Source organism: Kitasatospora sp. NPDC051164, assembly GCF_044455625.1.
GTDB lineage: Bacteria > Actinomycetota > Actinomycetes > Streptomycetales > Streptomycetaceae > Kitasatospora.
Map to the genome: position 1 here is coordinate 74,964 of NZ_JBITFB010000027.1, position 57,671 is coordinate 132,634.

Here is a 57,671-nt window from a genome sequence, read left to right on the forward strand (position 1 = left end):
CCGCGGCGGGGCGGCTTTGGCGGGCCCGCCGCCCGCCCCCCGGGGGGTGGCACACCCCTGCACCACGTGTGGGGGGGGGGGGGGGCCCCCCCCCCCCCCCCCCCCGCCCCTCCTCCCGCCTGACCCTCCTCACGCCGGCACCCCCCTTTCCACCGGCACTCCCCTTCCCACCGCACCGCACTCCCCTTCCCACCGCACCCGAAGGGACGCGCAGCCATGTCCGTATCCGGATCCCCGTCACCCGCCGCCGCGGTGGCCACCGAGTTGGCCACCAAGCTGGCCACCGAGAGACTGGCGGTCGGCTCCTGGGGCGACGCGGCGGTCAAGTTCGGCAACACCTTCGGCGCCGTCGCGGGATTCCTCGGCATCCTGCTGGTGGTCTTCCTGGCCGCCGGCCGGGCCCGCGGCCGACTGGCCCGTCCGCTGGCCGTCGCGGTGTTCCTCGGCCCGGCGGTGCTGCTGCTGGCGGTCGGCCTGGTGGTGCCGCTGATCCGCACGGTCTACCTGAGCCTGCAGAACGACGACGGCACCCGCTTCGTCGGCGGCGAGAACTTCGGGTGGGCCCTCACCACCGACTCGGTGCAGACGGTCCTGCTCAACACCCTGCTGTGGCTGGTGGTCGCACCGCTGGCGGCGACCGGGCTGGGGCTGGTGCTGGCGCTGCTGGTGGACCGGATGCGCGGCCAGTCGGTGTACAAGTCGCTGATCTTCATGCCGATGGCGATCTCGCTGGTCGGCGCCTCGATCATCTTCAAGTTCGTCTACGAGTCGCGTGGGCCCGGGCAGGCGCAGATCGGTCTGCTCAGCCGACTCGCCGTCGCGGTGGGCTGGGACGACCCGCCGAACTGGATGCTCTCGCAGCCGCTGAACACCTTCCTGCTGATGGCGGTACTGGTCTGGGTGCAGACCGGCTTCGCGATGGTGGTGCTGTCGGCGGCGATCAAGGCGATCCCGGACGAGGTGGTGGAGGCGGCCCGGCTGGACGGCGCGAGCGGGGTGCGGCTGTTCTGGTACGTCACCGTGCCGATGATCCGCACCACGGTGATGGTGGTGCTGACCACCGTCATGATCATCACCCTGAAGGCCTTCGACATCGTCCGCACCATGACCGGCGGCAACTTCGGCACCCAGGTGCTCGCCAACGAGATGTACTCGCAGTCCTTCGTGCAGTTCAACGCGGGGCGGGGCAGTGCCCTCGCGGTGATCCTCTTCCTCGCGGTGCTGCCGTTGGTGGCCTACAACATCGTCCAGCTGCGGAAGGAACGTGAGGTGCGGTGACCCCGATGCGGAAGATCTCGCTGCGGAAGACCTCCGTCCCGAACGGGGCCCCGAAGGTGGCCGGCGGGTCCCCGAAGGTGGCCGGTGGGTCCCCGAAGGTGGCGGGCGGGGCCGCGAAGGTGGCGGGCGGTCCCGGTAATCCGGTCCGCAAGGCCTTCGGCAGCCCGCTGGCCTCGGTGTTCGTGATCGCGATGACGGTGCTCTGGACGATCCCGACGCTGGGCCTGCTGGTGACCTCGCTGCGGCCCAAGCAGGACGTGACCTCCAGCGGCTGGTGGACCGCCCTCCTCCACCCGGACTTCGGCCTCGGCAACTACCACTCGGTGCTGTTCGAGGGCGGTTCCGGCGCCTCCACCGGCCTGGTGCCGTTCATGGTGAACTCGCTGGCGATCAGCGTCCCGGCGACCGTCTTCCCGCTGGTGCTCGCGGCGATGGCGGCCTACGCGCTGGCCTGGGTGCGGTTCCGGGGGAGCGATGCGGTGTTCTTCACCGTGTTCGCGCTCCAGGTGGTGCCGCTCCAGATGGCGCTGATCCCGCTGTTGCGGCTGTTCTCGAGCGGCGCGCACCTGGGCTCACTGACGCTGATCCCGGCGGTGGACCTGAAGGGCAGTTACGCGCCGGTCTGGCTGGCGCACACCATGTTCGCGATGCCGCTCGCGGTGTTCCTGCTGCACAACTTCATCGCCCAGCTGCCGCGCGACCTGATGGAGGCGGCGGTGGTGGACGGCGCTTCGCACTTCAAGATCTTCCGCTCGATCGTGCTGCCGCTGAGCGCCCCGGCGCTGGCCTCGTTCGCGATCTTCCAGTTCCTGTGGGTCTGGAACGACCTGCTGGTCGCACTGACCTTCGCGGGCGGCACGCCGGAGGTGGCGCCGATGACGGTGCGGCTGGCCCAGCTGTCGGGCTCCCTCGGCGGGCGCTGGGAGCTGCTGACGGCCGGGGCGTTCCTGTCGATCATCGTGCCGCTGATCGTGTTCTTCAGCTTGCAGCGGTACTTCGTCCGGGGGCTGCTGGCCGGGTCGGTGAAGGGATAGCCCACGGGGTGTCACCGGGGGGCATCGACGGGGCATCGACGAGCTCTCCATGGGCTCTCGATGGGCGGAGAGGGAGTGTCGAGGGAGCAACCGGTGGCGAGCAGGTTCTGAACACGTTCAGAACCAACTTTTGAACTCGTTCAGAATGGTCTACAGTCGGCAACGACGGCGGCGCTGAGCGCACCCGCCGGCGGACTGTCCCGAGGGCGGCTTCCGCATGCCCACCGACCACTGAGGGGGACCCATGTCCGGTCTGTCCACGCCCGCCTCGGCCGATCCGCCACCCGCGCCGGGGCCGCAGAACCCGGACGGGCCGCACGAAGCCTCGGGTCCGCAGGAACCGGCCGGACCGGACAGCTCCTGGGACCCGTACCGCCCGGCTGGTCCCTACGGCGCGGGTGGTCCGTACGGCGCGGGTGGTCCGTACGGCGCGGGCGGGTCCCGCCGGTCGCCCGGCGCGCCCGGGCCGACGGGGGCGGGCTGGCTGCGCCGCAGTGACCCCGAGCGCCGGGCGGGGGCCACGCCCCGGGTCGTCCTGGCCGCCCTGCTCAGCGGCCTGCTCACGGCCTGGCTGCTGTACGACGGTCTGGGGGTCAACCTGTTGATCTGCGGCGCCGCCACCGCCGTCGGGGCCGGCTTCGCCGCCCGGGCGGCAGGCCGTCGGATCCGGCCCTGGACGGCCGCCTGGAGCCTGCTCGCCCTTGCCCTGCTCGCCGTCCCGGCCTGGTGGGTCGCCGACTGGCCCACCCTGCTGGCCGTCGGGGGCGCGTTCGGCCTGGCCTCGCTGGCCCTGCACGGCGGGCGCCGGTGGCCGGGCGTCCTGCTCGCCCTGCCCGGTCTGCTCTGGCAGCTGGTGCCCGCCGTGGGGTGGGCCTGGATCAGCATGGAGGGCCGCCCGCTGCCCGGCCGCGGCCGGGTCGTCCCGGTGCTCAAGGCGCTCGGGGTCGCCGCCGTCCTGCTGACCGTCTTCGGCCTGCTGTTCGCCAGCGCCGACGCCGCCATGGCGGACCTGCTGGGCAACCTCAGCCCGGACCTCGACCTCGGCCGACTCCCGGCGCGTGGGGTGCTGTTCGTGCTCGGGACGCTCACCGCGCTGGGCTTCGCACGGATCGCGGCCGGCCCGCGCCGCTGGGACCGGACGGTGATCCGGCCGGGCCTCGAACGGCGACGGCTTGAGTGGGCGCTGCCGCTGGTCGCGCTCAACCTGATGTTCGGCGTCTTCGCGGTGGTCCAGGCCGTGGTGGTGCTCGGCGGAGCGGACGCCGTCCTGAGCAACACCGGGATGAGCCGCTCCGAGTACGCCCGGCAGGGCTTCTGGCAGCTGAGCGTGATCACCGTGCTGACCCTGGTCGTGGTGGCGGTCGCCAAGCGCTGGGCGCCGCGCACCACCGCCGCCGACCGCCGGGTGGCACGGATCCTGCTCGGGCTGCTCTGCGTGCTCGCGCTGGCCGTGGTCGCCTCCGCACTCGGCCGGATGTGGTTCTACGTGGACGCCTCCGGGCTGACCCAGCTGCGGCTCTGGGTGCTCGTGGTCGAGGTCTGGCTGGGCGTCGTCTTCCTACTGCTGATAACCGCCGGGCTGACCCGCGGCACCGGCTGGCTGCCGCGCGTCGTCGTCCTCAGCGGGATGCTCACCGTCGCGGTGTACGGCCTGATGGGCCCGGACGCGATCGTCGCGGACCAGAACGTCGCCCGGTACGAGCGGGCGCTGCGGGCCGACCCGCACACCGCGGCCATCGACCTGCGCAACGTCCGCCAGCTCTCGGCGGACGCGGTGCCCGCCCTGGACCGGCTGCCCGAACCGCAGCGGAGCTGTGCGCTGGAGCTGATCGGGCAGGATCTGGGCCGGGAGGCGCAGCCCTGGTACGCGACCAGCGTGTCGGTCGCCCGGGCCCGGAAGATCCTGGCGCGGCGGCCGCCGGTGGACTCGCCGATGGTCGGCCGCGGGGCCTGCGACCGGGCGGGGTTGGCGTACGACGCGGCCTGGTAGTCGGGGACGGTTCGGGAGAGCGGCAAGGGCCGGTCGGGAGCAGTCCGCTCCCGACCGGCCCTCGCGGTGGTGCCGGCGTCGTCCCGGGGTCTGCGCCTTGCGGCGTCAGTGCATCCCGGGTCAGTGCATCCCGGGTCAGTGCATCGCGACGGGGGCGGAGTCGCCGCTCGGCAGGTCACTGGCCTTGGCCTTGATCACGAAGACCGCGACCACCAGGGCGACCGCCGCGAGCGCCGCGCCCACGATGAAGCCGTGCGAAATGCCATGGGCGAGGACGGTGTTGGCGGCGTCCGTGCGCGGCGGGAACTCGTGGTGCTGCTGCAGGTAGGCCAGCTGATCCGGGCTCGCGCTCTGCATGAACTTCGGCAGCTGCGTGGCGGCCTCGGCCGTGGCGTAGTGCGCGAAGACCGTGGTCAGGATCGACAGGCCGAGTGAACCGCCGATCTGCTGCATGGAGTTGAGCAGGCCGGAGGCGGCGCCGGTCTCCTCGCCCGGGACGCCCGCGACGGCGAGCAGCATCACCGGAACGAAGATCAGGCCCATGCCGAAGCCGAATATCACCGTGGGGCCGAGCACCCCGTCCAGGTAGCCGCTGTCCTTGCCCATCTGGGTCAGCCAGCTGAGGCCGATGGTGACCAGCAGCGCGCCGCCCGCCATGAACGGCTTCGGGCCGTACTTGGCCTGGAAGTTGGACGCGATCTGCGCGGCGATGATGATCGAGACGCTGATCGGGAGGAAGGACACGCCTGCCATCAGCGGGCTGTAGCCGAGCGGGCCCTGCACGAACAGCACCACGTAGAAGAAGATGCCGAACATGGCCGCGGCCAGGCAGAGCATCATCACCAGGCCGCCGGTGCGGTTGCGGTTGGCGAACAGGTGCATCGGGGTGATCGGCTGGTCGGTGCGGCGCTCGACCACGAGGAAGGCGGCCAGCAGGATTGCGCCGGCCGCGAAGGAGCCGAGCGTGACACTGTCCGACCAGCCGTCCGAGGCGGCCCGGATGAACCCGTAGACCAGGCCGACCAGGCCCAGCGTCGAGGTGAACGCGCCGGGCAGGTCGAAGCGGCCCGGGTGGCGCTCGGACTCGGCGATGTAGCGCGGCGCGGCGATCGCGATCAGGATCGCGATCGGCACGTTGACGAAGAACACCCAGCGCCAGTTCAGGTACTCGGTGAGCAGACCGCCGGCCAGCAGGCCGATCGCGGCGCCCGAGCCGGCCACCGCCGAGAACACGCCGAACGCCTTGTTGCGTTCCGGCCCTTCCTCGAAGTTGGTGGCGATCAGAGCGAAGGCCGTCGGTGAACAGATCGCGCCACCGATGCCCTGGAGCGCGCGGGCGGCCAGCAGCAGGCCGCTGTCCTGCGCGAAACCGCCGAGCAGGGAGGCCAGGCCGAACAGCAGGGTGCCGAAGATGAATACCCGGCGGCGGCCGAGGATGTCACCCGCGCGACCGCCGAGCAACAGCAGCCCGCCGAAGGTCAGGGTGTAGGCGTTGATGACCCACGACAGGTCGGTGGTCGAGAAGTTCAGGGCGTCCTTGATCTGCGGCAGCGCGATGTTCACGATGGTCGCGTCGAGCACCACCATGAGCTGGGTGGCCGCGATGACGGCCAGGGTGATGCCCTTGCCGTGCCCCTTCGCGCCGGGCGGTGGTGAGGTCTTGCTGAGCGTGTCGGTGACAGCCACGAATGTGCCCCCTGCTGGCTATGTGCGTGGTGCTCTGGACTCGGCGGGCCGCCGGTGTCCGGATGCGGCGCTGCGCCCTTGCGCAGACCGGGAAGGAACGGGATCGTTCACTAATCTGGACGATATCCTGGGCTGGATTGTGAACGCAAGCGTTCCTTAAGGATGGTGGCGATGGAACGGTTGGTGCGGCGCCTGGTGGCGGACCGGTCCGGTCGGTCGCCGGGGCGGTCCACGGGCGCCTCGGGCGGCGGCCCCGGCGACCCGGGCGGCGTCTCCGGCGTCTCGGGTGCCTCGGGTGCCTCGGGCGTCGAGGCGGGTGCGGTTGCTCCGGGCCGGGGTGCGGAGCCGGCCCTCTGCCGGGTGCGGGCCGCCCATCAGGCCCTGGCGCGGCCCGGGAGGCGGCGGGGGAAAGAGCTGGAGAACGCGATCTTCGAGGCCGCGCTCGACCAGCTCACCTCCGGCGGATACGCGCGGCTGACGATGGAAGGGGTCGCCGGCGCGGCGCGGACCGGGAAGGCCGCGCTCTACCGGCGCTGGGCGTCCAAGGACGAACTGGTCATCGACGCCCTGGACGCCACTCTTCCACGCCCTTACGACACCCCCGACCTCGGGTCCGCCCGCGACGAACTCCTGCAGCTCATCGAGGCGTTCACGGCCGCGTTGACCTCCCGGGCGGGCGCCGCCCTCCATGCGCTGATGGCCGAGATCGACCAGGAGCGGGCCGAGGTCTTCAAGGGCTTCATCAACGACCGGGTCATCGAGCCGACCACGCAGACCATCCTGGAGATCCTTCGCCGCGGCGCCGAGCGCGGGGACGTGCGGCCCGGCGCGGCAACCCCGCTCGTGGCCGACGTCATCCCGGCGATGCTGCTCTACCAGGCCAAGATCCGCGGATTCCGGGACCTGGGGCCGGACTTCGCCGTCAGGCTGGTGGACGAGGTGCTGCAGCCGATGATCCGCGTCTGAGGGCGGGCCCGGGCCGGCCCGGTCATGTGCGGGCGTGGCTGCCGGGGGCCTTCCCGCAGCGAGGGCGGCGGATCCGGCGGCCGCAGGGCGGGCTTAGGCTGGAGGCTGCCCCAGTTGAACGGAAGCCGCCATGCCCATCGTCCCGCCGACGCACTCCGTCGAACGCTCGCTCCGTCGGGCCGGCGCCAGGATCGTCGTCGGCCTGGACGAGGTCGGGCGCGGCGCCTGGGCCGGACCGGTCACCGTGGGCGCGGCCGTCACCGGCCTGCGCAAGGCGCCGGACGGGCTGACCGACTCCAAGCTGCTCACCGAACTGCGTCGCCGTGCCCTCGCCCCGGTCCTCGCCGACTGGGTCACCGCGTACGCCCTCGGGCAGGCCTCGCCGCAGGAGTGCGACGAGCTCGGCATGACGGCGGCGCTGCGACTGGCCGCCGTCCGCGCGCTGGAAGCGCTGCCGGTCGAGCCCGACGCGGTGATCCTCGACGGCAAGCACGACTACCTCGGCGGCCCCTGGCGGGTGCGCACGGTGATCAAGGGCGACCAGTCCTGCGTCTGCGTCGCCGCCGCCTCGGTGCTCGCCAAGGTCCACCGCGACGGCCTGATGGGCGAACTGGGCGAGGGGTGCCCGGACTACGGCTTCGCCGACAACGCCGGCTACCCGTCCCCGGTGCACCGTGCCGCGCTGGAGGAACTCGGCCCCACCGAGCACCACCGGCTCTCCTGGGCGTACATGGACGGACTGTCGAAGTGGCGTCACCTCAAGCGCGTTCGGGAAGGCGCGGGCGAGGCGCGGGGATCCGCCGACGAGCAGTTGACGCTCGGTTTCTGACAGTCCGTCTGGAATTGCCCAGGGTGGGGCCGTGGGTGTTCGGTGCCCAAAGGGTGGGGCGCCCGTGCGCGTTCGACCGGCATTTGATAGATATCCGGGTATGCCTGTCTTCCCCGAGGAGTCGGAGATTCACGAGAGCCTCCCGGGCCCCGGCGTTCCCTTCCCCCGCGAGTCGGACGCACAAGCCCTCCACGCGCCTGCCACCGGCGGCGCACCCGCCACCGCACCAACCACCGTCGCCATCCCGGCTGCGGTGCCCGGCCCCCGCTCGGCGCCTCCGCGCCCGGCCCCGCCGCGCGCCGCCCGGCCCGGTCCGCCGGGGCTGATCCCCAAGCCCGGTCCGGCGCCGCGCCGCCCGGCCGCCACCGCGCCGCAGGTGGAGGTCCGGCGGATCGCCGCCACCCCCGCCCAGGCCGTGGAGCGCGCCGACGACGCGATCGACCAGCTGCTGGACTCCGGCCGCGACCCGGGCGACATCCTGGTGCTGACGGTCGGCGAGGCACACCCCTGGCAGCGGCACGAGCTGTCCTTCGGCGAGGAGCGCTACTGGGCGCAGCTCGCCGACGGCGGGGACGTGTTCTATGCGGACGCCGCGCTGACCCGTCCGGTCCACCGCGAGGTGGTCGTCCTGGTGGTCAACGGCGGAACGCCCGCCCTGGCCGCCGAGGCGTACACCGAGGCGCTCGGCCGCGCGAGTGCCCTGCTGGTGGTCTGCGGCGAGGCCGGCCCGACGACCGCCGGGGCTGCCGCAGCCACGCCCGGGCACCCCGTCCACGTCTGACCGCCGCCCTTCCGTTCCGGGCCCGGTGCCGTACGGTGCCGGGCCCGAAATCCGTCCCGGGACGGGCGGGCGGTCGCCGGTCCGGAGCCCGTCCGGAGCCCCTCCGGCGGCCGGCGATGCCGGGGCATCGGACCTGCCCGCTCGGTGCCCGTCGGACCCGGGCGCCGGTGGTCCCGTCGGATCGATCCGTGCTCGGTGACCGTACGTCCGGCGGGTTCGGCGGGTTCGGCGGGGTCAGCGGGTTCCGGTACGGCGGGTCGGCTCGGCCGTCGCGGCCCGGGCCGGGATCCACGGGGGCTCGGACTGCGGGGAGCGCTGAGCGTCGCCTCCGTGTTCGGCTTCTTCCACCGCCGGCCGGCGGGTGCGCTGGCCGTGCGGGGCGTCGAGCACCGAGCGGGGCGGCAGCTCCGTCACGGTGTGCACCGGCCCGTCCGTCCACGAACCCGCATGCGGATTTCGTCCGCTCCGCCCGTCCCCGAGGACCTGCCAGCCCGCCGGGGTGAGCCCGAGGTACGCGCCGCAGCGCAGCCCGTGCAGCCCGGCCGCGTCCCGCAGCGCCCACATCCAGGCGCCGTCCTGCTCCGTCCAGCCGGGCGCGCCGTCGCGGCAGCGCAGCAGCACGGCGGTGCGGGTCGGCTCGGGCAGCCGCAGGTCGTGCGGGAGGATCCGGCGCAGGTGCGTCAGCAGGGCGTTCCGGTGCTGCCAGCCGTCGGTGTCGCGCGGCCAGGGGATGAAGGAGGCCGAGGCGGCCAGGTGGTGGAGCGCGTCCAGGACGCCGACCACGACCGTGCCCGGCTGGGGCAGGTGGCGCTGGTGCAGCTCCAGGACGAACTCGCGGGGGTCGCGCAGCAACGGGATCCCCGAGGCGGCCCAGGTCTCCAGGTCCAGCACCCGTCTGGGCACCGAACTCCGGGAGAGGGGATGTGGACCTCGGTCGATACCGTTGATCACGATCCTCCTTCCTGACCCGTGGGCAGACGGGTGCCTGGGTACGCCGAAGCGTGGGTCCGGCGGACCGAGTTTCGGGTACCTCCCAATTCTCGGGGCATCGGGGGTGGAGCGGCAACGATGAAATGATGAACGCCATCCGATAGCCCATGGTCTGCCGGATATGTTCCACTGTCGCCCGGGCGCGGTCGGGATGCCGCAGCGTCTTGATCCGTGACGCTCGAAGTGCGAGGTGAGCCGTCGTCGGCATGGTGACCACTCCTTTCCCGCGTCCGTCGACCGGTGTGATCGAAATCGCTTGGCTTGATCCTTTTCGTTAGGCCATTCGAGTGAAGGCCGTTGTTCGCTCGACGGCCTTCTGCCGCCCCGTCACCCCTGCACGGCCAGTACCAGCGGCAGCACCGCGCCCGCCCCGGCCCGGCGCAGCAGACGGGCGGCCACGGTGACCGTCCAGCCCGAGTCGACGAGGTCGTCCACCAGCAGCACCGGCCCGGCGGCCGCCGCCACCGCCTGCTCCACCTCCGGCGGCAGGACCAGCGCCCCGGCCAGCGAGTGCAGCCGTTGGGCGCTGTTGCTGCGGGCCCCGTGCGGCGGCAGCCCGCCGGCGTACTCGATCCGGCCGAGCAGCGGCAGCCGTCCGATCTCGGCGATCCGCGCGCCGAGGCTGCCGACCAGCTGGGGGCGGGTCGAGGAGGCCATGGTCACCACGCCGACCGGCCGCTCCAGCCGTGCGCCCTCCGCCGTCGCCGGCCCGGCCCAGCCGCCCGGACCGCGGGCCCAGTCGGCGAGGACCGCCACCAGCGCGTCCACCGCCTCGCCGGGCACCGGCACGTCCGGCGCCTGCTCGGCGAGCAGGGTGCGCAGCCGGTTGCCCCAGCCGATGTCGGACAGCCGGCCGAGCGCCCGGCCGGTCTCGGCCTGCTCGCCCGCCGGGATCCGCCCCTTGAGCGGCACCCCGAGCGCGTCCATCCCGGTCGGCCAGAGTCGGCGCGGCTCGAAGCTCACGCCCGGGCGGCCGAGCGCGGCCCGGGCGGCGGCCAGCGTCTCGGCGGAGACGTCCGAGGTGTGCAGCGGCCCCGCGCAGTTGTCGCACCGCTCGCACGGCACGGCCTGCTCGTCGTCCAGCTGCCGGCGCAGGAACTCCATCCGGCAGCCGGTGCCCGCCGCATACTCGCGCATCGCCCGCTGTTCCGCCTCCCGGGAGGCGGCGACCTTGGCGTAGCGGGCGGTGTCGTACGCCCAGCTCTGCCCGGTGGCCGTCCAGCCGCCCTTGACCCGGCGGACGGCGCCGTCCACGTCGAGCACCTTGAGCATGGTCTCCAGCCGGGCCCGGCGCAGGTCCACCCGGGGCTCCAGGGCGGCCGTGGAGAGCGGGCGGCCGGCCTCGGCCAGCGCGTCGATGGTGCGCCGCACCTGCTCCTCCGGCGGGAAGGCCAGCGAGGCGAAGTAGCGCCAGATCGCCTCGTCCTCGCGCCCGGGCAGCAGCAGCACCTCGGCCCGGTCCACGCCGCGCCCGGCCCGGCCGACCTGCTGGTAGTAGGCGATCGGCGAGCCGGGCGAGCCGAGGTGCACGACGAAGCCGAGGTCGGGTTTGTCGAAGCCCATGCCGAGAGCGGAGGTGGCGACCAGCGCCTTGACCCGGTTGGCCAGCAGGTCGGCCTCGGCGGTGCGGCGCTCGGCGTCCTCGGTGCGGCCGGAGTAGGAGGCCACCGGGAAGCCGCGCTCGCGCAGGAAGGCCGTGACCTCCTCGGCCGCGGCCACCGTCAGGGTGTAGACGATGCCCGAGCCGGGCAGCCGGTCGAGGTGGTCGGCCAGCCAGGCGAGCCGGTGCGCCGGGTCGGGCAGGGCCAGCACACCCAGGGTGAGGCTCTCCCGGTCGAGCGGCCCGCGCAGCACCAGGGCGTGCTCGTCGGCGGTGCCGAGCTGCTCGGCGACGTCCGCGGTGACCCGGGCGTTGGCGGTGGCGGTGGTGGCCAGCACCGGGACGCCGGGCGGCAGCTCCGCGAGCATGGTGCGCAGCCGGCGATAGTCGGGGCGGAAGTCGTGCCCCCAGTCCGAGATGCAGTGGGCCTCGTCGACCACCAGCAGGCCGGTGGAGGCGGCGAGCTTGGGCAGCACCTGGTCGCGGAAGTCCGGGTTGTTCAGCCGCTCCGGGCTGACCAGCAGGACATCGACCTTCCCGGCGGCGACCTCGGCCTGGACCTCGTCCCACTCGTCGGTGTTGGCCGAGTTGATGGTGCGGGCGTGGATTCCGGCCCGGGCCGCTGACTCGACCTGGTTGCGCATCAGGGCGAGCAGCGGCGAGACGATCACCGTCGGTCCGGCACCGCGGGCCCGGAGCAGGGCGGTGGCGATGAAGTAGACCGCGGACTTCCCCCAGCCGGTGCGCTGGACGACCAGGGCGCGGCGGTGGTCGACCACGAGGGCCTCGATGGCCGTCCACTGGTCCTCGCGCAGGGCGGCGCCGGGGCCGGCGAGCTCGCGCAGGACGGCTTCGGCCCGCGCCCGGACCTCGGCGCGGTCGGCGGTGGCGGTGATGTGGGTCTCGGGCTGCTGCATGGCGTCCATGTAACCCCGTACCGCCGACATGCGGCGAATGCCGGGGTGGGCGAGAGGGGAAGGCGGGATGGATTTCATCCGCTGATCCGCTGAACGGCGGACAAAATCCACCCTGCGGAGGGAGTGTCGCTTGCTCCGAATGAGTTAAAGGAAATTCGGAGGCGGAGTTATCCACAGAAAAAAGACGGTTTCGGCGTCGTCCGCGGATTGCGTCCACTCTTGCGGCCATGAACGCAATGAACAACGAACACGTCATTCTGTCCCTCGGCCCGGCCTCCGAGCACCGGCCGGTCGTCATGCGCGGTCCGGCCGACATGGCCGAGCTGCTGCCCTACTTCCTGGGGTTCTACCCCGACGACAGCATCGTCGCGGTCGGTCTCCAGGGCCCCGACCTGCAACAGGCCGGGGTGATCCGGGCGGATCTGCCGGACTCGCCCGCGCAGTGGCCGGCCGCCGCGGAGGAGACGGCCGCCCTGCTGGTCGCCCTCTCCGAGCGGCACGGCGCCCGGCCGCTCCAGGTGCTCCTCTACCTCTGCCAGGATCCCGGCGCGCCGCACGCCCCGCCGGTGGTGGACGGCCTGCGACCGCTGGCGGACGACCTCCGGGCGGCCTTCGGGCGTCGGGGCGTCGTGGTCAAGGAGTCGCTGTGCGTCTCGGACGGCCGCTGGTGGTCCTTCCTCTGCCGCGGCACCGAGTGCTGCGATCAGGCGGGCAACCCGGTGCGGCGCGGTCCCGGTCCTGGCCCGGCGGCCGCCGCCGCGACGGTCGCCGGCCTGGTGCCGCGCGGCAGCCGGAAGGCGATCATCGGCGGGCTGGTCCCGATCGGCCCGCCCGAGGACGACGTCCACCGCGAGGCGCTCGTCCGGGCCGAGGCGGCCGTCGGCTCGTTCTCCCGTGAGCAGGGCATCGGGCTGCTCGACCAGGCCGTCGCCGAGTTCGCGGCCGGGGCCCGGGAGCTCGACCCGGACCGGACGGCCCGCCTGCTGTTCGCCCTGCGCGACCGGATCGTCCGGGACCGAGGTGTCGAGTACGCCCGGCCCGCCGAGTTGGCCCCCGCCGAGCGGCTCTGGCGCTTCCTCGCCCGGCGCGCCGTGCCGCCGTACGAGAGCTGCGCGGTGGCTCCGCTGACCCTGCTGGCCTGGGCTTCCTGGGTCGCCGGGGACACGGCGACGGCCCGGGTCGTACTCGGGCACGTCCTGCGGCTCGCCCCGGACTACCTGCTGGCCGAACTGCTCTACGAGTCGCTCAACGACGGCATGACGCCCGGGGCACTGCTGGCCGCCGTCGAGGCCCAGCGGCGGCGGCGCGAGCAGCACGCGCCCGCGTCGGCCCCGGCCGACGACCCGCCGTCGCCCGCCGACGGCACGGGACCGGCACCCGAGGCCTCGGCACCCGAGGCTCCGACGGGCGAGGCCTCCGGTGAGCGGCCCGGCCCGGCCTCCGGCGCCCGCCGACGTCGCCGGGGCGGCCGCCGGAAGGGCACGTCCACGGCACCAGCACCGGCGCCGGACGGGAGCACCCCCGGGCCGGTGGGCCTGCTGTCCGCGCCCGGACGGGCTGCGGCGCCCGGGTGCGCCCGGCCGGCCGGGGAGCGGCCCGTCCGGCGCCTGCGGCTCGGCCGTGCGGCGGAGTGCGCGCCCGCCGGCACCCGCGCCGGGAGCGGCCTACACCGGTGCCGCGGGGTCCGGCGGGCGGCGAGAGGAGGCCGCCGTGCCCACTGAGCCGCCCGCTTCCGCCCCGTACCGGTCTGCCGGCCGCTACGCCTCGCCGTGCGCCATCTTGATCAGGCGGTCCAGCACCTTGCCGCCGCTCGCCCGCAGGCCGTCGTGCTCCCACTCGTTGGTGATCCAGGTCCGCAGGCCACGCACCGCGCGAGCGGTCTCCAGCGAGTCGGCGGTGTCCACGTACATGTCGTCGTGGTACACCGCCGCCACGACCGGTACGCCGTTGGCGGCCAGGCGCGCCCGGTCGTACAGGTCGGGCCAGTCGGTGCGGGCGGCGAGCAGCTCCGCGGTCTCCTTCAGCGGGCGCAGCGCGGGGTCGGTGTCGAACATCCAGGGGTAGATCATCTCCCCGGTGAACAGCACCGGCGCGTCCGACTCCAGCGCGGCCCGGGCGTCGAACCGCGGGAACTCCTTGCGGAGCCGCTCGGCCGACCAGGCGGTGCCGCCTTGGTCCACCGACCGCTGGCCGTAGATCGACTCGTGCAGCACGGCGTACAGCGGGCCGCCCGCGAAGGAGAGGTGGGCCTGGGCGCCGGCCAGGAAGGTGTCGGAGAGCTCGGGCCCGGCCGCGCCCTCCACCCAGGCCTCCTCCAGCAGGTAGTGCAGGACGCCGGAGCCGCTGCCGCCGCCAAGCAGCAGCCCGAGGGCCTGGAACGCCTCGACGGTGAGCAGCCCGCCGTCCGGCAGGGTCGCGGGGGCGTCCGCGAGGCGGGCGGCGATCCGCCGCACCGCCTCGACGTCCTGCGGGAACCGGGCGTAGTGGTCCTCGTTCTTGCGGGCCACGCGCGGGTAGGCGGCGCGGTAGACGTCGTCGGCCGAACTGCCGAGGCCGGCCAGGCCTCCGGTGATGAAGGCCTCGGTCAGGCCCTCGGGGGCGATGGAGAGGTAGGTGAGGGTGCAGAAACCGCCGAAGCTCTGACCGAGCACGCTCCAGCGCCGGTCGGCGCCGAGCAGCCGGGTGCGGATCAGCTCTGCGTCCCGGACGATCGAGTCCGCGCGGAAGCGGGCCAGGTAGTCCGCCTGATCCTGCGGGCCGCCGCGCCGGGCAAGGGTCTGCCGGGTCGCGGGCGTGGACCGCCCGGTGCCGCGCTGGTCGAGCAGGAGCACCCGGTAGTCGTCCAGGGCGCGCTCCAGCCAGGAGTCCCGGCCGAGCGGGCGGGCGGCCTTGCCGCCGGGCCCGCCCTGGAGGAAGAGCAGCCATGGCAGGTCGTCCCGCTCGCGGCCGGCGGCCACCACCTCGCGGGCGTACACCTCGATCTGCTCGCCCTGCGGGGCAGCGTGATCGAGGGGCACCTGGAAGACGTGGTCGGTCGTGACAATCCCGGGCAGCCGGCTGACGGTGGACATGGAACTCCTCGGTCTCTGCTGGTCACAACGGTGGTGTCGCGGTTCACGGGATCACCGGGTGCGGGGCCGCGACCCCCGCACCGTATCCTGGCGGCGATCGAGCGCCGGTTCGACCGTCCCCGTCCATCCGGCCGGGCGGCCGACCCCGGCCGACGCCCGGTCCGAGCGGTGCGGACGACAGCCAGGAACGCCCGGAACCAGGCCTCGGCCGCAGGCGGCGACGGGCCCGTGGCGCGGTCCCGGTGATGCTCCGACGGACGCGGCACGACCGCCCGGCGGGGGCGGTCCCGACCAGCGGCGCTCCGGGCGGGGCGTGACCTGGCGGCGGTGCGCGGCGTTCACCCCGGGGGCCCTGCGCCGGACGGAGACCGACCGGGGCCCGGCCCGGCCGCCCCTGGCCCCACGGCGACCGTCGGCCCCGCGCGGCACCGGGGCCCGGTCGCCGCGAGGGGACCGGCCGGCCCGACGGGCGCGGGACACGCGGCAGGGCGTCACCGGCGGGCCGGAACAGCGGACCTGACGGGGTGCCGGGCGCGGTGGCGGGCCCGACGCGACGGCGCGGCGCGCCGGTACCGGCCCGGGTACCGAGCACCGCTTGGTACGACCCGCCACCGGGTACGGCCAGACACGGCACACCCGCCGACGGGAAACCCCGCCGGCCCGGCACCATCAGCACGCGATCGAGCATGCTCGCGGCCCACCGGCCTGACCCGGCCACCGGACCGCCGAGGGGAGGAGAGTCCGGTGACCGCCATGAGGCCACCACAGGCCATGCCGGCCGAGAGCGTGGTCGGCGCGCCGAGACCGGTCGGGCGCCCCGACCAGGTCCCGCCGACCGGCCCCGGGGGTGCACCCGCCGGTTCGGGTCGGCCCACCGCCCCGCCGCGCCCGCAGCCCCCCGCGGTCCACCACGCGGTGATCTGCGTCAATGCCCCGGCGATGGCTGCCTCCGGCCCCGACGGCCAGCTGCGCGGCCACGGCCTGCACGGCTTCTACCGCAACGGTGTCCGGGCACTCGCCCGGATGGAGCTGCGGCTGGGCGGCATGGAGCCGCTGCCGCTCCAGGGCGCCCTGACCAGCACCGCCCAGGCTCGCTTCCTCGGCGCCGTCCGCATCCCCGGCGACCTCGACCCGGATCCGGCGCTCACCGTCGAGCGGCTGCGCCACGCGGACGGCGTGGAGACTGTCGTCGTGCGCAACACCGGCCCGCGGCCCGCCCGGCTGCCGCTGGAGATCGCCGTCGGCACGGACCTCGGCCCGGTCGCCGAGATCGCCGCCGGACACCGCCCGCCCGACCTGCCGGGCCAGGTGCAGTCCGCCGGGCTGCGCTGGACGGGCCCCGCGCACAGCGCCGTGGTCAGCGCCAAGCCCTCCCCGCACGCCGTACTGGCCGGCGCCGGGGTGCTCCGCTGGGACCTGGAGGTCCAGCCCGGCGCACGCTGGTCGGTCGAACTGCGCACCGAGCTGGAGAGCGCCGCCACCGGCCCACGCCCACCCGGCGGGCGCGGCACCGGTGTCCCGCTGCCCTGGTCCGAGCCCGAGGTCCGCAGCGACGACTCCCGGGTCGCCCCGCTGGTCTCCCGCTCCCTGGACGCTCTCGGCGGACTGCTGTTCGCCGACCCGGACCGTCCGACCGACCTCTACCCGGCCTCCGGCGCGCCCTGGCGCTTCGGCCTCGCCCCGGCCGACGCGCTCTGGGCCGCCCGGCTGACCCTGCCGCTCGGCACCCGGCTGGCCGCCGGCACCCTCCGGGCGCTGGCCCGCCGTCAGCAGCTCGCCCCCGCCCCGGGCCGCACCGAGGGCCTGCTGCCCGGCGGCCTGCGGCACGGCGGCCCGGAGCTGCCGCCCACCTGCACCGCCACCGAGGCCACCCTGCTGTTCGTCACGGTGCTGGCCGAGGCCTGGCGCTGGGGCCTGCCCACGGCGGAGGTCGCCGAGCTGCTCCCGGCCGCCGAGCGGGCCCTGGCCGCCCTGCGGGACGGACTGGTCGACGGCTTCGTGACCGACCTGAGCCGCCCCACCGAGGAGCGCTCCGCCCACCCGGTCGCCGCCCGCGTCGAGGTCCAGGCGCAGGCCCACCGCGCCGCCCTGCACGGCGCCGAGCTGCTGGAGGCCTTCGGACGCCCGGGTGCCGAGGGCTGGCGGAGCTGGGCTGCCGAGCTGCGCGGGAGCTTCCGCGAGCGGTTCTGGATCGACGACCTCTCCGGCGGCCGCCCCGCCGCCGGGCTGGCCCCGGGCGGCCAGCCGCTGCCCGCAGTCGCCTCCTGCCTGGTGCACCTGCTGGATACCGGGCTCGCCGTCGACGGCGGCTGGCACGAGCGCCTGCTGGACCGTGAGCAGACCCGGTTGCTCGCCCAGCGTCTGGTCGCGCCGGAGCTGGACAGCGGCTGGGGCCTGCGCACCCTCAGCGCCAAGTCCCCCCGCTTCAACCCGCTGGGCCACCGCGGCGGCACGGTACGGGTCCACGAGACGGCGCTGGCGATCGCCGGACTGGCGGAGGCAGGCCACGAGAACGAGGCCGGCACCCTGCTGGAGGGCCTGCTCGCCGCGGCCGCCCACTTCGAGGGACGGCTGCCGGAGATGTACGCGGGGGAGCAGCGCACCCCCGGCTGCCCGCCCGTGCCGCACCCGGCGGCCTGCCGCCCGGCGGCGGTCTCCGCGGCTGGCGCCGCGCACGCGGTGTTCGCCCTCGCAGGCGTGCGGCCCGACGTGCCGGGTGGGCGGGTCCTGGTCCGCCCGGCCAGCACCGCGCCGCTCGGCGAGCTGGAGCTGACCGGCCTGCGGGTGGCGGGCGAGCCCTTCTCGGTCCGGGTGAGCCGGATCGGGGTTGCGATGGTCGAGGAGGCCTCCGCGGACCTGCAGCTCGTCGCCCGCTGACCGCGCGCCCCGGGCCGGCCCGCCCCGGGCCCGTGGCGCCGCGCCGGTGGCGCCGCTTCGATGGCGCCTCTTCGGCGACTTCGGCCCGGGAGTCCCCGCCCGCCCGTGCGCGAACCGTGCCGGGCGGGCGGGCCGACGGCCTCGGGCGGGCCGGGCGCAAGGCCTGTGCTTATCGTCAGAGAGACGACTATGATCGTCGCCATGTCGCGTTACGATCCGTCGGCCTTCCCCCCGTTCGCTGTCACGGTTGACCTGGTGGTGCTGACGGTGCGCGACCACGCGCTCTGCGCCCTGCTGGTCAGACGCGGCGAGCCGCCGTTCCAGGGGTACTGGGCGCTGCCCGGCGGCTTCGTCCGCCCGGACGAGGGCCTGGCCGAGGCCGCCTCCCGGGAGCTGGCCGAGGAGACGGGCCTGCGCGCGCACTCGGCCCCGGGCCACGACGCGGTCGGCCCCGGTGCGGCCGGGGCCCACTTGGAGCAGCTCGCCACCTACGGCCATCCGCAGCGCGACCCCCGGATGCGCGTGGTCAGCGTGGCCTACCTGGTGCTCGCCCCCGACCTGCCGACGCCCCGGGCCGGCGGCGACGCCAGCAGCGCCCGCTGGGCACCGGTCGGCGAGCTGCTCGGCGACAACCCGGCCGACGGCGTCCCGCTCGCCTTCGACCACGGGCTGATCCTCGCCGACGGCGTGGAACGCGCCCGCTCCAAGATCGAGTATTCCTCCCTCGCGACCGCCTTCTGCCCGACCGAGTTCACCGTCGGGGAGCTGCGCCGGGTCTATGAGGCGGTCTGGGGCGTGGTGCTGGACCCGCGGAACTTCCACCGCAAGGTCACCGGCACCCCGGGTTTCCTGCTGCCCTCCGGCGGCACGACGACCCGTCAGGGCGGCCGCCCGGCCCAGCTCTTCACCGCCGGTGGCGCGTCCGCCCTCAACCCGCCCATGCTCCGCCCCGACTCCTGAGCGTCGGCCCGGTGCAGGACCGGCTGACCTCCCAGGAGGACCAGCAGGAGAGGGTCACGGACCAGGGCAGGGCCGCCGTCGACGAGTTCACGGGCGAGTGCAGCGACCACCACCTCCCGCCGCTGCCCTGGATCTCGGACTAGCCGCCCGGCAGGCCTGCAGCCGGCGGCACCGGGTGCGCGGCCGGGAGCCCCAGGATCGGATTGTCCCCTGATCGGGTGAGGTGGGCGGCCGGTGGCCCCGTTCCGCTCCCGCAATGCCCGGAATCGCTGCCGCCGCCCCCTAGTGTGCTGGCGCGGGGCCGTGCGGGCACGGTCCCGCTCCGCGTCGAGCGGGTCGGCCGAGGGCACGGGAGCAGCAAGCGATGATCCAGATCACCGGACTGACCAAGGTCTATCGCAAGGGCGCTCCGCCCGCCGTGTTGGACCTGACCTTCGACGCCCGGCCCGGCGCGGTGACCGCACTGCTCGGTGCCGAGGGCGCGGGCAAGTCCACCGCACTGCGGCTGATGCTCGAACTCGAGCGCGGCCAGGGCGTCACGCTCTTCGACGGCCACCCTTACCGCCGGCTCCGGCGCCCCGAGCGCGAGGTCGGCGTACTGCTGCCCGGTCCGGGCGAGGGCGTGGCCGCGGTGGCCGGGCACCCGGGCCGCAGGGCGCGCGGCCACCTGCGGATGCTCGCGGCGGCCGTCGGCGTCCCGGTCCGGCGGGCCGACGAACTCCTGGAGCAGACCCGGCTGGCCTCCGTCGCCGGGCAGCGGCTGCGCGCCTTCTCGCCCGGCATGCACCGCCGGCTGGCCCTGGCCGCGGCCCTGCTCGGCGACCCCGGGACGCTGCTGCTGGACGCGCCGACCGAGGGCCTGTCGCCGCGCAACGTCGAGTGGTTCCACTCCTTCCTGCGCTCGTTCGGCGTCGCCGGCGGCACGGTCCTGGTGACCACCCGCACCCCGCAGGAGGCCTCGCAGCTCGCGGACCGGGTCGTCACCCTGGACCGCGGCCGTCTGGTGGCCGACCAGCCGGTCGCGGAGTTCCGGCGGACCAGGCTCAGCCCCGAAGTGGCCGTGCGGGGGCCGCAGATGGCGCGGCTGGCGGACCTGCTGGTCAGCCAGGGCGCCGAGGTCCGCCGGGACGGCAGCGTGGGCCTCGCGGTGGCCGGCGTCGATCGCACCGAGATCGGCGAACTCGCCTACCGTCACGGGATCCTGCTGCACGAGCTGGCCGACCGGGTGGTCGAGCAGCCTGCTCCCCGGGTCGTCCTGCCGGTCGCCTCGGGCCGCTCCGGCCACCTCCGGGTCCGCCCGGTCCCGGACGCCGAACCGAGCCCCGAGCCGGCCCGGGAACCGAGCCCCGAGCCGGTCCACGAGCCCGCAGGGCCGCCGGCCGCCGGACCCGCCCCGGGCGCCCCGGCCGACGCAGCCGACACCGACCCGGTCGCCGTACCGGCTGCCGCGCGATGCGCCGACCCGGCCGTCGCGCGGGCCACCGGGCCGGACTCCGAGGCCGTCACCACCCCGCAGCGCCGGGCGCCGCGCCCCCAGGACGACGCCTTCCTGCCCACCCGCGCCCTGCCCGTCGCCGTGGTCGCCGCGGGCCTCCCCGTCCTCGCCACGCCCGGTCCCCGGGCCACGTCGGCCCACCCCGGCCGGCCCGCTGAGCGCAACCGGCCCCCCGAGCGCACTGGGCCCGCTGAGCGCAACCGGCCCCCCGAGCGCACTGGGCCCGCTGAGCGCAACCGGCCCGCCGAGCGCACCGTGCACGGCGATTCGGCCCCCACCGTCGCTGTCGACCGGCTCTTCCGCGACGACCCGGCCCCGGCTGGGGAAGCCGTCCGGTCCAAGCCGCCGGGGTGCCGGGAGAACGCCGACCTGCTCACCGACGACACCGTCCGCCTCCGCCGCCTCGCCTCGGGCGCGACCGCCGCCTTGGCTCCCGCCATCACCGACGACCACCGGAGCGAGTGAACCGTGCGTGCCCTGGCCTACGAACTGCGCCGACTGTGCGGCCTGCGTTCCACCTGGCTGCTGCTCGCCGGCGTCCTGCTCGGTGACGCCGCCGTGGCCGCCGTCCTGGCGAGCCAGACCCCGGACGGCCTGCTGGCCGCGCCTGCCGGGGTGCGGCTGCTGACCGCCGCCGTCCCGCTGATCCCGCTGCCGTTCGCGGCCCTCGGCGCCGGAGTGCTGGGCGCGCTCTCGTACGGGCACGAGGTGTGCCACCCGGGGCTGCCTGCCTCGCTGGTGTCGTACCCGCGCCGGGTGCGGCTGCTGCTGGCCAAGCTGCTGGTGGTCGGCCCGGTGGCGGCGCTGCTGGCGTTGGCCACCCTGTTGCTCGACACGGTGGCCGTGCACCTCTCGCTGCCGGGCGGGGTGACGGTGGCGGCCTGGGCGGAGCCCGGCGCACTGTCGGAGCGGCTGTCCGGGGCGGTGAGCGGCGCCGGGCTGTCCGGGCTGTCGGACCTGCCGGGCGTCTTCGCCCCGCTGGCGCTGGTGGCCGGCCACGGGGTGCCGGCCGCGCTGCTGGCGTTCGTCCTGCTGACCGTCGTGGCCGCCTGGACCGGGGTGCTGACCGCGTCGCTGACCCGCAGCGCCGCCGCCGGGGTGCTGCTGCTGTGTGCGCTGCCGCCGCTGCTGGAGTCCGGCGTCGCCCTGCTGCTGCGCCGGACCGGCCGGCCGTGGCCGGTGCGCGCGGCCGAGCTGCTGCCGTTCCAGTCCGGCATCGAGTGGGCCTACGGCTGGGTGTACGGCGGGGCGCACGAGGCGGCGGCCGGGAGCGCGGCGCTGACGGACCCGGCGCTGCTCGCGGCGGTCGGGGCCCCCGCGGCCGTCCTGCTGCTCGCCGCGCTGCTCGTCCAGGCCCGACGCCGTGCGCTGTAGGGCCCGGCGCGGCGACCGGTAGGGCCCGGCGCCGCAAGCGGTGGGGCATCGGCACCCCGAAGGACCAAGATCGACCAGCAGTGACCGTAATGAGCGGTTCTTCCTGATAAGAAGTCAATTATCCAGTCACGGGCGATCACCCTTTCGTGTGCTTTTCACGAGAATTCTCAAGCCGCGCCCGCCGATCGCCGACAAATGAGGCGTGAGTACCCTTGCGCACCCCACCATGACCCCCGCCCGTTCCGCCGATGGGCCGATCCACGGTTCCGGCGACCTGGACCGCTTCTCGTACGCCGACCGGCCGGCCCCGCCGGCGCCCCGCTGGGAGGGCGCCGAGTCCGACATCGGCCGGGTCGGCCGCAAGACCACCAGCAGCCGCGGTCGCGGTCTGCACGGCCAGCTGGTCCAGCAGCTCGGCCAGATGATCGTCTCCGGTGACCTCGGCGCCGACCGCCCGCTGGTCCCCGAGGAGATCGGCCAGCGCTTCGAGGTGTCCCGGACCGTCGTCCGCGAGTCGCTGCGCGTGCTGGAGGCCAAGGGCCTGGTCAGCGCCCGGCCGAACGTCGGCACCCGGGTCCGCCCGGTCGGCGACTGGAACCTGCTGGACCCCGACATCATCGAGTGGCGTGCCTTCGGCCCGCAGCGGGACGAGCAGCGCCGGGAGCTGTTCGAGCTCCGCTGGGCGATCGACCCGCTAGCTGCCCGGCTGGCCGCCGGCCACGGCCGGGAGGACGTCCAGCAGCGGCTGGTCGAACTGGTCGAGATCATGGGCCACGCCGCCGCCCAGGCCGACCTCTCGACCTACACCCGGGCCGACGCCGAGCTGCACGGCCTGGTCCTGCAGATGGCCGGCAACCGGATGCTGGAGCACCTGTCCGGGATCGTCGGCTGCGCCCTGCACGTCTCGGGCGGCCCGGCGATCTCGTGCGAGCGGCCCTCCGAGTCCTCGGTCAGCCTGCACGCCCGGCTGGTGGACGCACTGGGGGCCGGCGACGGCGCCGCGGCCGAGGTCGGGATGCGGGCGCTGCTCACCGTCCACCCCGAGGTCGAGCCGTCCGTCCCCGCGCCCCGGGAGCACTGAGCGGGCTGTTCCGACGAGCGGAGGCGCCGGGCCCGGCGGTCCGCTCCGCCGAGGCCCTCCGGCCGCACCGCGTGGCGCAGCCGGAGGGCCTCCGCATGCGGAGGCCCGGACGGCCCTCGCAGGACCGGATCGCCCAGGCCTCCACGAGCTGCCGTGGCTGCCACGATCCGCCCAGACAACGACGTCCGCCCAGACAACGACGTCCGCCCAGGCCATGACAAAAGCTTTCGGCGCGAGTGCGCGATGATGGAACCCGGCCCCGTGGCCGCGGCCGCCGAGTGGTGTGACCCGCGACACGAAGGCCATGCGTAACACTTGACGAGTAGCAGCGATGTCTCCTGAGCGGGAGCAGCTCCGGAATACTCCAACATGTCAGAATGCTGTGTTGGTCCGCGGCGCTGCTGCCGTCCTGCAAACCCAGTCCTCAAGCCCGAGTCGGTCGGAATCGACACCGCGCGTCCGACGCGCGATTTCCTTCCCCGCCCGCTCGGGCGGCCGGTACGGGTTCGAGTCCACTCATCGTCCGAGAGGTTGTTCGTGTCGGCCAGCACATCCCGTTCGCTTCCCCCCGAGATCGCCGAGTCCGCGGCTCTGCTGGCGCTCATCGAGCGGGGCAAGGCCCAGGGGCAGATCGCCGGTGACGACGTGCGCCAGGCGTTCGAGGCGGACCAGATCCCGGTCACCAAGTGGAAGAACGTCATGCGCAGCCTCAACCAGGTGCTGATTGAGGAGGGGGTGGACCTCATGGTCAGCGCGGCCGAACCGGCCGGCGCCAAGCGCAAGAGCGTTGCTGCCAAGAGCCCCACCAAGCGCACCGCCACCAAGGCTGTCACCACCCGGAGCCCGGCCGCCCCGTCGGCCCCGACCAAGCCGCCCGTCCGGATCGCCCCCGGCGCCCCCGTCGCGGCTCCGGCCGTCGCGGCCGCCGCCGCGGCCCCGGCTCCCACCGTCTCCGCCGACATCACCGTCGAGGGGGCGACCGTCGGTATCGCCGAGGTGAAGGCCCCGGCGAAGAAGGCCGTGGCCAAGAAGGCCGCGGCCAAGAAGACCGCCGCGCCGGCCAAGAAGGCCGCCGCCAAGAAGACCGCCGCCAAGTCCGGCAAGGGCGACGAGGAGCTGCTCGGCGAGGAGGAGCTGCTCGAGGAGACGGCGACGCCGGGCGAGAAGGCCGAGGCCGAGGGCCCGGAGGAGGAGTCGGAGGGCTTCGTCCTCTCCGACGACGACGAGGACGACGCGCCGGCCCAGCAGGTCGCCGTCGCCGGTGCCACCGCCGACCCGGTCAAGGACTACCTGAAGCAGATCGGCAAGGTCCCGCTGCTCAACGCCGAGCAGGAGGTCGAGCTCGCCAAGCGCATCGAGGCCGGCCTGTTCGCCGAGGACAAGCTCTCGGCCGCCGACAAGCTCGCCCCCAAGCTCAAGCGCGAGCTGGAGATCATCGCCGAGGACGGCCGCCGGGCCAAGAACCACCTGCTGGAGGCCAACCTCCGCCTGGTGGTCTCGCTGGCCAAGCGCTACACCGGCCGCGGCATGCTCTTCCTGGACCTGATCCAGGAGGGCAACCTGGGTCTGATCCGTGCGGTCGAGAAGTTCGACTACACCAAGGGCTACAAGTTCTCGACCTACGCCACCTGGTGGATCCGCCAGGCGATCACCCGCGCCATGGCCGACCAGGCCCGCACCATCCGTATCCCGGTGCACATGGTCGAGGTCATCAACAAGTTGGCCCGCGTCCAGCGCCAGATGCTCCAGGACCTGGGCCGCGAGCCCACCCCGGAGGAGCTGGCCAAGGAACTCGACATGACCCCCGAGAAGGTCATCGAGGTCCAGAAGTACGGCCGTGAGCCGATCTCGCTGCACACCCCGCTGGGCGAGGACGGCGACAGTGAGTTCGGTGACCTGATCGAGGACTCCGAGGCGGTCGTCCCGGCCGACGCGGTCTCCTTCACCCTGCTCCAGGAGCAGCTGCACTCGGTGCTGGACACCCTGTCCGAGCGCGAGGCCGGCGTGGTCTCGATGCGCTTCGGTCTGACCGACGGCCAGCCGAAGACGCTCGACGAGATCGGCAAGGTGTACGGGGTCACCCGTGAGCGCATCCGCCAGATCGAGTCGAAGACCATGTCGAAGCTGCGCCACCCGTCGCGCTCCCAGGTGCTGCGCGACTACCTGGACTGATCGATAACGATCGTCGACGTGAAGGCCCGGAGCCGTACGGCTCCGGGCCTTCACGGCTGTCCGGCCCCGGGTGTGTCAGCGTCCGGGTGCTGGTTGTCGCTCGTCCGGGTGGCGGCGTGTCCGGAAGCGGACGCACAGCGTAGTTGAACACCTACGCTGTGCCGGTTGCCTGCTGCCGAGCCTTCTGGAGTCACGGTGCCGACCGAGCCGGACCGCACTGACCTGCCGACCCCCGTCCCGCCCCGGGCCGACCCGGCCGCCGCCCGGGCGGATCGCCGTCGCCGGGCTGCCGTGCTGGCGCTGCTCGCCGCCGTACCCGTGCCGCTGGTCGCCCTCGGGACGGCGGCGCCGGCCGAGGCCCAGCGCCGGGTGGTCGGCGGCAACGCCGCCAGCACCGTCGACCACCCGTGGATCGTGGCGCTGGCCAGCCGCCAGCAGTTCGGCAGCGGCCGCTCCGGTCAGTTCTGCGGGGGCGCGCTGGTCGGCCCGGCCAAGGTGGTGACGGCCGCGCACTGCTTCTACGACGAGGGCAAGGGGCGGGTGGAGCGGCCCGGACTCAAGGTGATCATCGGCCGGGACGACATGCGCGGCACGTCCGGCCGCGAGGTGGCGGTGCAGTCGGTCTGGATCCACCCCGACTACTCCTTCGCCGCCAACATGAACGACGTCGCGGTGCTCACGCTCGCCGAGTCCCAGGGCTCCAGGCCGGTGGTCGAGCTGGTCGGCCCGGGCGAAACGGCGCCGTACGCGGCCGGGACCAGGGCGCAGGTGTACGGCTGGGGCGACACCACCGGGCGGGGTGACTACTCGCCCGTGCTGCGCGGGGTGGACGTGTCGATCGTTCCGGACCAGACCTGTGCGCACGCCTACCCGGGCGGGCAGGACGGCAAGTTCGACGCCCGGGGCATGGTCTGCGCGGGCGAGGAGAAGGGCGGCAAGGACGCCTGCCAGGGCGACAGCGGCGGCCCGCTGGTCGTCGACGGGCGACTGGTCGGCCTGGTGTCCTGGGGGACGGGCTGTGCCGAGGCGGCCCACCCGGGCGTCTACACGCGGGTGTCCACGGTCGCGGACGCGGTGCACTCGGTGCTGTGAGTGGCGGGGAGCCGCCGCGAGCCTCGCGGTGAGTGATGCCTCGGTCACGTTCTGACGCAGCGTCGAATCACCGAGCCCGCAGCGGGTGAACGCGGGAGAACCGTCCGGAGAACAGCGGAGCCGGGCGACCGGCCCCCGGGGGGGCAATCGCCCGGCTCACCGGTCGCGCGCAGTGCGTGACCGGACACAGCTCGACGCTGGCTGCTGGTGGCGGCGCCTGGAATCAGCGCTCGTCGTCGGTGGCCGTCGCGTTGGGGCTGGTGCTGAGACGGCCGCTCTCGTCCTGTATCTCCACGGCGATCTTCTTGAGCTCGGGCTCGAACTTCCGGCCGTGGTGGGCGCAGAAGAGCAGCTCTCCGCCGCTGGCGAGTACGACGCGCAGGTAAGCCTGGGCGCCGCATCGGTCGCAGCGGTCAGCCGCGGTGAGCGGGCTCGCAGGTGTCAGAACAGTAGTCACGTCGCCTCTTCTCTAGCTCGACGAGCTGTCGTACCAGGGTCAACATCCAACCAGGCCGAAAACGTTCCCGCTCGTGGCTTTTCTTCTCTGAGGATTCTGCATGTGTTGATGAGGACGTGCCCCGGGCGCCGGTGGTTCATGCGTGCCGAGTCCCGGGATCCGTCCACCGCTCGAACGTCCGATCGGGATCGGGTCCGAGGTCCGCGTAGCATAATCCTCTGCCGGGTTGGAGCATAAGCCCCGTCCCAGGCCCCGGTAGCCTGCATAACGGCAGTTCCGGAGCCTGCGCCGGTCCCACGATCCGCCAGGACCGGTGCTACCGGGAGGAGATGGCGCCCCCGGGGCCCACGCCCCGGCGCGGTCCTTGTTCGCGCAGCGCGTACAAGCTGCGCGGGGCCCGGCCGACGTGCTGCACGCCCGGCGGAGGGGTGCGGGCACGCAGAGCGACGGATGTCGGTGCGGCGTGCTGCACTGGCGTTTGGTCCGGATCCGTCCGGATGTGACCGATGAGACAGAACTTCACCGAGGAGAGTGCCGCGTGAGTGCCGAAACGACCGTGCCGTCCGCGCTGCTGGCCGGCGACGACGGTTCCAACTACACCGCGCGGCACCTGCTCGTCCTGGAGGGCCTTGAGGCGGTTCGCAAGCGCCCCGGCATGTACATCGGCTCGACCGACAGCCGCGGCCTGATGCACTGCCTCTGGGAGATCATCGACAACTCCGTCGACGAGGCGCTCGGCGGCTACTGCGACCGCATCGACGTCGTGCTGCACCCGGACTCCTCGGTCGAGGTCCGCGACAACGGGCGCGGCATCCCGGTCGACGTCGAGCCCAAGACCGGACTGTCCGGTGTCGAGGTCGTGATGACCAAGCTGCACGCCGGCGGCAAGTTCGGCGGCGGCTCCTACGCGGCCTCCGGCGGTCTGCACGGCGTCGGCGCCTCGGTGGTGAACGCCCTCTCCGCCCGGCTGGACGTCGAGGTCGACCGCGGCGGCCACACCCACGCGATCAGCTTCCGCCGCGGCACCCCGGGCATCTTCACCGAGACCAGCCCGGACGCGCCCTTCGAGCCCGCCAACGGGCTGACCAAGGCCCGCAAGGTGCCGAAGACCCGCACCGGCACCCGGATCCGCTACTGGGCCGACCGGCAGATCTTCCTCAAGGACGCCAAGCTCTCCCTGGAGACGCTGCACAGCCGCGCCCGGCAGACCGCCTTCCTCGTCCCCGGCCTGACCATCGTCGTGCGTGACGAACGGCTCACCGAGAGCGAGCAGATCGACGAGTCGGTCTTCCGCTACGACGGCGGCGTCGCCGAGTTCTGCGAGTTCCTGGCCCCCGACAAGCCGGTCTGCGACGTGCTGCGGCTGCGCGGCGAGGGCACCTTCAAGGAGACCGTGCCGGTCCTGGACGAGCTCGGCCACATGACCCCCACCGAGGTCACCCGCCACCTCGGGGTGGACATCGCGCTGCGCTGGGGCACGGGCTACGACACCACCCTGCGCTCCTTCGTCAACATCATCGCCACCCCCAAGGGCGGCACCCACGTCACGGGCTTCGAGCGCTCGCTGGCCAAGACCGTCAACGAGGCGCTGCGGGCCGGCAAGCTGCTGCGCGTCGCCGAGGACGACGTCACCAAGGACGACGCCACCGAGGGCCTCACCGCGGTGGTCACCGTCCGGCTCGCCGAGCCGCAGTTCGAGGGCCAGACCAAGGAGGTGCTCGGCACCTCGGCGGCCAACCGGATCGTCGCCGCCGTCGTCGCCAAGGAGCTCAAGGCCTTCCTCACCTCGGCCAAGAAGGACGAGAAGCTCCAGGCGCGGGCCGTGCTGGAGAAGGTCGTCGCGGCCGCCCGCACCCGGGTCGCGGCCCGCCAGCACAAGGAGGCCCAGCGCCGCAAGACCGCGCTGGAGACCAGCTCGCTGCCCGCGAAGCTGGCCGACTGCCGCAGCGACGACGTCGACCGCAGCGAACTGTTCATCGTCGAGGGCGACTCCGCGCTCGGCACCGCCAAGCTCGCCCGCAACTCCGAGTTCCAGGCGCTGCTGCCGATCCGCGGCAAGATCCTCAACGTGCAGAAGGCCTCGGTGAGCGACATGCTCAAGAACGCCGAGTGCGCCGCGATCATCCAGGTGATAGGGGCCGGCTCGGGCCGCACCTTCGACATCGACCAGGCCCGCTACGGCCGCGTCATCTTCATGGCCGACGCCGACGTCGACGGCTCGCACATCCGTACCCTGCTGCTGACCCTCTTCCACCGCTACATGCGGCCGATGGTCGAGCAGGGCCGGGTCTTCGCCGCCGTGCCGCCGCTGCACCGGATCGAGCTCACCAACCCCAAGCGCGGCCAGGAGAAGTACCACTACACCTACTCCGACGCCGAACTGCGCTCCACCCTGTTGGAGTTCCAGCGCAAGGGGCTGCGTTGGAAGGACCCGGTGCAGCGCTACAAGGGTCTGGGCGAAATGGACGCCGACCAGCTGGCCGAGACCACCATGGACCCGCGCCACCGCACGCTGCGCCGGATCAACCTGGGCGACCTGGAACAGGCCGAGAGGATCTTCGACCTCCTGATGGGCAACGACGTCGCCCCGCGCAAGGAGTTCATCGTGGACTCGGCGGCCACCCTGGACCGCTCGCGCATCGACGCCTGACGCACCCCGTCCGGCCGGGCCCTCCACCCACGGGTGGAGGGCCCGCGCGCTTTCCGTTCCACCCGAGGTCCACCCCCGCTCCGATCAGGGGGAACGGCCCGGTCCGTAGCGTCGGAGAGGTCAGCACAAGCCCTTCCGTCGGGACGGAGAAGTTCGATGAGCGCCCTTGCCAACCTCCTCGTGATCGCGGTGGTGATGGTCGCGGTGGTCCAGCGCCAGATGCGTGTCCAGCGCCTCGACACCGAGCGCCGCTTCTGGCTGCTGCCGCTGATCCTGGGCGTGGTCGCACTGCGCGACCCGCAGATCATCGACCATCAGCACACCGGGCTCTCGATCGCCCTGCTGGCCGCCGGACTGGTGACGGTGCTCGCGATGGGCTCCCTCTGGGGCTGGACCGTCCGGCTCTGGCGGGACGCCGACGGCACCGTCCTGGCCAAGGGCACCAAGGCCACGATGGCCGCCTGGGGCGGGATGATCGCCGTCCGGGTCGTCCTGTACGGGATCGGCTCGGCGCTGCACGTCCACCAGTCGGGCAGCGCGCTGATGCTGGGCATGGCGGTCATGCTGCTGGTCCGCTCGCTCGTGGTGAACTGGCGGGCCCGGATGCTGGAGCCCGTCGAGCGGACCGCCGTGCTGCGGTGATCTCGTCGAGACCCTGTCGAAGGACCGCAGTGATCCCCCGTCGGTGAGCCCTGAGCCGCCGTGAGCACCGAGGAGGCACCCGTGGCCGCGTGGTACCGGACCCGCTGGCCGTCCCGCGAGGGGCTGGAGCGTGAGGCCGAGAGCCGGCCGCGGCGGGTCCTCAGCGTGTTCGGTCGGATCGTCCTGCTGGCCGTTGTCGGCTGGGGGACCTTCTCCGACGGCAAGTACGCCGGCTGGGCGGCGGTGGCCGCGGCGGCCGGGCTGGTCGCGGCCGTCGCGCTCTGCGCGCTCTACCTGCGCGTCACCCGGGAGCAGCGCCCGACGGCCTCGTACCTGCTGTCGGCCGCCCTGATCGGTGCCGCCTGGCTCGCCAACCGGGGGCTGGCCTACACGCTGGCCGACTTCCTCTGGATCGGGCTGGCCGTGACGGTGCTGATCCGGCTGCCGCTCGCGCCCGCCCTGCTCGCGGCGGTGGCCGCGCTGGGCTCGTACACGGCCGCTTCCCCGGCGAGCTGGCTCAGTATCTCCGCCACCGTCGGCGGTTCCGTCCTGCTCGGCTACCTGCTGCGGCTGGACGTCGAGGCGCGCGGCACCGCGCGCCGACTGCTCGAACAGGAGCGGGCCGCGCGGGCCGCCGAGGCGGAGAGCGCGGCGCTCGCCGAACGGGCCAGGATCGCCCGGGAGATCCACGACGTGCTCGCCCACAGCCTCTCCGCGCAGCTCGTCCACCTGGAGGCGGCCCGGCTGATGCTGGAGCGCGACACCGATCGCGAGCAGATCCGCGAACGGGTCGTCGCCGCCCGGCGGATGGCGCAGGACGGGCTGGCCGAGACCCGGCAGGCGCTGTCCGCGCTGCGCGGCGAGTTCACCCCGGTCGGGGACTTCCTGGTCGAGCTGACCGGCCGGGAGCGGGCCGCCCTCGTCGTCACCGGCACGCCCCGGCCGCTCGCCGCCGAGCCGGCCCTCGCGGTGCGGCGCACCGCGCAGGAGGCGCTGACCAATGTGCGCAAGCACGCGCCCGGCGCCCGCTGCTCCGTCGAACTGCGCTACCTGGACGGGGTCGTGGAGCTGGAGGTGCGCAACACCCGCCCGCCGCGCGGCCAGTCCGCGGGTGAGCTGTCGCCGGGGGAGCTGGCCGGCAGCGGCAGCGGGTACGGTCTGCTGGGAATGCGCGAACGCGCGGAACTGCTCGGAGGCACGCTGCTGGCGGGCCCGGAGGACGGAGGGTGGCGCGTGCTGCTGCGGGTGCCGGCATGACGGCGGCGGTCACCAGGGTGCTGGTGGCGGACGACCAGACGGTGGTGCGCGAGGGCATCGTGATGCTGCTGGGGCTGCTGCCCGGCATCGAGGTGGTCGGCGCGGCGGGCGACGGGGAGGAAGCCGTCGCCCTGGTGGAGCGCCATCACCCGGACGTGGTGCTGATGGACCTGCGGATGCCGCGCTGCGACGGCGTCGAGGCGACCCGGCGGATCCGGGCGGCGCACCCGGAGACCGAGGTCGTGATCCTCACCACCTACGCCGACGACGACTCGCTGTTCCCGGCACTGCAGGCCGGGGCGCGCGGCTACCTCACCAAGGACGCCGGCGCCGAGGAGATCGCCCGGGTCGTCGCGGACGTCCGCGCGGGCGCGGCCGGGCTCTCGCCGCAGGTCCAACTCCGGCTGCTGGAAAGGCTGTCGGAGCAGCCGGGCCGGTCCGCGCCGACGGCCGAACGGCCCGCCGTACGGCCGGGGAAGCTGCCCGACGGGCTGACCGTCCGGGAGGCCGAGGTGCTGGCGCTGATCGCGCAGGGGCTCTCCAACGCCGAGATCGCCCAGCGGCTGTTCGTCAGCCAGGCCACCGTGAAGACGCACATCAACAACCTGTTCGCCAAGACCGCGGTCCGGGACCGGGCGCAGGCGGTCGCATACGCGTTCCGACACGGAATCACCGGTACGCAGCAGTAGTCGTATGAGTGCCTGTCAGATGATCGATCACCTCATCGAGTGAACGCATCTGCGGTGGTCGGAGGCGCTGTCCGGCGGCCCCCATCATGGTTCGGGTCAGAACGTCCGGCCGGGCCCAGGAGCAGCAGTGCCACAGCAGCAGACGAGCAGTCCCGGGCAGGGAGAGCGATTCGACTGGTGGGCCGCTCCGGCTGCCCCCACCCTGTCCGCCACCCCGTCCGGCAGCCCGGCCGACGTCCCGTCCGGAGCCACGTCCGAGCCGTTCGAGCCGTCGGCACCGCACCGCCGATCGGCCGTGCCGACGCAGCCCGCGCCAGCCCGGCCGGCCTCGGCGGGCACGGCTCCGGCGCGTACGGCCCCCGCCCGTGCGGAGCGGTCGGCACCGGTCGCGGCCGAGCCCGTCGCCGCGCCGGCCGACCGGGCCGCCGTCCCGCCGATCCGCCCGGACGCCCCGGTCGTCGACGCCGCTCCGGCGGCCGTTCCGGAGGCCGCCGACAGCACCGAGGTCTACCGGGCGGTCCAGGCCAGCGCGCCCTTCCAGGACATCCGCCGCAGCTACCGGTCGTTCGTCTTCCCGGTCACCGGTGGCTTCCTCGGCTGGTACCTGCTGTACGTCGCCGCCCAGGCGGCCGCCCCCGACCTGATGCGCACCCAGGTGGCCGGGCCGTTCAACGTGGCCTGGCTGCTCGGCCTGCTGCAGTTCGCCTCCACCTTCCTGCTCACCTGGCTCTACGCCCGCAACGCCCGGACCAAGCGCGACCGCGCCGCCCTGGGCCTGCGCTGGGACACCCAGGACCAACTGCGATGACGAGCGTGATGACCACACTGATGACCGGCCCGGTGAGGAACGCGGTGACGACCGTGCTGACGACCGCCACCCCGCCCCCCGTCGCCCCCACCGGCGACCACCACTCGCTCGCGATCGTGCTGTTCGCCGTCGTCGTCCTGGTCACCCTCGGCATCACCCTCTGGGTCGGCCGCCAGGGCAACGCCGCCGAGGACTTCTACGCAGGCGGCCGCGACTTCACCCCGCTGCAGAACGGCTTCGCCCTCTCCGGCGACTACCTCTCCGCCGCCTCCTTCCTCGGCGTCGCCGGGCTGATCGCCCTGTACGGCTACGACGGCGTGCTTTACAGCATCGGCTTTCTGGTCGCCTGGCTGGTGGTGCTGATGCTGGTCGCCGAACTCGTCCGCAACGCCGGCCGGTACACCCTGGCCGACGTGCTCGCGCTGCGGCTGCGCCGACGCAAGGTGCGCGCCGCGGCCGGTGGCGCCAGCGTCGTCGTCACCCTGCTCTACCTGGTCGCCCAGATGGTCGGCGCCGGCTCGCTGGTCGCCCTGCTGCTCGGCACCGACAGCCCGCAGGCCCGGACCTGGACCATCATCGCGGTCGGCGCCCTGATGATCGTCTACGTGACGATCGGCGGGATGCGGGCCACCACCTGGATCCAGATCATCAAGGCCTTCCTGCTCACCGCCGGCTCGGTGCTGCTCACCGTGCTGCTGGTGGTCCGCTTCCACGGCGACCTCGGCGAACTGATGCGCCAGGCCGCGCAGCACAGCGGCACCGGACACCGCTACCTGGAACCCGGGCTCAAGTACGGCCGCACCTTCACCAGCCGACTGGACTTCTTCAGCCTCGGCCTCGCCCTGGTGCTCGGTACCGCCGGCCTGCCGCACATCCTGTCCCGCTTCTACACCGTGCCCACCGCGCGCGCCGCCCGCCGCTCCACGATGTGGGCGATCGGCCTGGTCGGCGGCTTCTACCTGATGGCGATCGTGCTCGGCCTCGGCGCCACCGCACTGGTCGGCTCGGCCGAGGTGCGGCACGCCAACTCGGCCGGGAACACCGCCGTGCCGCTGCTCGCCCTGGTGCTCGGCGGCGGCAACGGCAGCACCGGCGGGGTGGTGCTGTTCGCGCTGATCTCGGCGATCGCCTTCGCCACCATCCTCGCCGTGGTCGCCGGACTGACCCTGGCCTCCTCGGCGGCCTTCGCCCACGACATCTGGGCCGGGGTCTGGCGCAACCGGCCCCGGCGGCGCCCCCGGGCACTGCGCGACCGGGGGCGCCGCCGTCGGGCCGAGGCCGTCCCGGCGTCCCGGTCGTCGGAGGGCGTCGCGGCCTCCCGGGCTGCGGAGGAGCCCGGGCCCGGGGCCGCCGAGCGGCAGGAGATCGTCGTCGCCCGGATCGCGGCCGTCGGGATCGGCGCGGCGGCGATCGTGCTCAGCCTCTACGCGCAGCAGCTGAACGTCGCCTTCCTGGTCGGCCTGGCCTTCGCCGTCGCCGCCTCCTCCAACCTGCCCGTGCTGCTGTACAGCCTGTTCTGGTCGCGGTTCACCGTCCGCGGCGCGGTCTGGTCGGTGTACGGCGGTCTGGTCCCGGCGATCGTGCTGGTGTTCTTCTCACCGGTGGTCTCCGGCACCAAGGTGGCGCTGTTCCCCGGCGTCGACTTCCACTGGTTCCCGCTGGAGAACCCCGGCATCGTCTCCATCCCGCTCGGCTTCCTGGCGGGCTGGATCGGCACGGTCACCTCGCCCGAGCCGGCCGACGCGGACCGCTTCGCCGAGCTGGAGGTGCGTGCCCTCACCGGTGCGGGCGCGGCCTGAGCCGTCGCGCCCGGGGAACCCCGGCGGGCCTGAGGCCGCCGGGGTTCCCCCATGTCCGGGGCCCTGCGGCGCCGGGCCCGGTGCCACCAAGTCGGGACTGCTGCCACCCGGCCGGGACTGCTGCCACCCGGCCAGGACCGGGGCTACGCCCGAGCCGCCAGCCCGTAGCGGTGCTCCGGGCGGCCGGTGTCGCCGTACCGCAGGGTCAGCCGCAGCCGACTGTCCCGTTCCAGCTGCTTGAGGTAGCGCTGCGCCGTGGAGCGGCTCAGCCCGGTGGCGTCGGCGACCTCCTGGGCGGACAGCGGCCGGCCCGCCCGGCGCAGCACGCCCATCACCAGGTCGGTGGTCGGCGCCGAGTGCCCCTTGGGTAGGGTCCCGGCCGGGGCGGCGGCGCTACGCAGGGTCGCGAACAGCCGGTCCACCTCGTCCTGGCCGGCCTCCCGGGCCGGTGCGGCCAGCGCGTGCCGCAGCTGCGCGTACGCCGCCAGCTTGTCCCGCAGCCCGGCGAAGGTGAACGGCTTGACCAGGTACTGCAGCGCGCCGTGCTGCATCGCGGCATGCACCGTCGACACGTCCCGGGCGGCGGTCACCATCATCACGTCGCAGGCCACCTGGCGTTCCCGCAGCCGGCGCACCAGGGCCAGGCCGGTCTCGTCGGGCAGGTGGTGGTCGAGCAGCAGCAGGTCCACGGGGCGGCGTTCCAGCGAGGCCAACGCCTCCCCGGCCGAGTGCGCGGTGCCGGTGACCCGGAAGCCCGGCACCTTGGCCACGTACGCGGCGTGCACGTCGGCGACCCGGAAGTCGTCGTCCACCACGAGTACGTCGATCATCAGGCCTCCACGAGCCGATCGGTGAGCAGGGCCTCGGGCAGCTCGACCGTGAACCGGGCGCCGCCCATCGGCCCGGCGTCGAGCACGATCCGGCCGCCGGTCCGTTCGACCAGCCGCCGCACCATCGCCAGTCCCAGTCCGCGCGGACGGTGCGCGGGTGCGTCCTTGCTGGTCCACCCCTCCTCGAAGACCTGCTCGCGCAGCTCCTCCGGCACGCCCGGGCCGCTGTCCGCGACCTGCAGCAGCAGGGTCGAGCCGGACGCCGCCAGGCTCACCTCTGCCCGGCCGCCCCCACCCGGCGTCAACGCGTCCACCGCGTTGTCGATCAGATTGCCGAGCACCGTCACCAGCGCCCGGGCGTCCACCACCGCGTCCGGCAGGTGCGCCGCCGGGGCCAGCGCCAGCCGGACCCCGCGCTCCTGCGCCACCGCCGTCTTGCCTGCCAGCAGCGCCGCGACGTGCGGATCCTGCACCTGCTCGGCGATCCGGGCGGCGACCACGGCGTGCGAGCCGGACTGCTCCGAGATGAACGCCACCGCCTGCTCGTGGCGGCCCAGCTCCAGCAGGCCCAGCAGGGTGTGCATCCGGTTGGCGTGCTCGTGGTCCTGGGCGCGCAGCGCCTCGGTCAGGCTGCGGGTGGTGTCCAGCTCGCGGACCAGCGACTCCAGCTCGGTACGGTCGCGCAGTGTGACCACCGCGCCCCGCTCGGGGGTCGCCATCCGGTTGACCACCAGGACCCGGTCGTCCCGGACGGCCGGCAGATCGGCGCCGGTGATCCGCCCGGTCAGCACGTCGGCCAGCCGGCCCGGCGGCAGCACCTCGGCGATCGGGCGGCCGGTGCAGTCCTCGGGCAGGCCGAGCAGCCGGACCGCCTCGTCGTTGGCCAGCCGGATCCGGCCGCGCTCGTCCAGCGCCACCATGCCCTCGCGGATGCCGTGCAGCATCGCCTCCCGCTCCACCAGCAGCGCGGAGATGTCGGCCAGCGCGATGTTGTGGGTGCGGCGCTTGAGCCGACGGGCCAGGGCGAGCGTGGCGACCGTACCGGCGGCCAGGCCGGCGCCCGCGCACAGCAGGATCCCGGTGAGCATCTTCAGCAGCCGGCGCCGGATCGAGTCGTCGCTGATGCCCACCGACACCTCGCCGACGATCCGGCCGTCCGTCATCCGCAGCGGCACCTTGCCGCGCGCGGTGCGGCCCAGGGTGCCCTGCTGGATCGCGGTGATGCTGCGGCCGCCCAGCGCCGGCTCCGGGTCGGTGCTGACCCGCTGGCCGATCCGGCCGGGGTCGGTGTGCGAGAGCCGGATCCCGTCCAGGTCGGTGACCACCACGAAGCTGGCGCCGGTGGCCAGGCGGATCTGTTCGGCGTTGCGCTGCGCGGTGACCACGTCGCGGGTGTCGGCGGCCCGGGCGATCGTCTCGTCGGTGGCGGTGGCCTGGGCGATCGACAGCGCCCGCTGCATCGCGTCGTGGTCCAGCTCGCTGCTGACCGGGGCCAGGAACAGCCCAGCGGTCACGGTGGTGACACCGACGGTGACGACGGTCTGGCTCAGCAGCAGCTGGGCGAAGACCCGGCGGGGCCAGTGGGGGAGCTTCATCCGGGCCTCCTCTCGGCAGCTTCGGGCGGTTCTGCGGGGGTGGGGGCGCAGGGGCGGGTCTGCGGGGGTGGTTCTCGGGGTGGTTCTGCGGGGTGGGGAGCGTCCTCGGGAGGGGCGGGACACGGGGGTCGGGACACCCTACGTTTCCGGCGTGTTTCTGTCAGCCGCGTCCCCGCAGTTGTAGCGGAAGCAAAACGAGCAGAACACCCCTCTATGCGGAGAAGTCGCAGTACGCGGAGAAGGCTCCCGCCGGGGCCGGGCCGCTCCTACCTTTCCGGGGCAAGCACTGACCCGGGAGGATCGAATGAGCACAACCCCGGCGATCGAGCTGACCGGCGCGACCAAACGGTTCCGCACCCCCTCCGGGGCCCTGCACACCGCCGTCCGCGATCTCGATCTCACCGTCGCCCAAGGCGAGTTCGTCGCCGTTGTCGGGCCCACCGGCTGCGGCAAGTCGACCACGTTGACCCTGGTCAGCGGCCTGGAGGAGCCCACCGAGGGCGAGGTCCGGGTGTACGGCGAGCCCGTCAGCGGGATCGACCCGAAGGTCGGGTTCGTCTTCCAGCAGGACGCCGTCTTCCCCTGGCGCACCGTCCTGTCCAATGTCATGGCCGGCCCGCGTTTCCGCGGCGTGCCCGCCGCCGAGGCCAAGGAGCGGGCCCGGGACTGGCTGGGCCGGGTCGGCCTCGCCGCCTTCGAGGACCGCTACCCGCACCAGCTGTCCGGCGGCATGCGCAAGCGCGTCGCGCTCGCCCAGACCTTCGTCAACGACCCGGCGATCCTGCTGATGGACGAGCCGTTCTCGGCGCTGGACGTGCAGACCCGCGCCCTGATGTCGGACCAGTTGCTGGAGCTGTGGGCCGGCACGAGTTCCTCCAGGGGCGCGGCGTCGGTCGTCTTCGTCACCCACGACCTGGACGAGGCCATCGCGCTCGCCGACCGGGTCGTCGTGATGACCGCCGGACCGGCCACCGTCAAGGAGATCTTCACCGTCGACCTGCCACGACCGCGCAGCGTGGAGGCCGTCCGGCTGGAACCGAGGTTCGTCGAGCTGTACCGCGAGATCTGGGCCTCGCTCGGCGAAGAGGTGCGCATCACCCGGGAGAGAGGAGCGGGTCGTGCCGCTTGAGACCGCGTCCGCCGTCGCCGGGAAGCCCCCGGCCGTCACGACGAGAACCGAGGCCCGCGAACGGGCCGCCCGCAACCGGAAGTTGGGTGTCTACGGCGCCCGGGGGGTGGTCCTGGTCGCCTTCCTCGGGCTCTGGGAGGTCTGCGCCCGCACGGACGTCATCGACCCGTTCAACTTCTCGCAGCCGTCGAAGATCTGGGACCAGATCTGGCAGTGGATCACCCACGGCACCGCGCAGGGCTCGCTCGGCGAGCAGATCGGCTACACCCTCTACGAGGCCCTCACCGGCTGGGTGATCGGCGTCATCGGTGGTGTGCTGCTGGGCATCGCGCTCGGCCGGATCCGCTTCCTGGCCGACGTGTTCGGGCCGTACATCAAGGTGCTCAACGCCATCCCGCGCATCGTGCTCGCGCCGATCTTCCTGATCTGGTTCGGCCTCGGCCCGGCCTCCAAGGTCGCCTCCGCCGTGGTGCTGGTGTTCTTCCCGGTGTTCTTCAACGCCTTCCAGGGCGCCCGCGAGGTGGACCGCAACCTCGTCGCCAACGCCCGCATCCTCGGCGCCGACAACCGCAAGGTCACCCTCCAGGTGGTCATCCCCGCCGCCACCACCTGGATCTTCACCAGCCTGCACGTCAGCTTCGGCTTCGCGCTGATCGGCGCCATCGTCGGCGAGTACATCGGCGCCACCAAGGGCCTCGGCCTGCTCGTCGCGGCCGCCCAGGGCACCTTTAACGCGGCCGGTGTGTACGCCGCCATGACCATCCTCGCCGTCGTCGCGCTGCTCACCGAGGGGCTGCTGACCTTCGCCGAGAAGAAGCTGTTCCGCTGGAAGCCCGCCGACGCGGGCGACGGCCGCTGACACCCCCCGCCGGCAAGAAGAGAGAGGCACCCCCACCCATGCGCCCCAACCCGACCGGCAGAGCCGCTGCCGCCGCCCTCGCCGCCGTCCTGCTCCTCCCGCTCTCCGCCTGCGCCAACGACGCCGCCACCGCCGGCCACGGAGCGGTCGCCGCCCCGGCCGGGCAGCAGGTCGACGGGCCCAAGGTCAAGATCATGGTCGGCGGCCTGGACAAGGTCATCTACCTGCCCGCGATGCTCACCCAGCGGCTCGGCTACTTCGCCGAGGCCGGCGTCAACGTCGAGCTGATGACCGAGCCCGCCGGCGTCAACGCCACCACCGCCCTGCTCGCCGGGGACGTCCAGGGCGCCGTCGGCTTCTACGACCACACCATCGACCTACAGGCCAAGGGCAAGAACGTCGAGTCCGTGGTGCAGTTCGCCCAGGCGCCCGGCGAGGTCGAGGTGGTCTCCACCAAGCAGGCCGACGCCGTCAGGTCCGGCGCCGACTTCAAGGGCAGGAAGCTCGGCGTCACCAGCCTCGGCTCCTCGACCGACTTCCTCACCAAGTACCTCGCGGTCAAGAACGGCACCGCCGTCAGCGAGTTCAGCCCGATCGCGGTCGGCGCCGGCCAGACCTTCATCGCCGCGCTCCAACAGGGCAGCATCGACGCCGGGATGACCACGGACCCGACCGTGGCCACCATCCTGGACAAGGGCCTCGGCAAGGTCCTCTACGACATGCGCACCCCCGAGGGCTCGCGCCAGGCGCTCGGCGGCCTGTACCCGTCGTCCTCGCTGTACATGAACATCGACTGGGTGGAGAAGAACAAGGACACCACCCAGAAGCTCGCCAACGCCTTCGTGAAGACCCTCAAGTGGATGTCCACCCACACCCCCGAGGAGATCGCCGCGAAGATGCCCGCCGACTACGGGCAGGGCGGCGCCGACCAGTACGCGGCGGCGATCAAGGCGACGCTGCCGATGTTCACCACGGACGGCGTGATGCCGGCCGACGGTCCGAAGACCGTGCTCTCGGTGCTTGCGGCGTTCCACCCGGACGTCAAGGGCAAGGAGGGGTCGATCGACCTGTCCAAGACGTACACCACCGAGTTCGTCGGCAAGGCCACCGGCTGAGCCCCTGCTGCCGCGGTCCCGCGCTCACCCCCACGGGCGCGGGGCCGCTCTTCGTTCGCTCGGACCCTTGCCGGAACCCTGGTCAGACCCCTTGTCGGGCCACTTTTCGGACTCCGGGTCGGGCCGATTTTCGGACTCCTGGCCAGGCTCCTCGTCAGATCCCCCGCACGGACAGCACGTCCATGCGGGACGGCGTCCCCGCCGTCTTGCCGCAGCTCTCCGGACGCGGCGGCTCGCTCGCCGACTCGATCACGTCCACCTCCCAGGCCCGGCCGTCCTGGTGCAGCACCGTCACCAGCCAGCGGCCCGCGCCGTCCGGCCGCTGGCTGAGCGTCAGCGCGTCCACGCCGGTCTCGCCGGTCGCCAGCCGCACCGCGTGCTCGGCCGCCTGGCCCGGGCGCTCCCAGCCCGAGCAGCCGCGCGACCACGCCGGCACCATGTGCCCGGACGCCGTCGCCGCCAGCACCTCCTTGGCGCTCTCCGCCGTCAGCCGTCCGTACGCGTAGCCGTACGGCAGCACCAGCATCGTCGGGGAGAAACGGTGCCCGCCCAGGTGGGTCACCTCCCACACCTCGCTGTGCCCGGCCGCCGCCAGCTCCGCCGCGAGTGGACGGCCCAGCAGCGCGCAGCAGCGGTCCCGCCGCCCGTTGGTGCACACCAGCGCCACCGGGCCGCCGACGTGCTCCGCCCCGAAGCCCGTGTGGTCACCCGCGCCGAGCGCCGCGAAGTCCAGCCCCAGCAGCTCCGCCGGGTCCGTCACCCCCGCCCGGCGCACCCAGCCGCGGCCCGGCACCGTGTGCGCCACGATCACCTCGTGCCGCGCCGTCGGCAGGCAGTCCGCGTGCCGCCCCGGCCGCCGGATCAGCGCCACCCGCACGCCCGTCCCCGCCGCGGCCTCCTCCAGCGCCTGACCGAGCGCCGCGTCCAGATGGCTCTCGCGCAGGGCCTTCGCACCCCACGGCCCGTTCTGCTCCACCAGCAGCCAGGTGCTCGCCACCGCCGCCGTCGCGGCCAGCGGCTCCGAAAGTTCACGCGACAACGTCGCACAGGTGCTCACCCGGGCAAGGCTACCCTCACCGTCTGCCGCGGCCGTCGAGCCCCGGAAACGGCGGAGGGAGGGACACCCCGCGAGGCGTCCCTCCCCCCGTTCGCCGCTACGCCGGGCCGGCGACCACCGCGATGGGCGTGGTGACCGGGATGCCGGAGCCGTCGCGGCGGGGGTCGCGGTCGGGCAGGTCGACCGGGGCGCCCTTGGCGGTGGCGGCGCGGGCCGGGGCGGCGCCGGCCCAGGCGAAGGCCAGGGCGTCCTCGCCGCGCAGGAATCGCTGGCAGCGGACGCCGCCGGTGGCGCGGCCCTTGCGCGGATACTGCTCGAACGCGGTGACCTTCCAGGTCGTCTGCTCGCCGTCGGACAGCGTGCCGGAGGTCGTGGCGACCGAGACCACCACGGCGTCGGTGGCCGGGTCCACCGCCGTGAAGGACAGCACCCGCGCCCCGTCGGACAGCTTGACGCCCGCCATGCCGCCGGCCGGACGGCCCTGCGGGCGGACCTGGCCCGCCGGGTAGCGCAGCAACTGCGCGTCCGAGGTGATGAAGACCAAGTCCTCCTCACCGGTGCGCAGTTCGATCGCGCCGACCAGCTCGTCACCCTCCTTGAGGGCGATCACCTCGAACTCGTCCTTGTTCGCCGGCCACTCCGGCACCACCCGCTTCACCACACCCTGCAGGGTGCCCAGCGCCAGCCCCGGCGAGGACTCGTCCAACGTGGTCAGCGCCAGCACCCGCTCCCCGGCCTCCAGCCGCAGGAACTCGCCCACCGCAGCCCCGCCCGCCAGCGTCGGCGACGGCGTCGGCGGCAGCGCGGGCAGGTCGATCACCGGCAGCCGCAGCACCCGGCCCGCGGACGTCACCACGCCCACGTCGGCACGCGCCGTCGCGTGCACCGCCGACACGATCACGTCGTGCTTCGCCCGCTTCTCCGACAGCTCGAACGGCTCGCCGTCCGCCGTCCGCGCCAGCAGCCCGGTCGAGGACAGCAGCACCCGGCACGGGTCGTCCGCGACCTCCAATGGCACCGCCAGCGCCGCCGACGGCGCCGCCCCCGCCTCCAACAGGACCGTCCGCCGCTCCGTGCCGAACTGCTTGGCCACCGCGCCCAGTTCGGACGACACCACGCTGCGCAGCCGGGTGTCCGAATCCAGGATCTCGGTCAGCTCCGCGATCTCCGCGGTCAGCTTCGCCTTCTCCTGCTCCAGCTCCACCCGGTCGAACCGGGTGAGCCGGCGCAGCGGGGTGTCCAGGATGTACGCCGTCTGCGTGTCTGACAGCGAGAAGCGCTCCATCAGGCGCTCCTTCGCCTGCTGCGCGTTGTCACTCGACCGGATGATCGCGATGACCTCGTCGATGTCGAGCAGGGCCACCAGCAGGCCCTCGACCAGGTGCAGCCGCTCCTCGCGCTTGCGGCGGCGGAAGTCACTGCGTCGGCGCACCACGGTGAAGCGGTGGTCGACGTAGACCTCCAGCAGCTCCTTCAGACCCAGCGTCAGCGGCTGCCCGTCCACCAGCGCCACGTTGTTGATGCCGAAGGTCTCCTCCATCGGCGTCAGCTTGTAGAGCTGCTCGAGCAGCGCCTCCGGCACGAAGCCGTTCTTGACCTCGATCACCAGCCGCAGCCCGTGCTCGCGGTCGGTCAGGTCCTTGACGTCCGCGATGCCCTGCAGCTTCTTCGCGTTGACCAGGTCCTTGATCTTCGCGATGACCTTCTCCGGGCCGACGTTGTACGGCAGCTCGGTGACCACGATGCCCTTGCGGCGGGCCGTCACCGCCTCCACCGTCGTCGTCGCCCGGATCTTGAAGGTGCCGCGGCCGGACTCGTAGGCGTCCCGGATCCCCGACAGGCCCACGATCCGCCCGCCGGTCGGCAGGTCCGGACCGGGGACGAACCGCATCAGCGTGTCCAGGTCCGCGTTCGGGTGCTTGATCAGGTGCCGGGCCGCCGCCACCACCTCGGACAGGTTGTGCGGCGGCATGTTCGTCGCCATGCCCACCGCGATGCCCGTCGCACCGTTCACCAGCAGGTTCGGGAACGCGGCCGGCAGCGCCAGCGGCTCCCGCTCGCTGCCGTCGTAGTTCGGGCCGAAGTCGACGGTGTCCTCGTGGATCGACTCCACCATCGCCATCGACGCCGCGGTCAGCCGCGACTCGGTGTAACGCATCGCGGCCGGCGGGTCGTCGTTGCCCAGCGAACCGAAGTTGCCGTGCCCGTCGATCAGCGGCAGCCGCATCGAGAACGGCTGGGCCATGCGCACCACGGAGTCGTAGATCGACGCGTCACCGTGCGGGTGCAGCCGGCCCATCACCTCGCCCACCAGGCGCGCGCACTTCACGTGCCCGCGCTCCGGGCGCAGGCCCATCTCGTTGGCCTGGTACAGGATCCGGCGGTGCACCGGCTTCAGACCGTCCCGCGCGTCGGGCAGCGCACGCGAGTAGATCACCGAGTAGGCGTACTCCAGGAAGGAGCCCTGCATCTCGTCCACGACATCGACGTCGAGGATCCGCTCCTCGAAGTCTCCGGGCGGCGGGGTCTGCGAACTGCGGCGGGCCATCGCGGCGGGGCTCCCTTACGTGTCGCTGGCTGTGTCTAGGTCGGTCGTCGGTCGGCCGGTGCCGTCCTGACGCCGGACCCGTCAACCAGGTGTGGTCGACAGGGCACGGCGCCCCCATTGTGGACCCTCGCGCCGACACTCCCGGTCAGCGGCCCTCTTCCGCCCCTGGCGAACGACCCCGTCCGCGCGGACACAAACACGGCTCCTGCACGTTGCACCACAATGGGGGACGCCACACGAACCCCGACATCGACGACGGGAAGGACCCGAGCGCATGGCCAACCCGGCCCCCGCCTCCAGCCGAGGCATCGCCATCACCGAGCACCGCCTGGCCAACGGGCTGCGCGTCGTCCTCTCCGAGGACCACCTCACCCCGGTCGCCGCCGTCTGCCTCTGGTACGACGTGGGCTCCCGCCACGAGGTCAAGGGCCGCACCGGCCTCGCCCATCTCTTCGAGCACCTGATGTTCCAGGGCTCCGCCAACGTCTCCAACAACGGCCACTTCGAACTGGTCCAGGGCGCCGGCGGCTCGCTCAACGGCACCACCAGCTTCGAGCGCACCAACTACTTCGAGACCATGCCCGCCCACCAGCTGGAGCTCGCCCTCTGGCTGGAGGCCGACCGCATGGGCTCGCTGCTCGCCGCGCTCGACGAGACCTCCATGGAGAACCAGCGCGACGTCGTCAAGAACGAGCGCCGCCAGCGCTACGACAACGTCCCGTACGGCACCGCCTTCGAGAAGCTCACCGCCCTCTCGTTCCCCGACGGCCACCCGTACCACCACACGCCCATCGGCTCCATGGCGGACCTCGACGCGGCCACGCTGGAGGACGCCCGGACGTTCTTCCGCACCTACTACGCGCCCAACAACGCCGTCCTGTCCGTCGTCGGCGACATCGACCCCGAGCAGACCATCGCCTGGGTCGAGAAGTACTTCGGCTCCATCCCCGCCCACGACGGCAAGCAGCCCCCGCGCTCCGGCGAACTCCCGGACACCATCGGCCGCGAGATCCGCGAGGAGATCCACGAGGACGTCCCCTCCCGCGCCCTGACAGCCGCCTACCGCCTCCCGCACGACGGCACCCGCGAGGCCGACGCCGCCGACCTGGCCCTCACCATCCTCGGCAGCGGCGAGTCCAGCCGCCTCTACAACCGGCTCGTCCGCCGCGACCGCACCGCCGTCGCCGCCGGGTTCGGCCTGCTGCGCCTGGCCGGCGCCCCCAGCCTCGGCTGGCTCGACGTCAAGACCTCCGGCGACGCCACCATCGCGCAGATCGACGCCGCCGTCGACGAGGAACTCGCCCGCTTCGCCGCCGAAGGCCCCACGGCCGAGGAACTCGAGCGCGCCCAGGCCCAGATCGAGCGCGAGTGGCTGGACCGGCTGACCACCGTCGCCGGCCGCGCCGACGAACTCTGCCGCTTCGCCGTCCTGTTCGGCGACCCCAAGCTGCTCAACGACGCCCTCCCCAAGGTCCTCGACGTCACCGCCGAGGAGGTCCAGGCCGTCGCCAAGGCCCGGATCCACCCCGGCAACCGGGCCGTCCTCGTCTACGAGCCGACCGCCGCCGAGACCGACGCCGCTTCCGCCGCCGAGACCGACGCCGCCGACTCCGACGCCGCTTCCGAAGAGGAGGGTGCCGCCGTATGAGCACCGACTACGTCCCCGCCATGACCTTCCACCCCCAGCCCCAGCCCGGCACCCCCAGCCCGTGGGCCTTCCCCGCCCCCGAGCGGACCGCCCTCGGCAACGGCATCACCGTCCTGCACTGCCACCGGCCCGGCCAGCAGCTGGTCGCCGTCGAGGTCCTCCTCGACGCCCCGCTCGCCGCCGAACCCGAGGGCCTCGACGGCATCGCCGCCATCCTCGCCCGCGCCCTCAGCGAAGGCACCGACACCCTCAGCGCCGAGGAGTTCGCCGGCGAACTCGAGCGGGCCGGCGCCACCCTGGACGCGCACGCCGACCACCCGTGCATCCGGGTCTCCCTGGAGGTGCCCGCCTCCCGGCTCCAGCGCGGCCTCTCCCTGCTCGCCGACGCCCTGCGCGCCCCCGCGCTGCCCGAGGCCGAGATCGAGCGCCTGGTCGCCAACCGTCTGGACGAGATCGTCCACGAGCAGGCCAGTCCCGCCCGGCGCGCCGCCAAGGCCCTCTACGCCGAGCTCTTCGACGCCGCCGACCGGCTCTCCCGGCCCCGCGCCGGCACCGCCGACACCGTCAAGTCGATCGACCGCGCTGCCGTCAAGGCCTTCTACGAGGCCCACGTCCGCCCGGCGACCAGCACCCTCGTCGTGGTCGGCGACCTCACCGGCGTCGACCTGCCCGCCCTCCTGGAGAGCACCCTCGGCACCTGGACCGGCTCGGCCGCCGAGGCCTCCGTCCACGCCCCGGTCGCCGGCGACGACCACGGCCGCGTCGTCATCGTGGACCGCCCCGGCTCCGTCCAGACCCAGTTGCTCATCGGCCGGATCGGCCCCGACCGGCACGACCCGGTCTGGGCCGCCCAGACCCTCGGCACCTACTGCCTGGGCGGCACCCTCACCTCCCGCCTCGACCGCGTCCTGCGCGAGGAGAAGGGCTACACCTACGGCGTCCGCTCCTTCGCCCAGCCGCTGCGCTCCGCCGCCGACGGTAGCGGGCGCTCGCTGCTCGCCATCAGCGGCTCGGTGGACACCGCCTCCACCGCCCCGGCGCTCGCCGACACCTGGACCATCCTGCGCACCCTCGCCGCCGAGGGCCTCACCGACGCCGAGCGCGACGAGGCCGTGCAGTTCCTGGTCGGCGTCGCCCCGTTGAAGTACGAGACCGCGGGCTCGGTGGCCGGCACCCTGGCCGACCAGGTCGAGCAGTACCTGGCGGACGACTACCAGGCCGAGGTCTACCGGCAGCTCGCCGAACTGCCCACCGCCGCCGCCACCGAGGCGGTCGTCGCGGCCTTCCCGCCGGACCGGCTGGTCACCGTCCTGGTCGGCGACGCCGCCACGATCGCCGACGACGTGCGGGCGCTCGGCATCGGCGAGGTCACCGTCGTCAGCTGACGACCGCTGTGGTTCCGTCCGGCCCGGTGGAGCACCCGCTCCACCGGGCCGAACGCGTTTTTAAATCCCTTGCGGGCCCCGTCCGGTCCGTGGATAGATATCCCCCGGCACACACGTACGAACTCTGACGAACGAAGGGAGGCGGTCACCATGCGGGTCGAGCGAGCCATACGACGACGCTCCCCAAGGCCGCATTCCCTCTGTGCCGCCCCGGGCGCCTGAGCCCCACCCCTGAACTTCCCCGAGCCCCGCCGGGATCCTTTCGCGCGGCACCCCATTTCTCGTGAACCACCCGACCCATGGAGGTCGTTCAGCGATGACGTACACCGAGGTACCCGGCGTCCGGGTCCCGATCCGGATGTGGACCGATCCGGCGACGGTCGAGAGCCAGGCCCTGCAGCAGCTGCGCAACATCAGCTCCCTGCCGTGGCTGCACGGCCTCGCCGTGATGCCCGACGTCCACCTGGGCAAGGGCGCGACGGTCGGCTCCGTCATCGCCATGAAGGGCGCGGTCTGCCCGGCGGCGGTCGGCGTCGACATCGGCTGCGGGATGAGCGCGGTGAAGACCTCGCTCACCGCCAAGGACCTCCCGGACGACCTGTCCGGCCTGCGCAGCAAGATCGAGCAGACCATCCCGGTCGGCCGCGGCCTGCACACCGACCCGGTCGACCCGGCGAAGCTGGACGGCTTCCGGGCGGCGGGCTGGGACGACTTCTGGCAGCGCTTCGATGACATCGCGGAGGACGTCAAGTGGCGCCGCGAGCGGGCGATGCAGCAGATGGCCACGCTCGGCGGGGGAAATCACTTCATAGAAGTATGTGTCGATACGACCGGCGTGGTCTGGCTGATGCTGCACTCCGGATCCCGCAACATCGGCAAGGAGCTGGCGGAGCACCACATGGGCGTCGCCCGCTCGCTGCCGCACAACCAGGGCCTGGTCGACCACGACCTCGCGGTCTTCCTCGCGAAGACCTCGGAGATGGCCGCCTACCGCCAGGACCTGTTCTGGGCGCAGGAGTACGCCAAGCACAACCGAGCGGTGATGATGGCGCTCTTCCAGGATGTCGTCCGGCGTGAGTTCGCGAAGGCGAAGGTCACCTTCGACGAGGTCATCAGCTGCCACCACAACTACGTGGCGGAGGAGCGGTACGACGGCGTCGACCTGCTCGTGACCCGCAAGGGCGCGATCCGGGCCGGCTCCGGCGACTTCGGGATCATCCCGGGGTCGATGGGGACGGGCTCCTACATCGTCCGCGGCCTGGGCAACAAGGCGTCGTTCAACTCCGCCTCGCACGGCGCCGGCCGCAAGATGAGCCGTAACGCCGCGAAGAAGCGGTTCACCACGCGGGACCTGGCCGAGCAGACCGCGGGCGTGGAGTGCCGCAAGGACAGCGGCGTGGTGGACGAGATCCCGGGCGCCTACAAGAACATCGAGAAGGTCATCGAGCAGCAGAAGGACCTCGTCGAGGTGGTCGCGCACCTCAAGCAGGTCGTCTGCGTCAAGGGCTGACCTCGACGGGCGAAGGGCCGACCACAGCAGATCGGGGTGCCGCCGGAAGCCCGGCGACACCCCGATCGGGCAGTTGCGAGGCCTCAGGCCGCGGCGGGGAGCTCGTCGAGGCCCTCCTGGACGAGCTTGGCGAGGCGGTCGAGCGCGTCGTCGGCGTCGGCTGCGTCGGAGGCCAGGATGACCTCGTCGCCGCCCTGGGCGCCCAGGGCGAGGAGGCCGAGCATGGAGGCGGCGTTGACCGGGTTGCCGCCGGGCTTGGCGATGGTGATCGGCACGCCGGTGGCCGTCACGGCCCGGACGAAGACGGAGGCGGGACGGGCGTGCAGGCCCTCGGCCCAACCGATGGTGACGCGGCGCTCGGCCATGAGACGTGCCTTTCCGGTGAAGCTGGTCACGGCCGTGCTCGGGGAGCGGGGGAAGCGGCCGTGTTGTCTAGACCAGTGTCGCACGCAGGCAACCCCTGCGGGCCGCTGCGTTCAGGACTTGTGATTGTTTCTTTTCGGGGCATAAACCCCGGCCACTGGTCCTGTCCGCCCTGCCGTGAGCACGCACCCGGCGCCATCCGGCCCGCCGCCGGATAACCTGACGAATGTGGACGACTCCGCGGTGCCGAACCCCGAGCAGCAACCGGACTATCCGCAGCACTGGGAAGCCGACATCCTGCTGCGCGACGGTGGCACGGCCCGGATCCGGCCGATCACGCCCGCCGACGCAGGGCGCCTCGTGGAGTTCTACGAGCAGGTCTCGGACCAGTCCAAGTACTTCCGTTTCTTCGCTCCCTATCCCCGGCTCTCCGCCAAGGACGTCCGCCGCTTCACCCACCACGACTTCGTGAACCGGGTCGGCCTCGCGGTCGTCATCCGGGACGACTTCATCGCCACCGTCCGGTACGACCGGATCGACGCCGAGGGCCGCCCGTCCGCCACCGGGACCGACGCCGAGGTGGCCTTCCTCGTGCAGGACGCCCACCAGGGCCGCGGCGTGGCCTCGGCACTGCTGGAGCACATCGCGGCCGTCGCGCAGGAGCGCGGCATCCGCCGCTTCCAGGCCGAGGTGCTGCCGGAGAACCGGAAGATGGTGAAGGTCTTCACCGACGCCGGCTACACCCAGCGCCGCAGCTTCGCCGACGGCGTGGTGCACCTGGAGTTCAGCCTCGAACAGACCGAGCGCTCGCTCGCCGTGATGCGTGCCCGCGAGCACCGCGCCGAGGCGCGCTCGGTGCAGCGGCTGCTCACCCCGCGCTCGGTCGCGGTGATCGGGGTCTCCCGCACCCCGCAGACGGTCGGGCGGGCGATCCTGCGCGACCTGCTGGGCGGCGCTCCGGCCGAGTGCCCGGTCTACGCGGTGAACCGCAACGCCCCGCCCGGCACCGAGCTGGACGGCATCCCGGTGCACCGTTCGGTTCTGGACATTCCCGGGCCGGTGGACCTCGCGGTGATCGCCGTCCCCGAGGGCGCCGTCCCGGCCGCCGTCGCCGAGTGCGGTGCGCACGGCGTGCAGGGCCTGGTGGTGGTCACCGCCGGCTACGCGGAGACCGGTCCGGAGGGCCGGGACCGGCAGCGCGCCCTGGTCCGCCAGGCCCGCGCGGCAGGGATGCGGGTGATCGGCCCGAACGCCTTCGGCCTGATCAACACCGACCCGGCGAACCCGCTGAACGCCTCGCTCGCGCCGCGCCTGCCCGGCCGCGGCGGCTTCGGGATCTTCTGCCAGTCCGGTGCGATCGGCGTGGCCCTGCTGGAGGCCGCCCACAAGCGCGGCCTCGGCGTCTCCTCCTTCGCCTCGGTGGGCAACCGCGCCGACGTCTCCGGCAACGACTTCCTGCAGTACTGGGCCGAGGACGAGGCCACCCGGGTCGTCCTGCTGTACCTGGAGTCCTTCGGCAACCCGCGCAAGTTCACCCGGATCGCCCGCCGCCTGGCCGCCGCCAAGCCGATCGTGGTGGTCAAGGGCGCCCGGCACACCGGCAGCCTGCCGCCCGGCCACGCCGTCCCGGCCACCGCCACCGGCCTGCGCGACGCGACCGTCGACGCGCTGTTCGAACAGGCGGGCGTCATCAGGGTCGCGACCATCACCGAGCTGTACGACACCGGCGAGCTGCTGGCCCTGCAGCCGCTGCCGCCGGGGGACCGGGTCGCGGTGGTCGGCAACTCGGACTCGCTCGGCCTGCTCACCTACGACGCCCTGCTGGGCGCGGGCCTGCGCCCGCGGACCCCCGTCGACCTGACCACCGCCGCGACCGGCGAGAACTTCCGGATCGCGCTCGACGTCGCCCTCGCCGACCCCGCCGTGGACGCGGTGATCGCCGTCGCCATCCCGCCGATCGGCACCTCGGCGCACGCCTTCATGGGCGGCCGGCTGACCGGCGAGGACGACCCCGCGATGGGTTCCGACGACCCGGAGATCGCCGCCGCCCTGCTCGAAGCCGGTCAGCGCGCCCAGGAGTTGGGCAAGCCGCTGGTGCTCGCCCACCTGGCACTGACCGACCTGCCGGTCAGGCTGCGCCCCGGCGGCATCCCCGCGTACGCGGCGCCCGAGCGGGCCGTGCACGCCCTCGCCAACGCCGTCCACTACGCGCAGTGGCGCCGCCGGACGGCCGAGGCGGAGGAGACCGCGCGCGTCCCCGAGCTGGACCGGATCGACGAGCCCGGCGCCCGCACCCTGGTGGCGGCCGCGCTGAGTACCCGAACCGCGATCGCCGCGCGCACCCAGCCCGGCGGCGCCCGGATCACCCTGTCCGACGACGAGGCCCGCGACCTGCTGGCCCGCTACGGCATCGACGTCTCGTCGACGCGGTCGGCCCCGGACGAGGAGACGGCCGTCGCGGCGGCGGCCTCGCTCGGCTACCCGGTGGCTCTGAAGGCGACCGCCCCGCACCTGCGCCACCGCCCCGACCTGGGCAGCGTCCGGCTGGATCTGACCGACGAGCCGGGCTTGCGCCGCGCCCACCGCGAGTTGGACGCGCTGCTCGGCGGCGCCGCGCAGGCCGAGCTGGTGGTGCAGCGGATGGCGCCGCGCGGTGTGGACACCGTGATCGGCGCCACGGTGGACCCGGCGGTCGGGGCGATCCTGTCGTTCGGCCTGGCAGGCGCACCGGCCGAACTGCTGGGGGACACGGCGCACCGACTGGTTCCGGCCACCGACCAGGACGTCGCCGGGCTGATCCGGGAGGTGCGGGCCGCGCCGCTGCTGTTCGGCTGGCGCGGCGCGGAGGCGGTGGACACCGCTGCCCTGGAGGAATTGCTGCTCAGGGTGTCGCAGCTGGTGGACGACGTCCCGGAGATCGCCTCGGTGGATCTCGAACCCGTGGTCGTGGCCCCGCACGGGCTGGCGATCCTGGGGGCGCGGGTGCGGGTCGCGCCCCTGCCGGTCCGCAGCGATCTGGGCCCGCGCGCGATGAGCACGCTGTAACCTTCCTTGGTTGCGCCCTGCCCGGGCGCTGTTGTCCGAAGCTCGGCGCCGTGCCGCCCGCTTCGTCGGCGGACCATGCCAGGATGGAGATATGGCGAAGACCGGTACCACCACCACTCAGGACCTGCGCTCGGCGATCGAGCGCAGCGGCTACTACCCAGCCCTGGTGTCCGAGGCGGTCGAGTCCGCGGTGGGCCCGGAGCCGATCGGCTCCTACCTGGTGCACCAGGAGACGACCTTCGACGCCAATGAGGTCCGCCGGCACGTGACGGTGCTGGTGCTGACCCCGACCCGGTTCGTGGTGAGCCACACCGACGAGCAGTCCGGGGCCGAGGGCAGCCCCTCGGTGCCGTTCGCGACGACCTCGACGGAGAGCGTCCGACTGGACCGGATCGGCTCGGTCGTGGTGAGCCGGATGGTGGCGAACCCGGAGACGTACACGCCGGGGACGCTTCCGCGCGAGGTCGTGCTGACGATCGGCTGGGGCGCGGTGCAGCGCCTGGACCTGGAGCCGGCCGGCTGCTCGGACCCGAACTGCGAGGCGGACCACGGCTACACGGGCTCGGCGACCGCCGACGATCTCTCGCTGCGGGTGAGTGAGGCCGGTGACGGCCCGGAGACGGTGGCCCAGGCGCTGGTGTTCGCCCGGGCACTGTCCGACGCGACGATCGACAACGGCCCGCGGGTCTGATCGCCGCCACCGAACGCTACGAATCCGGTTCCATGTCCTTCGTTCCTGCCGACGGCTACGACGCCTTCGAGATCCTTGACCCGGCCGCGGCCCCCGCGCCCCCGTACGGCAGCGGTTCGCTGTGCGACCTGCTGCCCTCGGTGGCGGCGGGGCTCGGCGTTCCCGGGTTCACCGCGACGCTGCCCATCGCCCCGGCGGACCGGGTGGTGGTGTTCCTGGTGGACGGCCTGGGCTGGGAGCTGCTGCTGCGCCACCCCGAGTACGCGCCGTTCCTGTCCTCGCTGGCCGGGAGCTCGCTGGGCGGCAGCGGCCGTCCGCTGACCGCGGGCTTCCCGTCCACCACGGCGACCTCGCTGGCCTCGGTCGGCACCGGGACGCCGCCGGGCCTGCACGGCCTGGCCGGGTACACGGTGGCGGTGCCGGGCGCCGGCTACCTGATGAACCAGCTGCGCTGGCAGCCGCCGACCGAGCCGCACGCCTGGCAGCCGTACCCGACGGTCTTCGAGCGGACTCACCGGGCCGGGGTGGCGACCGCGCAGGTCTCGTCCCCGCTGTTCGCGCAGACCCCGCTGACCCGGGTGGCGCTGTCCGGCGGCACCTTCCTCGGCCGCACCACCGGCGAGGAGCGGATGGACCTGGCAGCCTCCTGGCTGGCCGAGCACGACCGGGCGCTGGTGTACACCTACGTCAGCGAGCTGGACGGCGCGGGCCACCGTTTCGGGGTGGACTCCGACGAGTGGCGGATGACGCTGGACGCGGTGGACCGGCTGGCCCGCCGGCTGGCCGAGCAGCTGCCGCCGCGTTCGGCGATGTACGTGACGGCCGACCACGGCATGATCGACATCGCGCCGGAGGACCGGATCGACTTCGACGAGGACTGGGAGCTGGGCGCCGGCGTGGCCCTGCTCGGCGGTGAGGGCCGGGCCCGGCACGTGTACGCGGTGCCGGGGGCCGCGGCCGACGTGCACACGGTCTGGAGCGAGGTGCTGGGCGACCGCATGTGGGTCGCCACCCGGGACCAGGCGGTCGCGGCGGGATGGTTCGGCCCGGCCGTGGACGAGCGGGTGTACGGCCGGATCGGCGACGTGGTCGCCGCGGCGCGCGACGACATCGCGATCGTCGCCTCCCGCAACGAGCCCGGCGAATCCGCGATGATCGGCCTGCATGGCTCGATGACCCCGGTCGAGCAGTTCGTGCCGCTGCTCGAAGTCCGCGGCTGAGCCGCTCCCTTGACTCATCCGTGCCCGAACTCCCCTGATGTGAAAGGCCCTTGCTCCACCCATGGCTGAACTGGTGTTCTTCTCGGGCACGATGGACTGCGGCAAGTCGACGCTGGCGCTGCAGATGGACCACAACCACGCCGCGCGCGGCCGGCAGGGCGTCATCCTCACCCGCAACGACCGGGCGGGCACCGCGACGATCTCCAGCCGGCTGGGCCTGCAGGCCGAGGCGGTCGAGGTGACCGACGACTTCGACTTCCACACGCACGTGGTGCACCGGCTCTCGGCGGGTGGCCGGGTGGACTACCTGATCTGTGACGAGGCGCAGTTCTTCTCCGCCGGGCAGGTCGACCAGCTGGCCCGGGTGGTGGACGAGCTGGACATCGACGTCTACACCTTCGGCATCACCACCGACTTCCGCACCCGGCTGTTCCCGGGCTCGCAGCGACTGATCGAACTGGCCGACCGGGTGGAGGTGCTGCAGGTCGAGGCGCTGTGCTGGTGCGGGGCGCGGGCGACCCACAACGCCCGTACGGTCGGCGGGGTGATGGTGGTCGAGGGCGCCCAGGTGGTGATCGGCGACATCTCGGTGCGCGACGACGAGGTCGGCTACGAGGTGCTGTGCCGCCGCCACCACCGCCGCCGGCTGACCGCCGCGACGGCCCGTGCCTCGGTGCTCTCCCCGGACGTGCTGCCCTTCGAGGAGCAGCAGGCCTGACCGGCGCCGCAGGCCTGACCGAGGCTGCAGACCTGACCGAGAGCAGGCCTAGCCGAAGGTCTGCAGCACCGAGAAGTGCCCGCCCTGCGGGTCGGCCAGCCGGGCGGCGCGGCCGCGGGTGGTGTCGTGCGGCTCGACCAGGATCCGGCCGCCGAGCTCCACGGCGTGACGGGCGGTCAGGTCGGCGTCCCGGACGGCGAAGTGGGTGCGCCAGCGCGGCGGGTGGCCGCGCAGGTCGGCGCGGTGCCGGATGCCGGCGACCGCCCGGCCGTGTACGAGCAGCGCGCTCTCGTCCGCACCGGGCCGGACCGGTCGGTCGAGCACGGTGGCGTAGAAGACGGCGGCGCCCTCGGCGTCGGGGGTGAGCAGTTCGGCCCAGGTCGGTCCGCCGTGCTCGGTGCCGGCTTCCCGGCCGAGGTGCTCCTCGCCCTGCCAGAGGCCGAAGACGGCGCCGGACACGTCGGAGGCGATGGCCATCCGGCCGGCGCGCTCGGCCTGCAGCGGCCCGACGGCGACGGTGCCGCCGCATTCGCGGACCAGCTGGGTGGTGCGGTCGGCGTCGTCCACGGCGAAGTAGGTGGTCCACTGCACCGGGAAGCCGGTGGCGGTGGAGAGGCCGAGGCCGGCGACCGGCGCCCCGTCGAGTTCGGCCCGGACGTAGTCACCGAGCTGGCCGGGTCCTGGGGTGTACGTCCAGCCAAGCAGTACGCCGTAGAAGGCGCGGGCGCCGGCCAGGTCGTCGGTCAGCAGGCTGACCCAGCAGGGCGTGCCCTGGGCCAGTCGGAGTTCCACCGCGGGCAATGCGGGCCTCCTCGTGGGTGGTTGGCGCACGGAAACCTCGGGCGCGAGGGTGATGCTTCCACCCTGGCGGGCGCCCAACCCTCGGGCCGCGCGGAAAATCCGGCAAAGTCCGCACAAAGAGCGGCGGGTCGGCGGTGCTGCGCGACAATGGCCGCCATGACCACCTACAACGACGGTTCCCCGCTGATCTCCGCGGTCGAGCTGGCGGAGGCGCTCGCCTCCGCCCGTCCGCCGGTGCTGCTGGACGTGCGCTACCAGCTGGTCGGTGCCGCGCCGGGCGGCCCGACCGCGGCCGAGGAGTACCGGGCCGGGCACCTGCCCGGCGCCCACTTCGTCGAGCTGGACCGGGACCTCGCGGCCCCGCCCGGGGCCCCCGGCCGGGGCGGGCGCCACCCGCTGCCGGACCCGGAGGAGTTCGGTGCGGCGATGCGTGGCTTCGGGGTGAGCGCCGAGCGCCCGGTCGTGGTGTACGACGGCGCGGCCTCGATGGCGGCGGCCCGCGCCTGGTGGCTGCTGCGCTGGGCCGGGCACCGGGACGTCCGGGTGCTGGACGGCGGCTTCGCGGTCTGGCAGGCGGCGGGGCTGACGGTGACGGCCGAGCTGCCGGAGCCCGCGGAGGGCGACTTCAAGCCGGTGCCCGGCCGGCTGCCGACGGTGGACGCGGACGGCGCCGCGGCCTGGGCGCGCGGCGGTCTGCTGCTGGACGCCCGGTCGGGGGAGCGCTACCGGGGCGAGACGGAGCCGGTGGACCCGCGGGCCGGGCACGTCCCCGGTGCGGTGTCGGCGCCGACGGCCGAGAACGTGGGCCCGGACGGGCGGTTCCGTCCGGCGGCCGAGCTGGCGGCCCGGTTCCGGGCGCTGGGCGCGGGGGAGCGGGAGACCGCGGTGTACTGCGGCTCGGGGGTGACGGCGGCGCACCAGATCCTGGCGCTGGAGGTGGCGGGTCTGCCGGCCACGCTGTACCCGGGGTCGTGGAGCGAGTGGTCGAGCGACCCGGGCCGCCCGGTGGCGGTCACCGACCAGCCGGGCTGAGTCCGGGAACGCCGAAGGGCGGGAGGCCCGGCCTCCCGCCCTTCGGCATCGGTACTACTCCTGCTTCTTGCGCCGGCTGCCGAAGACGATCTCGTCCCAGCTGGGCACGGTGGCCCGGCGCCCGGGCCGGACGCCGTCCGCCTCGGCCTGCCGGTCGGTGGTGCCGACCAGGCGCTCGCGGTGCGGGGCGACGGCGCGCGGCATCAGGATGTCGGCGTAGGCCGAACCCGCGCCGACCGCCGGGGCGGCGGCCGCGGCCGCGGCCGGCTCCTCGCTCTCCTCGGCGACCTCGGCGGGCACCGGCTCGATCGGGGCGGGGCTGCCGACGGCGAGGTCGCCGCGGAAGGCAGGGACCACGTCGAGCAGGCTGGTCAGCGAGTCCCGGGACTCGGCGGTGGCCTCCCGCGATTCGCGGACCTCGCGGGCCGACATGATGCGGTCGGCCGAGGGCCGGTCGATCATCGGGCGGGGCGGCCGGTCCTGGGGGAGCCGGGCGATCCGCGGGATGAACGGGAAGATCGACTCCTCCTCGCGCTCGACGTTCTCGCCGATCAGCGCGCGGGCCTCGTCGTCGTTGGGCTGGACCAGGCGCCGGGGCGGGTCGTACGTCCAGGAGGCGCTGCGGCCCTCGCCGTCGGCCCGGTAGGAGAGGATGACCTCCCAGGTGCCGTCGTCGCGGCGCCAGGAGTCCCAGCGCTCGGTGTCCTTCTCGGCGCCGCGCAGCGCGAGCCGCTCGGCGACGGCCTCGCCGAGCTGCGGGCCCGGGGACTCGCCGTTGCGGCGGATGGCGGTCTTGCGGGCGCGCTCGGCCATGAAGGCGCGCTCGGCGAGGACCGGACCCTCGAAGCGACGGACGCGGTCGACGGAGATCCCGGCGGCCTGGGCGACCTCCTCGGCGGAGGCACCGGCTCGTATCCGGGCCTGGATGTCCCGGGGGCGCAGGTGGCTCTCGACCTCGATCTCGATCTGGCCGAGGCGCGGCCGGTCGCCGCGGATGGCGGCGCGCAGCCGCTCGTCGATGGGGAGGGTGTACTCCGTGCTGTCGGCAGCCTTGAGCACCAGCCGTGTGCCGTCGTTGCTGACGGCCACAACCCGCAGTTCGGGCACGGTTACCTCCCGGGTGGTGCCTGCCGACGTCACCTGCGTCGCTGCTCCCGTACTGAGTGTGGCCTGCCCGCTCGCGACTGGCCACAACCTTGCTGAGTTCCCCGGCGTGTCGGGCTTACGCCCCGCCACGCCGCTGTGGCACGGTTGCCTTTTTGCCACGCCATCCGTCGACGTCGCGCCTGGGTGTCCCGGCCGTCCTCGCACGCGGAGTGTTCGCGACGATCCGGGACCCGGCGTCGCCGTGCGTGCCTGTTCCGTGGCTCCTCGTCAAGCTGCCGGTGTAGAAGCAGTCGACAAGTCGACCCAAGGCTCAGGCTTTACGAACAGTACTCCATTCGTGGCATCCAAAGGGGCGGCTCGCCGCTCAAGTCTCCCGCGATTCACGGGAATCTCAAGAGCGCGCTCCCCCGATGGCGGACCACCAGTGGGTGAACGGTGATCATCTTCACACAATCCGGGCGCGCAGAACCGCATTTTCGTCCCTTGTGTCCTTCTTTGGGCAAGATGGAGTGGCTTGTTCGAG

The 57,671-nt window shown here is 73.5% G+C and carries 44 protein-coding genes; 32 read left to right on the top strand and 12 right to left on the bottom strand.

Annotation, left to right across the window (positions count from 1 at the left end):
• Nucleotides 1-216 precede the first annotated feature (216 nt).
• From ACIBEC_RS33965 to ACIBEC_RS33975, 3 genes are all read left to right on the top strand, one after another.
• On the top strand, nucleotides 217-1,278 hold the full coding sequence (locus ACIBEC_RS33965) for a sugar ABC transporter permease (protein WP_360505947.1): 1,062 nt from the start codon (nucleotides 217-219) through the stop codon (nucleotides 1,276-1,278).
• Between the two features lie 5 nt (nucleotides 1,279-1,283).
• The gene (locus tag ACIBEC_RS33970) at nucleotides 1,284-2,312 is read left to right on the top strand and encodes a carbohydrate ABC transporter permease (protein WP_360506083.1); all 1,029 of its coding nucleotides are present in this window, start codon (nucleotides 1,284-1,286) and stop codon (nucleotides 2,310-2,312) included.
• Between the two features lie 244 nt (nucleotides 2,313-2,556).
• Entirely contained in the window at nucleotides 2,557-4,302 is a 1,746-nt protein-coding gene (locus ACIBEC_RS33975; RefSeq protein ID WP_360505950.1) for a DUF4173 domain-containing protein, read from the top strand.
• A gap of 135 nt (nucleotides 4,303-4,437) precedes the next feature.
• On the opposite strand, the gene ACIBEC_RS33980 is transcribed toward ACIBEC_RS33975, so the two are convergent.
• The gene (locus tag ACIBEC_RS33980) at nucleotides 4,438-5,988 is read right to left on the bottom strand and encodes an MFS transporter (protein WP_360505953.1); all 1,551 of its coding nucleotides are present in this window, start codon (nucleotides 5,986-5,988) and stop codon (nucleotides 4,438-4,440) included.
• Between the two features lie 171 nt (nucleotides 5,989-6,159).
• On the opposite strand from ACIBEC_RS33980, the gene ACIBEC_RS33985 reads away from it, so the two are divergent.
• The 3 genes from ACIBEC_RS33985 to ACIBEC_RS33995 all read left to right on the top strand — a co-directional run bounded on the left by ACIBEC_RS33985 (nucleotide 6,160) and on the right by ACIBEC_RS33995 (nucleotide 8,564).
• Nucleotides 6,160-6,954, top strand: a complete 795-nt coding sequence (locus ACIBEC_RS33985; RefSeq protein WP_360505956.1) for a TetR/AcrR family transcriptional regulator — start codon at nucleotides 6,160-6,162, stop codon at nucleotides 6,952-6,954.
• 130 nt (nucleotides 6,955-7,084) lie between these two features.
• The gene (locus ACIBEC_RS33990) at nucleotides 7,085-7,783 is read left to right on the top strand and encodes a ribonuclease HII (RefSeq protein WP_360505959.1); all 699 of its coding nucleotides are present in this window, start codon (nucleotides 7,085-7,087) and stop codon (nucleotides 7,781-7,783) included.
• A gap of 100 nt (nucleotides 7,784-7,883) precedes the next feature.
• Nucleotides 7,884-8,564 carry a hypothetical protein gene (locus ACIBEC_RS33995; RefSeq protein ID WP_360505962.1) on the top strand — a complete coding sequence of 227 codons (681 nt, stop codon included), beginning with the start codon at nucleotides 7,884-7,886 and terminating at the stop codon, nucleotides 8,562-8,564.
• A 234-nt stretch (nucleotides 8,565-8,798) separates the two neighbouring features.
• On the opposite strand, the gene ACIBEC_RS34000 is transcribed toward ACIBEC_RS33995, so the two are convergent.
• Together ACIBEC_RS34000 and ACIBEC_RS34005 are read right to left on the bottom strand one after the other, a co-directional pair.
• Nucleotides 8,799-9,503, bottom strand: a complete 705-nt coding sequence (locus tag ACIBEC_RS34000; protein WP_396289679.1) for a hypothetical protein — start codon at nucleotides 9,501-9,503, stop codon at nucleotides 8,799-8,801.
• 378 nt (nucleotides 9,504-9,881) lie between these two features.
• Nucleotides 9,882-12,071, bottom strand: a complete 2,190-nt coding sequence (locus ACIBEC_RS34005) for a RecQ family ATP-dependent DNA helicase (protein ID WP_360506086.1) — start codon at nucleotides 12,069-12,071, stop codon at nucleotides 9,882-9,884.
• Nucleotides 12,072-12,298: 227 nt separating this feature from the next.
• On the opposite strand from ACIBEC_RS34005, the gene ACIBEC_RS34010 reads away from it, so the two are divergent.
• Nucleotides 12,299-13,792: a DUF4192 family protein gene (locus tag ACIBEC_RS34010; RefSeq protein ID WP_360505968.1), complete on the top strand. Its 1,494-nt coding sequence runs from the start codon at nucleotides 12,299-12,301 to the stop codon at nucleotides 13,790-13,792.
• A 36-nt stretch (nucleotides 13,793-13,828) separates the two neighbouring features.
• On the opposite strand, the gene ACIBEC_RS34015 is transcribed toward ACIBEC_RS34010, so the two are convergent.
• Nucleotides 13,829-15,142, bottom strand: coding sequence for an alpha/beta fold hydrolase (locus tag ACIBEC_RS34015; protein ID WP_360505971.1), 1,314 nt, complete (start codon nucleotides 15,140-15,142; stop codon nucleotides 13,829-13,831).
• A 753-nt stretch (nucleotides 15,143-15,895) separates the two neighbouring features.
• Here ACIBEC_RS34015 and ACIBEC_RS34020 point away from each other — a divergent pair.
• The 8 genes from ACIBEC_RS34020 (at nucleotide 15,896) to ACIBEC_RS34055 (ending at nucleotide 26,193) form a co-directional block, all read left to right on the top strand.
• Entirely contained in the window at nucleotides 15,896-18,019 is a 2,124-nt protein-coding gene (locus ACIBEC_RS34020) for a glycogen debranching N-terminal domain-containing protein (protein WP_360506089.1), read from the top strand.
• Between the two features lie 201 nt (nucleotides 18,020-18,220).
• The gene (locus tag ACIBEC_RS34025) at nucleotides 18,221-18,979 is read left to right on the top strand and encodes an NUDIX domain-containing protein (RefSeq protein WP_360505973.1); all 759 of its coding nucleotides are present in this window, start codon (nucleotides 18,221-18,223) and stop codon (nucleotides 18,977-18,979) included.
• A gap of 11 nt (nucleotides 18,980-18,990) precedes the next feature.
• A complete protein-coding gene (locus ACIBEC_RS34030; protein ID WP_360505976.1) occupies nucleotides 18,991-19,122 on the top strand; it encodes a hypothetical protein in 132 nt (43 codons plus the stop codon).
• A gap of 221 nt (nucleotides 19,123-19,343) precedes the next feature.
• Nucleotides 19,344-20,939, top strand: a complete 1,596-nt coding sequence (locus ACIBEC_RS34035) for an ATP-binding cassette domain-containing protein (RefSeq protein ID WP_360505979.1) — start codon at nucleotides 19,344-19,346, stop codon at nucleotides 20,937-20,939.
• A 3-nt stretch (nucleotides 20,940-20,942) separates the two neighbouring features.
• Complete coding sequence (locus tag ACIBEC_RS34040) at nucleotides 20,943-21,848, top strand: hypothetical protein (protein WP_360505982.1); 906 nt, start codon at nucleotides 20,943-20,945, stop codon at nucleotides 21,846-21,848.
• Between the two features lie 202 nt (nucleotides 21,849-22,050).
• The gene (locus ACIBEC_RS34045; protein WP_360505985.1) at nucleotides 22,051-22,929 is read left to right on the top strand and encodes an FCD domain-containing protein; all 879 of its coding nucleotides are present in this window, start codon (nucleotides 22,051-22,053) and stop codon (nucleotides 22,927-22,929) included.
• A gap of 537 nt (nucleotides 22,930-23,466) precedes the next feature.
• Nucleotides 23,467-25,101: an RNA polymerase sigma factor gene (locus ACIBEC_RS34050; RefSeq protein WP_360505988.1), complete on the top strand. Its 1,635-nt coding sequence runs from the start codon at nucleotides 23,467-23,469 to the stop codon at nucleotides 25,099-25,101.
• Nucleotides 25,102-25,296: 195 nt separating this feature from the next.
• The gene (locus ACIBEC_RS34055) at nucleotides 25,297-26,193 is read left to right on the top strand and encodes a serine protease (RefSeq protein WP_360505991.1); all 897 of its coding nucleotides are present in this window, start codon (nucleotides 25,297-25,299) and stop codon (nucleotides 26,191-26,193) included.
• Nucleotides 26,194-26,416: 223 nt separating this feature from the next.
• Here the strand turns inward: ACIBEC_RS34055 and ACIBEC_RS34060 are convergent, their stop codons facing one another.
• The gene (locus ACIBEC_RS34060; protein ID WP_360505994.1) at nucleotides 26,417-26,650 is read right to left on the bottom strand and encodes a hypothetical protein; all 234 of its coding nucleotides are present in this window, start codon (nucleotides 26,648-26,650) and stop codon (nucleotides 26,417-26,419) included.
• A gap of 538 nt (nucleotides 26,651-27,188) precedes the next feature.
• Between ACIBEC_RS34060 and ACIBEC_RS34065 the strand changes: the two genes are divergently transcribed.
• The 6 genes from ACIBEC_RS34065 to ACIBEC_RS34090 all read left to right on the top strand — a co-directional run bounded on the left by ACIBEC_RS34065 (nucleotide 27,189) and on the right by ACIBEC_RS34090 (nucleotide 34,495).
• Complete coding sequence (locus ACIBEC_RS34065) at nucleotides 27,189-29,300, top strand: DNA topoisomerase IV subunit B (RefSeq protein WP_360505997.1); 2,112 nt, start codon at nucleotides 27,189-27,191, stop codon at nucleotides 29,298-29,300.
• A gap of 156 nt (nucleotides 29,301-29,456) precedes the next feature.
• Nucleotides 29,457-29,942 (top strand): DUF1453 domain-containing protein, encoded by a 486-nt coding sequence (locus ACIBEC_RS34070; RefSeq protein WP_360506000.1) that lies wholly within the window; start codon nucleotides 29,457-29,459, stop codon nucleotides 29,940-29,942.
• An 81-nt stretch (nucleotides 29,943-30,023) separates the two neighbouring features.
• Entirely contained in the window at nucleotides 30,024-31,199 is a 1,176-nt protein-coding gene (locus tag ACIBEC_RS34075; protein WP_360506003.1) for a histidine kinase, read from the top strand.
• Nucleotides 31,196-31,888 (top strand): response regulator transcription factor, encoded by a 693-nt coding sequence (locus ACIBEC_RS34080; protein ID WP_360506006.1) that lies wholly within the window; start codon nucleotides 31,196-31,198, stop codon nucleotides 31,886-31,888. The genes ACIBEC_RS34075 and ACIBEC_RS34080 overlap by 4 nt, the downstream gene beginning before the upstream one ends.
• 127 nt (nucleotides 31,889-32,015) lie before the next feature.
• A complete protein-coding gene (locus ACIBEC_RS34085) occupies nucleotides 32,016-32,696 on the top strand; it encodes a DUF485 domain-containing protein (RefSeq protein ID WP_360506009.1) in 681 nt (226 codons plus the stop codon).
• Nucleotides 32,693-34,495 carry a cation acetate symporter gene (locus ACIBEC_RS34090; protein WP_360506011.1) on the top strand — a complete coding sequence of 601 codons (1,803 nt, stop codon included), beginning with the start codon at nucleotides 32,693-32,695 and terminating at the stop codon, nucleotides 34,493-34,495. The genes ACIBEC_RS34085 and ACIBEC_RS34090 overlap by 4 nt, the downstream gene beginning before the upstream one ends.
• A gap of 143 nt (nucleotides 34,496-34,638) precedes the next feature.
• On the opposite strand, the gene ACIBEC_RS34095 is transcribed toward ACIBEC_RS34090, so the two are convergent.
• Nucleotides 34,639-35,325 carry a response regulator gene (locus ACIBEC_RS34095; protein ID WP_360506014.1) on the bottom strand — a complete coding sequence of 229 codons (687 nt, stop codon included), beginning with the start codon at nucleotides 35,323-35,325 and terminating at the stop codon, nucleotides 34,639-34,641.
• The gene (locus ACIBEC_RS34100) at nucleotides 35,325-36,920 is read right to left on the bottom strand and encodes a sensor histidine kinase (protein ID WP_360506017.1); all 1,596 of its coding nucleotides are present in this window, start codon (nucleotides 36,918-36,920) and stop codon (nucleotides 35,325-35,327) included. Before ACIBEC_RS34100 ends, ACIBEC_RS34095 begins: the two co-directional genes overlap by 1 nt.
• A 304-nt stretch (nucleotides 36,921-37,224) precedes the next feature.
• Between ACIBEC_RS34100 and ACIBEC_RS34105 the strand changes: the two genes are divergently transcribed.
• From ACIBEC_RS34105 to ACIBEC_RS34115, 3 genes are read left to right on the top strand one after another with little or no spacing between them, the layout of a single operon-like run.
• Nucleotides 37,225-38,049: an ABC transporter ATP-binding protein gene (locus ACIBEC_RS34105; protein ID WP_360506020.1), complete on the top strand. Its 825-nt coding sequence runs from the start codon at nucleotides 37,225-37,227 to the stop codon at nucleotides 38,047-38,049.
• Entirely contained in the window at nucleotides 38,039-38,908 is an 870-nt protein-coding gene (locus ACIBEC_RS34110) for an ABC transporter permease (RefSeq protein WP_360506022.1), read from the top strand. The genes ACIBEC_RS34105 and ACIBEC_RS34110 overlap by 11 nt, the downstream gene beginning before the upstream one ends.
• 38 nt (nucleotides 38,909-38,946) lie before the next feature.
• The gene (locus tag ACIBEC_RS34115; protein ID WP_360506025.1) at nucleotides 38,947-40,023 is read left to right on the top strand and encodes an ABC transporter substrate-binding protein; all 1,077 of its coding nucleotides are present in this window, start codon (nucleotides 38,947-38,949) and stop codon (nucleotides 40,021-40,023) included.
• Between the two features lie 154 nt (nucleotides 40,024-40,177).
• Here the strand turns inward: ACIBEC_RS34115 and ACIBEC_RS34120 are convergent, their stop codons facing one another.
• Entirely contained in the window at nucleotides 40,178-41,080 is a 903-nt protein-coding gene (locus ACIBEC_RS34120; protein ID WP_360506028.1) for a sucrase ferredoxin, read from the bottom strand.
• 97 nt (nucleotides 41,081-41,177) lie between these two features.
• Nucleotides 41,178-43,628 (bottom strand): DNA topoisomerase IV subunit A, encoded by a 2,451-nt coding sequence (locus ACIBEC_RS34125; protein WP_360506031.1) that lies wholly within the window; start codon nucleotides 43,626-43,628, stop codon nucleotides 41,178-41,180.
• 274 nt (nucleotides 43,629-43,902) lie between these two features.
• Between ACIBEC_RS34125 and ACIBEC_RS34130 the strand changes: the two genes are divergently transcribed.
• From ACIBEC_RS34130 to ACIBEC_RS34140, 3 genes are all read left to right on the top strand, one after another.
• Nucleotides 43,903-45,276: a pitrilysin family protein gene (locus tag ACIBEC_RS34130; protein WP_360506034.1), complete on the top strand. Its 1,374-nt coding sequence runs from the start codon at nucleotides 43,903-43,905 to the stop codon at nucleotides 45,274-45,276.
• Between the two features lie 20 nt (nucleotides 45,277-45,296).
• A complete protein-coding gene (locus ACIBEC_RS34135) occupies nucleotides 45,297-46,661 on the top strand; it encodes a pitrilysin family protein (protein ID WP_360506092.1) in 1,365 nt (454 codons plus the stop codon).
• 316 nt (nucleotides 46,662-46,977) lie between these two features.
• On the top strand, nucleotides 46,978-48,171 hold the full coding sequence (locus ACIBEC_RS34140) for an RtcB family protein (protein ID WP_360506037.1): 1,194 nt from the start codon (nucleotides 46,978-46,980) through the stop codon (nucleotides 48,169-48,171).
• Between the two features lie 83 nt (nucleotides 48,172-48,254).
• Here the strand turns inward: ACIBEC_RS34140 and ACIBEC_RS34145 are convergent, their stop codons facing one another.
• Nucleotides 48,255-48,536 (bottom strand): HPr family phosphocarrier protein, encoded by a 282-nt coding sequence (locus tag ACIBEC_RS34145; protein ID WP_360506040.1) that lies wholly within the window; start codon nucleotides 48,534-48,536, stop codon nucleotides 48,255-48,257.
• Nucleotides 48,537-48,777: 241 nt separating this feature from the next.
• Here ACIBEC_RS34145 and ACIBEC_RS34150 point away from each other — a divergent pair, with 241 nt between their 5' ends.
• The 4 genes from ACIBEC_RS34150 (at nucleotide 48,778) to ACIBEC_RS34165 (ending at nucleotide 54,208) form a co-directional block, all read left to right on the top strand.
• Nucleotides 48,778-51,579, top strand: coding sequence for a GNAT family N-acetyltransferase (locus ACIBEC_RS34150; protein WP_396289682.1), 2,802 nt, complete (start codon nucleotides 48,778-48,780; stop codon nucleotides 51,577-51,579).
• 91 nt (nucleotides 51,580-51,670) lie between these two features.
• Nucleotides 51,671-52,270, top strand: a complete 600-nt coding sequence (locus ACIBEC_RS34155) for a DUF5998 family protein (protein ID WP_360506045.1) — start codon at nucleotides 51,671-51,673, stop codon at nucleotides 52,268-52,270.
• A gap of 32 nt (nucleotides 52,271-52,302) precedes the next feature.
• Complete coding sequence (locus tag ACIBEC_RS34160) at nucleotides 52,303-53,490, top strand: nucleotide pyrophosphatase/phosphodiesterase family protein (RefSeq protein WP_360506048.1); 1,188 nt, start codon at nucleotides 52,303-52,305, stop codon at nucleotides 53,488-53,490.
• 61 nt (nucleotides 53,491-53,551) lie between these two features.
• Nucleotides 53,552-54,208 carry a thymidine kinase gene (locus ACIBEC_RS34165; protein ID WP_360506051.1) on the top strand — a complete coding sequence of 219 codons (657 nt, stop codon included), beginning with the start codon at nucleotides 53,552-53,554 and terminating at the stop codon, nucleotides 54,206-54,208.
• A gap of 48 nt (nucleotides 54,209-54,256) precedes the next feature.
• Here ACIBEC_RS34165 and ACIBEC_RS34170 read toward each other — a convergent pair whose 3' ends face one another.
• Entirely contained in the window at nucleotides 54,257-55,000 is a 744-nt protein-coding gene (locus ACIBEC_RS34170) for a VOC family protein (protein ID WP_360506095.1), read from the bottom strand.
• A 165-nt stretch (nucleotides 55,001-55,165) separates the two neighbouring features.
• Here ACIBEC_RS34170 and ACIBEC_RS34175 point away from each other — a divergent pair, with 165 nt between their 5' ends.
• Nucleotides 55,166-56,041 (top strand): sulfurtransferase, encoded by an 876-nt coding sequence (locus tag ACIBEC_RS34175; protein ID WP_360506054.1) that lies wholly within the window; start codon nucleotides 55,166-55,168, stop codon nucleotides 56,039-56,041.
• Nucleotides 56,042-56,095: 54 nt separating this feature from the next.
• Here the strand turns inward: ACIBEC_RS34175 and sepH are convergent, their stop codons facing one another.
• On the bottom strand, nucleotides 56,096-57,181 hold the full coding sequence (sepH, locus tag ACIBEC_RS34180) for a septation protein SepH (RefSeq protein ID WP_360506056.1): 1,086 nt from the start codon (nucleotides 57,179-57,181) through the stop codon (nucleotides 56,096-56,098).
• Nucleotides 57,182-57,671: the final 490 nt, after the last annotated feature.

Excerpts from the sequence above, each read along its gene's own strand:
- ACIBEC_RS34160 (WP_360506048.1), top strand. The coding sequence starts at position 52,303 with ATGTCCTTCGTTCCTGCCGACGGCTACGACGCCTTCGAGATCCTTGAC.
- ACIBEC_RS34125 (WP_360506031.1), bottom strand. The coding sequence starts at position 43,628 with ATGGCCCGCCGCAGTTCGCAGACCCCGCCGCCCGGAGACTTCGAGGAG.
- ACIBEC_RS34135 (WP_360506092.1), top strand. The coding sequence starts at position 45,297 with ATGACCTTCCACCCCCAGCCCCAGCCCGGCACCCCCAGCCCGTGGGCC.
- ACIBEC_RS34100 (WP_360506017.1), bottom strand. The coding sequence starts at position 36,920 with ATGAAGCTCCCCCACTGGCCCCGCCGGGTCTTCGCCCAGCTGCTGCTG.
- ACIBEC_RS34130 (WP_360506034.1), top strand. The coding sequence starts at position 43,903 with ATGGCCAACCCGGCCCCCGCCTCCAGCCGAGGCATCGCCATCACCGAG.
- ACIBEC_RS33970 (WP_360506083.1), top strand. The coding sequence starts at position 1,284 with ATGCGGAAGATCTCGCTGCGGAAGACCTCCGTCCCGAACGGGGCCCCG.
- ACIBEC_RS33975 (WP_360505950.1), top strand. The coding sequence starts at position 2,557 with ATGTCCGGTCTGTCCACGCCCGCCTCGGCCGATCCGCCACCCGCGCCG.
- ACIBEC_RS34020 (WP_360506089.1), top strand. The coding sequence starts at position 15,896 with ATGAGGCCACCACAGGCCATGCCGGCCGAGAGCGTGGTCGGCGCGCCG.
- ACIBEC_RS34005 (WP_360506086.1), bottom strand. The coding sequence starts at position 12,071 with ATGCAGCAGCCCGAGACCCACATCACCGCCACCGCCGACCGCGCCGAG.
- ACIBEC_RS34025 (WP_360505973.1), top strand. The coding sequence starts at position 18,221 with ATGTCGCGTTACGATCCGTCGGCCTTCCCCCCGTTCGCTGTCACGGTT.
- ACIBEC_RS34145 (WP_360506040.1), bottom strand. The coding sequence starts at position 48,536 with ATGGCCGAGCGCCGCGTCACCATCGGTTGGGCCGAGGGCCTGCACGCC.
- ACIBEC_RS34095 (WP_360506014.1), bottom strand. The coding sequence starts at position 35,325 with ATGATCGACGTACTCGTGGTGGACGACGACTTCCGGGTCGCCGACGTG.
- ACIBEC_RS34010 (WP_360505968.1), top strand. The coding sequence starts at position 12,299 with ATGAACGCAATGAACAACGAACACGTCATTCTGTCCCTCGGCCCGGCC.
- ACIBEC_RS34140 (WP_360506037.1), top strand. The coding sequence starts at position 46,978 with ATGACGTACACCGAGGTACCCGGCGTCCGGGTCCCGATCCGGATGTGG.
- ACIBEC_RS34070 (WP_360506000.1), top strand. The coding sequence starts at position 29,457 with ATGAGCGCCCTTGCCAACCTCCTCGTGATCGCGGTGGTGATGGTCGCG.
- ACIBEC_RS33990 (WP_360505959.1), top strand. The coding sequence starts at position 7,085 with ATGCCCATCGTCCCGCCGACGCACTCCGTCGAACGCTCGCTCCGTCGG.
- ACIBEC_RS34165 (WP_360506051.1), top strand. The coding sequence starts at position 53,552 with ATGGCTGAACTGGTGTTCTTCTCGGGCACGATGGACTGCGGCAAGTCG.
- ACIBEC_RS34035 (WP_360505979.1), top strand. The coding sequence starts at position 19,344 with ATGATCCAGATCACCGGACTGACCAAGGTCTATCGCAAGGGCGCTCCG.
- ACIBEC_RS34080 (WP_360506006.1), top strand. The coding sequence starts at position 31,196 with ATGACGGCGGCGGTCACCAGGGTGCTGGTGGCGGACGACCAGACGGTG.
- ACIBEC_RS34115 (WP_360506025.1), top strand. The coding sequence starts at position 38,947 with ATGCGCCCCAACCCGACCGGCAGAGCCGCTGCCGCCGCCCTCGCCGCC.
- ACIBEC_RS34175 (WP_360506054.1), top strand. The coding sequence starts at position 55,166 with ATGACCACCTACAACGACGGTTCCCCGCTGATCTCCGCGGTCGAGCTG.
- ACIBEC_RS33995 (WP_360505962.1), top strand. The coding sequence starts at position 7,884 with ATGCCTGTCTTCCCCGAGGAGTCGGAGATTCACGAGAGCCTCCCGGGC.
- ACIBEC_RS34155 (WP_360506045.1), top strand. The coding sequence starts at position 51,671 with ATGGCGAAGACCGGTACCACCACCACTCAGGACCTGCGCTCGGCGATC.
- ACIBEC_RS34090 (WP_360506011.1), top strand. The coding sequence starts at position 32,693 with ATGACGAGCGTGATGACCACACTGATGACCGGCCCGGTGAGGAACGCG.
- ACIBEC_RS33985 (WP_360505956.1), top strand. The coding sequence starts at position 6,160 with ATGGAACGGTTGGTGCGGCGCCTGGTGGCGGACCGGTCCGGTCGGTCG.
- ACIBEC_RS33965 (WP_360505947.1), top strand. The coding sequence starts at position 217 with ATGTCCGTATCCGGATCCCCGTCACCCGCCGCCGCGGTGGCCACCGAG.
- ACIBEC_RS34015 (WP_360505971.1), bottom strand. The coding sequence starts at position 15,142 with ATGTCCACCGTCAGCCGGCTGCCCGGGATTGTCACGACCGACCACGTC.
- ACIBEC_RS34105 (WP_360506020.1), top strand. The coding sequence starts at position 37,225 with ATGAGCACAACCCCGGCGATCGAGCTGACCGGCGCGACCAAACGGTTC.